52 protein-coding genes (1 of these 52 cut by a window edge) are annotated in these 55,485 nt (G+C 72.0%); 29 read left to right on the top strand and 23 right to left on the bottom strand.

All coding sequences use genetic code 11. The annotated features are described in order from the left end of the window. Both ACZ4XX_RS17135 and ACZ4XX_RS17130 read right to left on the bottom strand, forming a co-directional pair. Positions 1-426, bottom strand: the 5' portion of a protein-coding gene (locus tag ACZ4XX_RS17135; protein ID WP_468508710.1) for a CBS domain-containing protein. The gene continues 228 nt to the left of window position 1, outside the view; 426 of the gene's 654 nt are visible here — the first part of the coding sequence; the start codon lies at positions 424-426; the stop codon falls past the left edge of the window. Further along, complete coding sequence (locus ACZ4XX_RS17130) at positions 423-1,580, bottom strand: MBL fold metallo-hydrolase (RefSeq protein ID WP_468508709.1); 1,158 nt, start codon at positions 1,578-1,580, stop codon at positions 423-425. The genes ACZ4XX_RS17135 and ACZ4XX_RS17130 overlap by 4 nt, the downstream gene beginning before the upstream one ends. Before the next feature lie 175 nt (positions 1,581-1,755). On the opposite strand from ACZ4XX_RS17130, the gene ACZ4XX_RS17125 reads away from it, so the two are divergent. Genes ACZ4XX_RS17125 through ACZ4XX_RS17115 form a run of 3 tightly spaced genes read left to right on the top strand, consistent with a single transcriptional unit; the run spans position 1,756 to position 5,995 of the window. After that, positions 1,756-2,838: a zinc-dependent alcohol dehydrogenase family protein gene (locus ACZ4XX_RS17125; protein WP_468508749.1), complete on the top strand. Its 1,083-nt coding sequence runs from the start codon at positions 1,756-1,758 to the stop codon at positions 2,836-2,838. Beyond that, entirely contained in the window at positions 2,835-3,608 is a 774-nt protein-coding gene (locus tag ACZ4XX_RS17120; RefSeq protein WP_468508708.1) for an HAD family hydrolase, read from the top strand. Before ACZ4XX_RS17125 ends, ACZ4XX_RS17120 begins: the two co-directional genes overlap by 4 nt. Then, positions 3,605-5,995: a glycoside hydrolase family 65 protein gene (locus tag ACZ4XX_RS17115; RefSeq protein WP_468508707.1), complete on the top strand. Its 2,391-nt coding sequence runs from the start codon at positions 3,605-3,607 to the stop codon at positions 5,993-5,995. Before ACZ4XX_RS17120 ends, ACZ4XX_RS17115 begins: the two co-directional genes overlap by 4 nt. A 50-nt stretch (positions 5,996-6,045) precedes the next feature. Here ACZ4XX_RS17115 and ACZ4XX_RS17110 read toward each other — a convergent pair whose 3' ends face one another. Together ACZ4XX_RS17110 and ACZ4XX_RS17105 are read right to left on the bottom strand one after the other, a co-directional pair. Continuing rightward, positions 6,046-7,035 (bottom strand): Acg family FMN-binding oxidoreductase, encoded by a 990-nt coding sequence (locus tag ACZ4XX_RS17110; RefSeq protein ID WP_468508706.1) that lies wholly within the window; start codon positions 7,033-7,035, stop codon positions 6,046-6,048. A gap of 22 nt (positions 7,036-7,057) precedes the next feature. Beyond that, positions 7,058-7,681 carry a CBS domain-containing protein gene (locus tag ACZ4XX_RS17105; protein WP_468508705.1) on the bottom strand — a complete coding sequence of 208 codons (624 nt, stop codon included), beginning with the start codon at positions 7,679-7,681 and terminating at the stop codon, positions 7,058-7,060. Positions 7,682-8,064: 383 nt separating this feature from the next. Here ACZ4XX_RS17105 and ACZ4XX_RS17100 point away from each other — a divergent pair, with 383 nt between their 5' ends. Further along, positions 8,065-9,798, top strand: coding sequence for a sensor histidine kinase (locus tag ACZ4XX_RS17100; RefSeq protein WP_468508704.1), 1,734 nt, complete (start codon positions 8,065-8,067; stop codon positions 9,796-9,798). 3 nt (positions 9,799-9,801) lie between these two features. On the opposite strand, the gene ACZ4XX_RS17095 is transcribed toward ACZ4XX_RS17100, so the two are convergent. Next, the gene (locus tag ACZ4XX_RS17095; protein ID WP_468508703.1) at positions 9,802-10,488 is read right to left on the bottom strand and encodes a response regulator; all 687 of its coding nucleotides are present in this window, start codon (positions 10,486-10,488) and stop codon (positions 9,802-9,804) included. A 206-nt stretch (positions 10,489-10,694) separates the two neighbouring features. Here ACZ4XX_RS17095 and ACZ4XX_RS17090 point away from each other — a divergent pair, with 206 nt between their 5' ends. Together ACZ4XX_RS17090 and ACZ4XX_RS17085 are read left to right on the top strand one after the other, a co-directional pair. After that, positions 10,695-10,943, top strand: coding sequence for a hypothetical protein (locus tag ACZ4XX_RS17090; RefSeq protein WP_468508702.1), 249 nt, complete (start codon positions 10,695-10,697; stop codon positions 10,941-10,943). A gap of 186 nt (positions 10,944-11,129) precedes the next feature. Further along, complete coding sequence (locus ACZ4XX_RS17085) at positions 11,130-11,567, top strand: NUDIX hydrolase (RefSeq protein WP_468508701.1); 438 nt, start codon at positions 11,130-11,132, stop codon at positions 11,565-11,567. A 69-nt stretch (positions 11,568-11,636) separates the two neighbouring features. On the opposite strand, the gene ACZ4XX_RS17080 is transcribed toward ACZ4XX_RS17085, so the two are convergent. Beyond that, positions 11,637-11,987, bottom strand: a complete 351-nt coding sequence (locus ACZ4XX_RS17080) for a hypothetical protein (RefSeq protein ID WP_468508700.1) — start codon at positions 11,985-11,987, stop codon at positions 11,637-11,639. Further along, the gene (locus ACZ4XX_RS17075; RefSeq protein WP_468508699.1) at positions 11,942-13,057 is read right to left on the bottom strand and encodes a magnesium and cobalt transport protein CorA; all 1,116 of its coding nucleotides are present in this window, start codon (positions 13,055-13,057) and stop codon (positions 11,942-11,944) included. Before ACZ4XX_RS17075 ends, ACZ4XX_RS17080 begins: the two co-directional genes overlap by 46 nt. 136 nt (positions 13,058-13,193) lie before the next feature. Here ACZ4XX_RS17075 and ACZ4XX_RS17070 point away from each other — a divergent pair, with 136 nt between their 5' ends. After that, positions 13,194-14,315, top strand: coding sequence for a winged helix DNA-binding domain-containing protein (locus ACZ4XX_RS17070; RefSeq protein ID WP_468508698.1), 1,122 nt, complete (start codon positions 13,194-13,196; stop codon positions 14,313-14,315). A 28-nt stretch (positions 14,316-14,343) separates the two neighbouring features. Next, on the top strand, positions 14,344-14,877 hold the full coding sequence (locus ACZ4XX_RS17065) for an SUKH-3 domain-containing protein (protein ID WP_468508697.1): 534 nt from the start codon (positions 14,344-14,346) through the stop codon (positions 14,875-14,877). Between the two features lie 64 nt (positions 14,878-14,941). Here ACZ4XX_RS17065 and ACZ4XX_RS17060 read toward each other — a convergent pair whose 3' ends face one another. Then, positions 14,942-15,757, bottom strand: a complete 816-nt coding sequence (locus tag ACZ4XX_RS17060; protein ID WP_468508696.1) for a helix-turn-helix transcriptional regulator — start codon at positions 15,755-15,757, stop codon at positions 14,942-14,944. Between the two features lie 91 nt (positions 15,758-15,848). Here ACZ4XX_RS17060 and ACZ4XX_RS17055 point away from each other — a divergent pair, with 91 nt between their 5' ends. Continuing rightward, entirely contained in the window at positions 15,849-17,534 is a 1,686-nt protein-coding gene (locus ACZ4XX_RS17055; protein ID WP_468508695.1) for an AMP-binding protein, read from the top strand. Positions 17,535-17,548: 14 nt separating this feature from the next. Further along, positions 17,549-19,186 (top strand): AMP-binding protein, encoded by a 1,638-nt coding sequence (locus ACZ4XX_RS17050; RefSeq protein WP_468508748.1) that lies wholly within the window; start codon positions 17,549-17,551, stop codon positions 19,184-19,186. 120 nt (positions 19,187-19,306) lie between these two features. Here ACZ4XX_RS17050 and ACZ4XX_RS17045 read toward each other — a convergent pair whose 3' ends face one another. The 3 genes from ACZ4XX_RS17045 to ACZ4XX_RS17035 all read right to left on the bottom strand — a co-directional run bounded on the left by ACZ4XX_RS17045 (position 19,307) and on the right by ACZ4XX_RS17035 (position 21,343). Next, a complete protein-coding gene (locus ACZ4XX_RS17045; protein ID WP_468508694.1) occupies positions 19,307-19,876 on the bottom strand; it encodes a GNAT family N-acetyltransferase in 570 nt (189 codons plus the stop codon). A 19-nt stretch (positions 19,877-19,895) separates the two neighbouring features. After that, entirely contained in the window at positions 19,896-20,699 is an 804-nt protein-coding gene (locus ACZ4XX_RS17040) for a TIGR04222 domain-containing membrane protein (protein ID WP_468508693.1), read from the bottom strand. A 122-nt stretch (positions 20,700-20,821) separates the two neighbouring features. Beyond that, complete coding sequence (locus ACZ4XX_RS17035) at positions 20,822-21,343, bottom strand: hypothetical protein (protein ID WP_468508692.1); 522 nt, start codon at positions 21,341-21,343, stop codon at positions 20,822-20,824. 601 nt (positions 21,344-21,944) lie between these two features. Between ACZ4XX_RS17035 and ACZ4XX_RS17030 the strand changes: the two genes are divergently transcribed. Both ACZ4XX_RS17030 and gcl read left to right on the top strand, forming a co-directional pair. Further along, positions 21,945-22,124: a hypothetical protein gene (locus ACZ4XX_RS17030; protein ID WP_468508691.1), complete on the top strand. Its 180-nt coding sequence runs from the start codon at positions 21,945-21,947 to the stop codon at positions 22,122-22,124. A gap of 277 nt (positions 22,125-22,401) precedes the next feature. Beyond that, on the top strand, positions 22,402-24,189 hold the full coding sequence (gene gcl, locus ACZ4XX_RS17025) for a glyoxylate carboligase (protein WP_468508690.1): 1,788 nt from the start codon (positions 22,402-22,404) through the stop codon (positions 24,187-24,189). A 12-nt stretch (positions 24,190-24,201) separates the two neighbouring features. On the opposite strand, the gene ACZ4XX_RS17020 is transcribed toward gcl, so the two are convergent. After that, a complete protein-coding gene (locus tag ACZ4XX_RS17020; protein WP_468508689.1) occupies positions 24,202-25,230 on the bottom strand; it encodes an ArsR/SmtB family transcription factor in 1,029 nt (342 codons plus the stop codon). 74 nt (positions 25,231-25,304) lie between these two features. Here ACZ4XX_RS17020 and ACZ4XX_RS17015 point away from each other — a divergent pair, with 74 nt between their 5' ends. Beyond that, positions 25,305-26,531, top strand: a complete 1,227-nt coding sequence (locus ACZ4XX_RS17015; protein ID WP_468508688.1) for an MFS transporter — start codon at positions 25,305-25,307, stop codon at positions 26,529-26,531. On the opposite strand, the gene ACZ4XX_RS17010 is transcribed toward ACZ4XX_RS17015, so the two are convergent. The 4 genes from ACZ4XX_RS17010 to ACZ4XX_RS16995 form a co-directional block, all read right to left on the bottom strand. Further along, positions 26,467-27,132, bottom strand: a complete 666-nt coding sequence (locus ACZ4XX_RS17010) for a GmrSD restriction endonuclease domain-containing protein (RefSeq protein ID WP_468508687.1) — start codon at positions 27,130-27,132, stop codon at positions 26,467-26,469. The genes ACZ4XX_RS17015 and ACZ4XX_RS17010 overlap by 65 nt on opposite strands. A gap of 478 nt (positions 27,133-27,610) precedes the next feature. Next, positions 27,611-29,068, bottom strand: coding sequence for a catalase (locus ACZ4XX_RS17005; RefSeq protein WP_468508686.1), 1,458 nt, complete (start codon positions 29,066-29,068; stop codon positions 27,611-27,613). A gap of 188 nt (positions 29,069-29,256) precedes the next feature. Next, positions 29,257-30,147, bottom strand: a complete 891-nt coding sequence (locus ACZ4XX_RS17000; protein WP_468508685.1) for a 2-hydroxy-3-oxopropionate reductase — start codon at positions 30,145-30,147, stop codon at positions 29,257-29,259. 56 nt (positions 30,148-30,203) lie between these two features. Continuing rightward, the gene (locus tag ACZ4XX_RS16995; RefSeq protein WP_468508684.1) at positions 30,204-31,037 is read right to left on the bottom strand and encodes a TIM barrel protein; all 834 of its coding nucleotides are present in this window, start codon (positions 31,035-31,037) and stop codon (positions 30,204-30,206) included. Positions 31,038-31,177: 140 nt separating this feature from the next. Here ACZ4XX_RS16995 and ACZ4XX_RS16990 point away from each other — a divergent pair, with 140 nt between their 5' ends. The 9 genes from ACZ4XX_RS16990 (at position 31,178) to ACZ4XX_RS16950 (ending at position 39,181) form a co-directional block, all read left to right on the top strand. Then, the gene (locus tag ACZ4XX_RS16990) at positions 31,178-31,429 is read left to right on the top strand and encodes a thiamine-binding protein (RefSeq protein ID WP_229314891.1); all 252 of its coding nucleotides are present in this window, start codon (positions 31,178-31,180) and stop codon (positions 31,427-31,429) included. A gap of 44 nt (positions 31,430-31,473) precedes the next feature. After that, positions 31,474-31,812, top strand: coding sequence for a helix-turn-helix domain-containing protein (locus ACZ4XX_RS16985; protein WP_468508747.1), 339 nt, complete (start codon positions 31,474-31,476; stop codon positions 31,810-31,812). 155 nt (positions 31,813-31,967) lie between these two features. Continuing rightward, positions 31,968-32,492 (top strand): 2-oxo-4-hydroxy-4-carboxy-5-ureidoimidazoline decarboxylase, encoded by a 525-nt coding sequence (gene uraD, locus ACZ4XX_RS16980; protein ID WP_468508683.1) that lies wholly within the window; start codon positions 31,968-31,970, stop codon positions 32,490-32,492. Beyond that, a complete protein-coding gene (uraH, locus tag ACZ4XX_RS16975; protein ID WP_468508682.1) occupies positions 32,489-32,878 on the top strand; it encodes a hydroxyisourate hydrolase in 390 nt (129 codons plus the stop codon). Before uraD ends, uraH begins: the two co-directional genes overlap by 4 nt. Positions 32,879-32,883: 5 nt before the next feature. Continuing rightward, entirely contained in the window at positions 32,884-33,807 is a 924-nt protein-coding gene (gene pucL / locus ACZ4XX_RS16970) for a factor-independent urate hydroxylase (RefSeq protein WP_468508681.1), read from the top strand. Between the two features lie 71 nt (positions 33,808-33,878). After that, positions 33,879-35,285, top strand: coding sequence for a nucleobase:cation symporter-2 family protein (locus tag ACZ4XX_RS16965; RefSeq protein ID WP_468508680.1), 1,407 nt, complete (start codon positions 33,879-33,881; stop codon positions 35,283-35,285). Between the two features lie 48 nt (positions 35,286-35,333). Further along, on the top strand, positions 35,334-36,722 hold the full coding sequence (locus ACZ4XX_RS16960; protein ID WP_468508679.1) for an 8-oxoguanine deaminase: 1,389 nt from the start codon (positions 35,334-35,336) through the stop codon (positions 36,720-36,722). Positions 36,723-37,025: 303 nt separating this feature from the next. Beyond that, on the top strand, positions 37,026-38,474 hold the full coding sequence (locus ACZ4XX_RS16955) for a nucleobase:cation symporter-2 family protein (RefSeq protein WP_468508678.1): 1,449 nt from the start codon (positions 37,026-37,028) through the stop codon (positions 38,472-38,474). Between the two features lie 59 nt (positions 38,475-38,533). Next, positions 38,534-39,181 carry an aspartate/glutamate racemase family protein gene (locus tag ACZ4XX_RS16950; protein ID WP_468508677.1) on the top strand — a complete coding sequence of 216 codons (648 nt, stop codon included), beginning with the start codon at positions 38,534-38,536 and terminating at the stop codon, positions 39,179-39,181. A gap of 55 nt (positions 39,182-39,236) precedes the next feature. Here the strand turns inward: ACZ4XX_RS16950 and ACZ4XX_RS16945 are convergent, their stop codons facing one another. Then, the gene (locus tag ACZ4XX_RS16945; protein WP_468508676.1) at positions 39,237-39,830 is read right to left on the bottom strand and encodes a hypothetical protein; all 594 of its coding nucleotides are present in this window, start codon (positions 39,828-39,830) and stop codon (positions 39,237-39,239) included. A gap of 131 nt (positions 39,831-39,961) precedes the next feature. Here ACZ4XX_RS16945 and ACZ4XX_RS16940 point away from each other — a divergent pair, with 131 nt between their 5' ends. Beyond that, on the top strand, positions 39,962-40,927 hold the full coding sequence (locus tag ACZ4XX_RS16940) for a fibronectin type III domain-containing protein (RefSeq protein WP_468508675.1): 966 nt from the start codon (positions 39,962-39,964) through the stop codon (positions 40,925-40,927). Positions 40,928-41,157: 230 nt separating this feature from the next. Then, positions 41,158-42,957, top strand: a complete 1,800-nt coding sequence (locus ACZ4XX_RS16935; protein ID WP_468508674.1) for a hypothetical protein — start codon at positions 41,158-41,160, stop codon at positions 42,955-42,957. A gap of 31 nt (positions 42,958-42,988) precedes the next feature. Here the strand turns inward: ACZ4XX_RS16935 and ACZ4XX_RS16930 are convergent, their stop codons facing one another. The 3 genes from ACZ4XX_RS16930 to ACZ4XX_RS16920 all read right to left on the bottom strand — a co-directional run bounded on the left by ACZ4XX_RS16930 (position 42,989) and on the right by ACZ4XX_RS16920 (position 46,866). Beyond that, positions 42,989-44,134: a GDSL-type esterase/lipase family protein gene (locus ACZ4XX_RS16930; RefSeq protein ID WP_468508673.1), complete on the bottom strand. Its 1,146-nt coding sequence runs from the start codon at positions 44,132-44,134 to the stop codon at positions 42,989-42,991. A gap of 247 nt (positions 44,135-44,381) precedes the next feature. Further along, positions 44,382-46,013: a malate synthase A gene (aceB, locus tag ACZ4XX_RS16925; protein WP_468508672.1), complete on the bottom strand. Its 1,632-nt coding sequence runs from the start codon at positions 46,011-46,013 to the stop codon at positions 44,382-44,384. Between the two features lie 226 nt (positions 46,014-46,239). Beyond that, positions 46,240-46,866 (bottom strand): nucleotidyltransferase family protein, encoded by a 627-nt coding sequence (locus ACZ4XX_RS16920; protein WP_468508671.1) that lies wholly within the window; start codon positions 46,864-46,866, stop codon positions 46,240-46,242. A gap of 199 nt (positions 46,867-47,065) precedes the next feature. Between ACZ4XX_RS16920 and ACZ4XX_RS16915 the strand changes: the two genes are divergently transcribed. Next, entirely contained in the window at positions 47,066-47,392 is a 327-nt protein-coding gene (locus tag ACZ4XX_RS16915; protein WP_468508670.1) for a DUF5955 family protein, read from the top strand. An 81-nt stretch (positions 47,393-47,473) separates the two neighbouring features. Here ACZ4XX_RS16915 and ACZ4XX_RS16910 read toward each other — a convergent pair whose 3' ends face one another. Both ACZ4XX_RS16910 and ACZ4XX_RS16905 read right to left on the bottom strand, forming a co-directional pair. Further along, entirely contained in the window at positions 47,474-48,100 is a 627-nt protein-coding gene (locus ACZ4XX_RS16910) for a response regulator (protein ID WP_468508669.1), read from the bottom strand. 5 nt (positions 48,101-48,105) lie between these two features. Continuing rightward, positions 48,106-49,308 carry a sensor histidine kinase gene (locus ACZ4XX_RS16905; RefSeq protein ID WP_468508668.1) on the bottom strand — a complete coding sequence of 401 codons (1,203 nt, stop codon included), beginning with the start codon at positions 49,306-49,308 and terminating at the stop codon, positions 48,106-48,108. A 112-nt stretch (positions 49,309-49,420) separates the two neighbouring features. On the opposite strand from ACZ4XX_RS16905, the gene ACZ4XX_RS16900 reads away from it, so the two are divergent. Beyond that, positions 49,421-50,500: an ABC transporter permease gene (locus tag ACZ4XX_RS16900; RefSeq protein WP_468508667.1), complete on the top strand. Its 1,080-nt coding sequence runs from the start codon at positions 49,421-49,423 to the stop codon at positions 50,498-50,500. After that, positions 50,497-51,177 carry an ABC transporter ATP-binding protein gene (locus ACZ4XX_RS16895; RefSeq protein WP_468508666.1) on the top strand — a complete coding sequence of 227 codons (681 nt, stop codon included), beginning with the start codon at positions 50,497-50,499 and terminating at the stop codon, positions 51,175-51,177. Before ACZ4XX_RS16900 ends, ACZ4XX_RS16895 begins: the two co-directional genes overlap by 4 nt. Positions 51,178-51,518: 341 nt before the next feature. Here the strand turns inward: ACZ4XX_RS16895 and ACZ4XX_RS16890 are convergent, their stop codons facing one another. Beyond that, positions 51,519-52,325 (bottom strand): IclR family transcriptional regulator, encoded by an 807-nt coding sequence (locus tag ACZ4XX_RS16890; protein WP_468508665.1) that lies wholly within the window; start codon positions 52,323-52,325, stop codon positions 51,519-51,521. Between the two features lie 347 nt (positions 52,326-52,672). Between ACZ4XX_RS16890 and allB the strand changes: the two genes are divergently transcribed. Both allB and alc read left to right on the top strand, forming a co-directional pair. After that, positions 52,673-54,007, top strand: coding sequence for an allantoinase AllB (gene allB, locus ACZ4XX_RS16885; protein ID WP_468508664.1), 1,335 nt, complete (start codon positions 52,673-52,675; stop codon positions 54,005-54,007). A gap of 3 nt (positions 54,008-54,010) precedes the next feature. Beyond that, complete coding sequence (alc, locus tag ACZ4XX_RS16880; protein WP_468508663.1) at positions 54,011-55,129, top strand: allantoicase; 1,119 nt, start codon at positions 54,011-54,013, stop codon at positions 55,127-55,129. The last annotated feature ends 356 nt before the right edge of the window (positions 55,130-55,485 follow it).

The raw sequence follows: 55,485 nt of genomic DNA, 5'->3' as shown, positions 1-55,485 counted from the left end.
CACCTTCAGGAGGTCGGATCGGCTCACGATCCCCTGGAACGTGCCGCGTGTGTCGACGACCGGCAGCCGTTTCACGCCGTGGGCGGCCATCAGGCGGGCGGCCTGCGGCAGGGTGGCGTCGGGGGCGACGGTGATCGCGGGCGAGGTCATCAGATCCGCCGCGCGTCGGGATCCGGCCTTCGCCGTGGCACCGAGCCGCCGCATCTGCTCGATGAGCCCGAGGCGGTGGTCGTGGAACTCCTCCTTCAGGAGCAGGTCCGCCTCGGAGACCACGCCCACGACACGGCCCTCGCCCTCGACCACCGGTACGGCGGTCACCTTCCACCGCTCCATCGCGGCGACGATCTCCTTGAACTCCGCGCCGGGCCGCACGGCGACGACCTTCCTGGTCATCACATCGGCGACGGTGAACGGCTGGGTGCTCATTGCTTTCTCCTCACCGGGCGCAGGCCAGGGGTTCCGCGCCCACGCAGGGCATCAGGTCGTCGATGCGCGGCTGCGGGCCGACAGGATCCCGCGTGCCATCGCCGTGGCGAGGCGTGCGAGCACCGCCTCGCCGAGGCACCGACCGGTTTCGCCTCCGGTCCTTCTCCCCGAGATCCTGGCGCAAGGGGCAGCTGAGCCCCGAGCCGTTCCAGGCGGCACGCGCGCAGCTCCGCCGAACGCTCGGCCACCGCGTCCTGGTAGACGTCGAGGGCGGCGAGGGCCATGGGGCTGTCCACGTACACGGGGACCGATCGGGGCAGGATGCCGCTCTCGCGCAACCGGGTCAGTTCGTGCAGGACGACCTCGGTGCGGTCGATCGCGAAGGAGGGGATGACGACGGTGCCGCCCCTGGTGACGGTCCGCTCGATCACTGCGGCGAACTCCGTCCGTGCGGACTCCCGGTCGTGCCGCCGGTCGCCGTACGTGGACTCCATGAGCAGAACGTCCGCGCCGGAGAACGGCTCCGGCGGCAGCAGCAAGGGGTGCCCTGGTCGGCCCAGGTCCCCGGAGGCGGCCAGGGTGTGCCCGTCCTCCAGGGTCAGGTGCGCCCACGCGGACCCGAGGATGTGCCTGCCGTGGTGGAGCCTCAACCGGGCGCCGGCCATGATCTCCACGTCCTCCCCGACGGGGACCGTGTCGAAGAACGCCAGCGTCTTCTCCACGTCGGAGTCGTCGTACAGCGGCTCGGCCGGACGGTGTCGGGACCAGCCGTGTTCGTTGGCGTGCCGGGCGGCCTCCATCTGGAGCCGCGCGCTGTCGCGAAGCACGATTCCGGCCAGCCGGGCGGTGTGCGCGCTGGTCAGGATCGGTCCCCGGAAGCCCTGCCGGACCAGGCGCGGCACGTAGCCGCAGTGGTCCAGATGAGCGTGGCTGACGACCACGGCGTGGATGTCGGCGGCGTCGCGGGCGAACCGCTCCCAGTTGCGGCGACGCAGGTCCGCGAAACCCTGGAAGAGACCGCAGTCGAGGAGGATCCGCGCATGGTCGCTCTCGACGAGGAACTTGCTGCCGGTGACCGTGCCCACGCCGCCCAGGAAACTCAGCAGAGCAGGTCGCAGGTCGGTGGGAGCCGGGTTCGGGGCTGCCTCGGACATGGCCGGCCCTCCTTCGGAACGTGATCCGGACTCCACGCTCGCATGGGTGGCGGCCGGGTCGCGAGAGCCCGACCGGCCCCTCCTCTGGGCCGATCGGCACATGCGTGGTCCTGGGCCGACGGTCGAGCCTGGACGAGGGAACACCCGAGTGCGCGAGAGGAAGTGGGTGGACGCCATGAAGGCAGCCGTCTTCCATGGACCGGGCAGTGTCGTCTGGCAGGACGTACCCGATCCCGGGATCGGGGACCCCGGCGACGCGATCGTGCGGGTCGACGCCGTCACCATCTGCGGCACGGACCTGCACATCCTCAAGGGCGACGTGCCGGAGGTGACGCCCGGCCGTGTCCTCGGCCACGAGGCGGTGGGCACAGTGGCCGAGACCGGCCGGGACGTGCGCACCGTGCGGCCCGGGGACCGCGTCCTGATCTCCTGCATCTCGGCCTGCGGCCGGTGCCGCTTCTGCCGCGAGGGCCGCTACGGCCAGTGCCGCGGCGGGGGAGGCTGGGTCCTCGGCCACCTCATCGACGGCACACAGGCGGAGTACGTCAGGGTGCCGTTCGCGGACCTGTCCGTCCACCCGCTCCCGAACGCGGTCGACAGCTTCGACGCCGTCCTGCTCGCCGACATCTTCCCGACGTCGTACGAGGTGGGCGTCCTGAACGGTGCCGTCCGGCCGGCCGACACGGTCGTGGTGGTCGGCGCCGGTCCCATCGGTCTCGCCGCCATCGCCACGGCGGGCTTCTACAGCCCAGGACGGATCGTCGCCGTCGACCTCGCCGAGTCCCGGCTGGCCGCCGCCCGCAAGCTCGGCGCCGACGCCACCGCGACGGCCGACGAAGGCCCGGAGCAGCTGGTCGCGGATCTCACCGACGGTCTGGGTGCCGATGTCGTCATGGAGGCGGTGGGCCTCCCCGAGTCCTTCGAGATGTGCACGCGCATGGTCCGTCCCGGCGGGCGGGTCGCCAACATCGGCGTCCACGGCAAGCCGGTGGCCCTCCACCTCGAAGACCTGTGGATCAAGGACGTCACGATCACCACGGGCCTGGTCGACACCTCCTCCACCCCCATGCTGTTGCGCATGATGGCGGCCGGACGGCTGCCCGCGGCGGAACTGGTCACCCACCGCTTCGAACTCGACCAGATGGAAGAGGCCTACGACGTGTTCGGCCGCGCGGCCGACACCGGCGCCGTCAAGGTCGCACTCGGCGGCCCGCAGCACGCGGCCGTCCAGGTGCCCGACACTGCGGCCACCGGATGAACGGCCCGCCGGCGGGCGCCCCGCCGCCGCGCGGTGTCGTTCTCGACACCGACGGCGTACTCCTCGACTCGGCCTCTCTGCACGCGGCGGCCTGGAAGACCGCGTTCGACACGTGTCTCGACGAGTCGGCACCCGACGCGGGGGCACGGGTGCCCTTCGACGCGGATGCCGAGTACCGCCGGTTCGTCGACGGCAGGTCGCGGTACGACGGAGCCGAGGCGTTCCTGAACGCCCGAGGCATCCTCCTTCCACCCGGAGCGCCCGACGACGCGCCCGGCTGCGACACCGTCTGGGCCGTCGCGGCCCGCAAGGAGCAGGTGTTCCGGGAAGCCCTCCGCACCGAGCCCGTCGTCGCCTTCGAGGACGTCGAGGACGCGCTCACCGCACTGCGTCACCTCCGGGTGCCGTGCGCCGCCGTGTCGGCCTCCCGGCACGCCCGGGCACTGATCGCCGCCGCCGGGCTCGACACCCTGCTCGCCACCGTGGTGGACGGCGAGGACGCCGCCCGCCTGGGACTCCCCGGAAAACCGGACCCCGCACTCTTCGTCCACGCGGCCCACCTCCTCGGCATCCCCCCGGGCGAGACCGCTCTGGTGGAGGACTCACTTGCCGGAGTCCGAGCCGCGCGCCGGGGCGGCTTCGGCCTTGTCGTCGGTGTCGACCGGTCTCCCGACGGGCACGGAACCGCCGCGCTGGGGAGCCAGGGCGCCGACCTCGTCACCGCCGACCTCGCGACGCTGGTCCGCCACGTATGGAGTGATCGCGGATGACCGACGGCTGGACGTGGGCGTACGACCACTACGAACCCACACGCGAACGACTCGTCGAAGCCCTCTGCACCCTCGGCAACGGACGGTTCGCCACCCGGGGTTCGGCGCCCGAATGCACCGCCGACACCACCCACTATCCGGGCACCTACCTCGCCGGCTGCTACGACCGGCTCACCTCGACCGTCGCGGGCGGGCAGGTCGAGAACGAAGACCTCGTCAACCTCCCCGACTGGACGCTGCTGCGCTACCGATGCCTGCCGGACGACGGGCCGCCCGGCGACTGGCTCACGCCCGACTCCGACGACCTCCGCCACTACGACGTGCGTCTCGACCTCCGTACGGGGGTGCTCACGCGACGCCTGTTCTTCGAGGACTCCCGAGGGAGGGGCCTGCGGGTCAGCCACCTACGTCTCGTCCACCTGGGAGACACCGGTCTCGCGGCGCAGCGCACCGTGTTCCGCGCCTACGGCTGGAGCGGCGCCGTCGAGGTGCGGTCCGTGCTCGACGGCGCCGTCACCAACTCGGGAGTCGAGCGCTACCGGCACCTCGACGGGCGTCACCTCCTGGAACACCGCACGGGGTTCGAGCCCGGTGGGGTGGCCCGGATCTCGTGTCGTACGGCCGACCCGGGCATCAGGATCGCCATGGCCGTGCGCACGGTGACCCGCCCCGCCGGGCCGGCACAGGAGGCGGCCACGGAGACCGGCACCACGCAGACGTACCGCATACCCGTCGTTCCGCGCCGCTCGGTGACGGTGGCGAAGACCCTGGCGCTGCACACCTCGATCGACCGGCCCGCCGTCGACCCCCTCTCCGCAGCCCTCGACGGGATCACCCGGGCGCCGGCCTTCCCCCGACTGCTCGCCGCCCACAAGGCCGCCTGGCAACGCGTCTGGGAGCAGGGCGAGTTGCGCGTGCCCGGGGAGGCGGGCCGCATCCTGCGGCTGCACGTGTTCCACGTGCTGCAGACGCTCTCCCCGCACACGGCACACCTCGATGTGGGCGTGCCCGCGCGTGGCCTGCACGGCGAGGCGTACCGGGGGCACGTCTTCTGGGACGAGCTCTTCGTCCTGCCCTACCTCGACCTGCACTTCCCCGAGGTGGCCCGGGCCCTGCTCATGTACCGCCACCGGCGCCTCCCGGCCGCCCGTGCGGCCGCCCGCGCCGTCGGCCACCGAGGAGCCATGTACCCCTGGCAGAGCGCGAGTTCGGGCCGGGAGGAGACGCAGTCCCTGCACCTCAACCCACGCTCCGGCCGCTGGCTGCCCGACCACTCCCGCCTCCAGCGCCACGTGGGGTCGGCCGTCGCGTACAACGTGTGGCGGTACGCGCAAGCAACCGGCGACCGCGGATTCCTCCACTCCGCCGGTGCGGAGATCCTCCTCGAAGTCGCCCGCCACTGGGCCGGGAGTGCCGTCTTCGACCCGACACTCGGCCGCTACCGCATTCGTGGGGTCGTAGGCCCGGACGAGTACCACGACGCCTATCCCGATGCGGCGACCCCGGGCATCGACGACAACGCCTACACCAACACCACCGCGGCCTGGGTCCTCGCCCGAGGCCTCGACCTGCTCGGCGAACTGCCCGACGCACGCCGCTGTGAGCTGTCGGAGATCCTGTCGTTGGACGACGCCGAACTCGCACGCTGGGAGGACGTGTCCCGCCACATGTACGTGCCCTTCCACCAGGGCGTCGTCAGCCAGTTCGACGGGTACGGCGACCTCGCGGAGCTCGACTGGGAGGCGTACCGGGAGCGGTACGGAGACATCCGCAGACTCGACCGGATCCTCGAGGCCGAGGGCGACACGGTCAACCGCTACCAGGCGTCGAAGCAGGCCGACACCCTGATGCTCGGCTACCTCTTCCGGGCCGACGAGCTGCACGGCCTGTTCGCCCGGCTCGGGTACCCGCTGGACGACGAGGTGTGGCTCGCCACCGTCGCGTACTACCTGCGGCGTACCAGCCACGGCTCGACACTGAGCAGCCTCGTCCACGGCTGGGTACTGGCCCGGCAGAAGGGCACCGACGCCTGGCGGTACTGCGAGGAGGCGCTGGTAGCCGACGTGGCCGACGTCCAGGGAGGAACGACCGGCGAGGGCATCCATCTCGGGGCGATGGCGGGCACGGTCGATCTCGTCGAGCGCGGAATCACCGGGCTCGAAGCCGGACCCGACGGGCTTCGCGTGGCGCCGGTGGTGCTGGCCCAGATTCCCCGGTTCACGTTCACCCTGTGCTGCGGCAGGCATCGAGGGGTGCGTCTGCGGATGCTGCCGGGGCGGTTGGCCGTCAGGGTTCCGCTTTCGCCCGAGGGCGCGCTCGCCGTCGTGCTTCCCGGTGACCGGCGAGTCACGGTCCTGCCGGGCCAGGAGCGCTGGTTCCGGCTGTGACGGCGGTCGAGACACGCCGGATACGGGCTTCACCGCGCCGGATACGGGCTTCAGCCGAAGGTGAGCACCTCGGAGACCGGCCGACGTGGGGTGGACCGCCCCTTCGGGCCGTAACCGAGGCGGATGACCATGTGGACGAATCCTGTCGCCGACTCCGGATCGCGTGCGACGGAGCGGAGTTCGGGCCACTCCAGGGGCTGGGACATGAGGGAGGTCGACAGTCCGTCGAGGGTGGCCTGGAGCAGAACTCGCTGGAGTCCCTGGCCGGCCGTCAGCCACTGCCGAGGAGTGTCCTCGGCCGTGCTGAGCAGGGCGATCTGGGGCTCTTTCTCGAAGCGCGCCGTGGCCCGGTCCGGCACGTGCCGAGGTGAGTCGAAGTCGCGGATCGGCGAGGTGACGTCGTACTGCCGCGGTCCGAAGGCGTACGAGGGGATGCCCTCGGTGTCGGAGTGCTCGTCGGAGGTGTCCGTGCGTGTCCAGGCGGCGATCTCCGCGCGAACCGCCTCGTCGGCGGCCTCCAACCGCTCGGACTCATGGACGATCCCGAGCACGGTGTCGGTGTGCCAGGCCCCCGGCACGACAAGCCGACAGCCCTCCAGGAGGGCCGCGGCGCGCAGAGCGTCGATCAGCTCGGAGGGGATCCGCTCCTCGGTGAAGGGGAAGCGGCTGGTGTGGCGCCGGGCCAAGGCGGCGTGGAGCGCGGTGAGGTCGCCGTCGGTGGCGTCGGGGCCGTGGAGTTCCACGTCGGCGAAGTGCCAGGGGTCCTCGGGGCGGGGCAGGAGTCGGACGACGGCGTGCCGCCCCCGGTGCGCGGCGGCGACCCGCAGGCCGAACAGAGCGGCGCCGCAGCCGAGGTGGAGAGCGCGGTGGTCGGGGTCCTCCTGCGGCATGCGGCGCAGCGGGTCGCCGTGCATCTCGATGACACCGGAGCCCGTCGGGTGGAAGAACTTCCAGGGCTGCGCGTTGTGCATCGAGGGAGCCTTGACGGCGTCTTCGATCAGTGACGTCACGAGCGTTCGGGTCAGAGCGGTGGTAGACACGGTGCGTCCTGTCTGCAGTGGGTCACCGGATGACCGGATGGGGAGTGCGGGCCGGGGCCGCGGAAGGCGTGTCGTCCTCATGGAAGGTCAGCCGGTCCACGACGGCGACGACACCGTCCACGCTCTCGGTGAGCCGGACGAGCATCAGTGCCTGGCTTCGGTGCCGGACACGACCGGCGAGCGTCACCACACCGTCGAGCACATGCACATCCACCGCGTCCCCGGGCAGGTTCATGACCTCCTCGAGGACGTCCTCACGGATGCGTTCGCGTACCTCCGCGTCCGGTCGGAGATAGACGCACAGGAGATCGCGACGGGTCACGATGCCCACCAGGCGCTCCTCCTCGTCGACCACCGGGAGGCGTTCGACGCCACGACGCACCATCAGCCGTGCCGCGTCCGCCACCGTCTCCTCGGCGTGAACCGTGATGGCCGGACCGGTCATGAGGCCCCGGGCCGTCAGCTCGTCGCGGGCCAGGAGATCACTCTCCGAGACGACTCCGACGACGCGGTCGTCGTCGTCCACCACCGGCACCCCGGTGATGTCGTGCTCGGCGAGCAGCTTCGCCACTTCCTTGAACGAGGTCGCGGGGACGGCGGAGACCACGTCGTCGGTCATGAGACCGCCGATCTTCAGGTGCTTCATCGCCGTGCCTCCTGTTCGGGAGATCGTGGGGCGAGGGTGAGGGAGGGGCGCTCCCCGTGTCACCACCCTCCGACGAGCTCGTGGGGGGCGGCGAGGGCCGAATGGTCCACCGTCCCTGGTCTGAGCGGCCCTGGCAGCGGTCCGGGACGAGGCCGACCCGCCGCGTCCCTCTCGAGAGGCCCACAAGGTCGTCCAGCACGTGTGGACACCGGGGCTGAGCGTGCAGTTTTCAGATGTGGGCCACGAGCCCGAGGGTGACGTCCTGGCCCACGCTCTGTCCGGCCCGCGTTCCACCGGGGACCTGACGACAGGAGCGCAGGCCGTCTCCGGACTACCGTGAAAGGGATGCGTCAGGTGAGTCGAAGGGCCGCGCGGAGGGTGCGATGGGAGGCCAGGAGGAGCCGGGATCTGCGGGCCCTGGGATTCCGCGGCTGAAACTGGACGAACTGCTCCAGGAACTCCAGGTACGCATCGACGAGGTGCGGGGCACCCGGGACCGTCTCAACGGTCTGCTCGAAGCCGTGATGTCCGTGGGCCGGGAACTCGATCTGCCCCAGGTGCTGCGCGGCATCGTCGAGGCGGCGGTGACCCTGGTGGACGCCGAGTACGGGGCGCTGGGTGTCATCGGCGACGACGAGAAGCTTTCCGAGTTCCTCCCCATCGGCATCGACGACGGACTGCGCGCCCGGATCGGGGACCTGCCCTCCGGCCACGGCATCCTCGGCGAGCTGATCCGGAACCCCGAGCCGCTGCGCCTGTCCGAGCTGTCCGACCATCCCGCCTCGTACGGCTTTCCTCCGCACCACCCACCGATGCACACGTTCCTCGGCGTCCCCATCCGCGTGCGCGACGAGGTCTTCGGCAACCTCTACCTCACCGAGAAGCGAGGCGCCGCCGACTTCGACGCCGAGGACGAGGCCGTCGTGACGACACTCGCGGTCGCGGCCGGCATCGCCATCGAGAACGCCCGCCTCTACGAGGAGGGCAGACTCCGCCAGCGATGGCTGGCGGCGAGCTCGGACCTCACCAGCGCCCTCCTGTCCGGCGCCGAGGAGTCCGAGGTCCTGGGCGGGATGCTGGAGCAGGCGGTCGACATCGCGGGTGCCGACATGGGCGTCTTCTACCTGGTCGGGCCCGGGGGTGAGCTGAGGGGCTCGCTGGCCCGCGGCGACGGGGCGGACGCGCACCGGGGCGTCGTGCTCCCGAGCAGCGAGGGCACCCTGGCCGCAGCCGCCCTCGCGAAGGACGGCCCTGTCATGGTGGCCGATGTCGAGAGCGACGAGCGGGTCACCGTACAGCCCGAACGCTGGCAGGGCTTCGGACCGGCCGTCGCGGTGATGGTCGGCACGAAGGAACTCACCGGCGTGATGATCCTCGCGAGGCGCCGCGGCCGGACGCCGTTCGCCGGAGCCGAGACCGGCGCCCTCCCCGGATTCGCCGGGCAGGCGGCCCTGGCCCTCGAACTCGCCGACCGGCGCCGCGACGCCGAGCAGGTGAGCCTCCTGGAGGACCGGGACCGGATCGCCCGTGACCTCCACGACCTCGCGATCCAGCGCCTCTTCGCCACCGGTATGACCCTGCAGAGCGCCCGCCGGTTCGTCGAGCACCCGGAGGCGGTGGACCGGCTGACCAGGGCGATCGACGACCTCGACGCCACCATCAAGATCATCAGATCGACCATCTTCGGCCTGCGGGAACACGACACCCCCGGAGCCGCCCCCAAGCTCAGGAACCGCATCGTCAGAACGGTCGACTCGGCCGCCTCGACTCTCGGACACGCCCCCGCCCTGCGCATGGAGGGGCTGCTCGACACGGACGTACCGGCCGAAGCGGCCGAGGAGGTGATCGCGGTCCTCGGCGAGGCCCTCACCAACGTGGCCCGGCACGCGGAGGCCCGGCACACGGAGGTGGCTGTCGTCGCCGCGGACGGTGTCCTGGCGGTGACGGTGAGCGACGACGGCGTCGGCATGCCGCACGGCGGAGCGCGCAGTGGTCTGCGGAACCTCACCGAGCGGGCCGAACGCCTCGGCGGCGACCTGTCGGTCCGCTCACGACCGGAGCCGACGGGCGGCACGGTTCTCGAATGGCGGGTCCCCCTGCGGGCCGGTCAGGACTGAGGGCTACTTCTCCTCGCCGTCGTGCTCGTGGACCTGCGCGGCGATGACGGCGGCCTGCACACGACGTTCCACGCCCAGTTTGCCCAGCAGCCGTGAGATGTGGTTCTTGACCGTCTTCTCCGACAGGTACAGCCGTTTGGCGATCTGCCGGTTGGTGAGCCCCTCACCGATCAGGTCGAGCACGGACCGCTCCCGCTCGGACAGCACCGCAAGACGCTCGTCCTCCGGTCGCTTCGCGGCCTCGGGGTCACGCAGCGCGTGCATCAGGCGGGCGGTGGTGGCCGGGTCGAGCATCGACTGCCCGGTGGCCACGGTCCGTACCGCCGAGACGAGATCGGAGCCCTTGATCTGCTTGAGTACGTATCCAGCCGCTCCCGCCATGATGGCGTCGATGAGGGCGTCCTCGTCGTCGAACGATGTCAGCATCAGACACGCGAGCTCCGGCATCCGGGAGCGCAGCTCGCGGCACACGGAGATGCCGTCGCCGTCGGGCAGCCGTACGTCGAGCACGGCCACGTCCGGCCGCAGCGCCGGCCCCCTGGCGAGGGCCTGGTCCGCTGTCGACGCCTCCCCGACCACCTGCAGGTCGGGCTCGTCGTCGATCAGGTCGCGCAGCCCGCGGCGGACGACCTCATGATCGTCCAGGAGGAAGACACGGATGGGTGTGTCGGCTCCCGGCAGCTCGGTCATCGCGACCCCTGTGGTCGGTGGATACCTGTCCGCCCCTCATATGGATTGTCCGTCATGGAACGGCTTCAGGCGCCTCGTGGTGCCGAGATCCGTTCGGACGTCCACGACGCCGTCGCGGCCCGGACGGCGCGCGCCGGCAGGGGCACGAGCGCCCGGTCGGAGGGGGCACCGGGGAGGGTGACCACGCGGCGAGATGCGTGGTGGCCATGCGGCGGTCGAGCGTCTTGGGCGCCCAGCTCGGCGACGAGGCGACCTTCCAGGCAATCGACGGACGGCACTCCCAGGACGAGGACCTCGCCCTCGCGGGTCTGGCGCTCACGGGCGGCTCCCCGCGCGTCATCCTCGACGCCCGCACGGGCAAGGACCGGGGCCTCTACGACGGCGCGAGCACGTACGTGATCAACGAGTTCGCCGCAGTGGACATCGACGTGAACGTGTACCCCGCGACCGGGTGAGCTGGGGCTCCGGCCGATTCGAGGCCGGTGCGCCGATGCGGCCGGCCGCGAGCCGGGACCGCAGCACCTGCCTGGCCTTCCTCGGGTTCCGTGTGGCTACAGCCAGTCCTTACGGAGCAGTCCGTCCACGTCGACGGCGGCCGGCTGCTGCACTGAGACCTTCAACAAGCAAGGAGACGAACCGAAATGATCGAACGAGTCCGCGCCGTCCTCGTCACCGCCGACGACACGATGCTGGTCATCCGCCGCAGCAGGCCCGGCATCCCCGAGTACTGGGTCCTGCCCGGCGGCGGTGTCGAACCCGGTGACGCGTCCCGGGAGGCCGCCCTCCACCGGGAGATCCACGAGGAGATCGCGGGGAAGGCCGACATCATCCGCCTCCTCCACACGACGGAGACCGACGACGAGCGCCAACTCTTCTACCTCGCCCGCATCGCGACCTGGTCCTTCGACGACCGCACCGGTCCCGAGTTCAGTGCCGAAGGCCGCGGCGAGTACGCGCTGGAGGAGGTCCCGCTGACCCTGGAGGGGCTCGACGGCATCGACCTCAAACCCGAGGAGATCGCCCACGTGCTGAGGGGAGCCGTCGGCGCCGGAAGCCTCGGAGTCGAGGCGTCGCTCTGAGCCGGTGTGTACGTCGTCCTGCTGCAGGGACCGGCTCTGAGATGAGCCGGTCCCTGCAGCCTTCCGAGGTCAGCGCGGGGAGCCCGGAGGCGGCTCCTCGTCCTGCCCCGGCAGCAGCCGCAGGACGAGGACCGATCCGTCGGCATGGACGGAGACGGGGCCGCCCCAATCCTTGCCGAAGGTGAGGCGGGGGCGGACGTGGCGGCTCGCGTGGACGAGGGCGCGGCACCCCTCGACGTCGCCCCGGGCGAGCAGACGGAAGACCTCCGCGTCCACGCCGGAGAACGCCTCGACGCGAGGGCCGCTCAGACGGAAGACGTGATCGGTGCCGACGTACTCGTTGCCGAAGAGAGCGTGGGCGGCGTCCGGTTCTGCTACAGCCAGTCCTTCCGCTTGAAGACCACGTACAGACTCGTGCACACCACCGCCATCAGCAGCACCGCGAACGGATACCCGCCCGCCCAGTGCAGCTCCGGCATGTGGTCGAAGTTCATGCCGTAGATCGTGCCGACCAGGGTGGGGGCGAAGAGGATCGCCGCCCACGAGGAGATCTTCTTGATCTCCTCGTTCTGTTCGAAGCCCGCCTCCGCCAACGCCCGCATCTCCGCGTTCTGTTGCTGGGTGACCAGGGTCGCGTTGACCGTGAGGATGTCCGTCAGTGCCTGGCGGAAGCCGTCGACGCGCTCGCTGGTGTGGGTGACGTGGTCCGCCACGTCGCGGAGGTAGCGCTGGAGTTCCTCGTCCGTGCCGTACTTGGCGAAGCCGGCCATCAGGCCGTGCAGCATGCCGACCAGGGGGCGGGTGGCGCGCTGGAACTCGACCATTTCCCGGGAGAGTTCGTAGATGCGGCGGGAGACCGCCGGGTCTCCGCCGAAGACCTCCGTCTCGATCTCGTCGATGTCGTTCTGGACGCCCGCCACCACCGGCGCGTAGCCGTCGACCACCGCGTCGAGGATCGCGTACAGGACCGCCTCCGGGCCCAGGGCGAGCAGCTCCGGGTCCTTCTCCATGCGGTGGCGGACCGTGGAGAGGTCCGGTGCGGCGCCGTGGCGGACCGTGATCAGGAAGTCCGGGCCCACGAAGATGTGGAGCTCGCCGAACTCGACCTCCTCCTGCGCGTCCAGGTAGCGGGCCGCCCGGAGGACCACGAAGAGCGTGTCGCCGTACCGCTCGAGCTTGGGACGCTGATGCGCCTCCATCGCGTCCTCGACGGCCAGTTCGTGAAGGTCGAACTCGGCTGCCAGGGAATGGAGTTCCTCCTCGGTCGGACGCTGGAGGCCGATCCACGCCATGCCGTCGGGGTGCTCCCGCAGCTGCCGGAACGTCTCCGCGAGCGTCGCGGGGGACGAGACGCGGCGGCCGTCCCGGTACAGGCTCGCCTGCACCACGCTCCGCCGCTCCTCAAGCTCCTCCGGCGCCTCCGGGGCGGCGGTCGTGGGGGGCTCCGCCTGGGGGCGGCGCCATGCCGGACGTGGGCGACGGTCGGACATCTCGTGCACCTCCTGGGTCTTCGGGAAGGATATATGCGGTGTGTTGCGGGCGAATGGGGCGACCGGGATGACGCCCCGCCGCCGCGTGTCGGCTTGCGGACCGTAGCTGTCCGCAAGTCCGAGTAGCGTGCCGGTCATGGCCCTCAAGACGAACCACCCCGTGCTCGGTGCCCGCGCCCTGAACCGTGCCACCCTCGACCGCCAACTGCTCCTCCGCCCCGCCTCCCTCGGCGTCTCGGAGGCCGTCGAGCACCTTCTCGGCCTGCAGGCGCAGAACACCAAGCCCCCGTACTACGCGCTCGCCGCCCGCCTCGACGGATTCCGCCCCGAACAGCTGTCGGCGCTCATGGAGTCCCGTGACGTCGCGCGTATCGTCACCATGCGCTCCACCGTGCACACGCACACCGCCCGCGACGCGGTCGCCCTGCGCGGACTCGCGCAGGGCGGGGCCATCGACCGCGAGCTCGCCATCTTCGTCTCCCGCGGGGGCCTCGACGGCGTGGACCTCGACCGGCTCGCCGACCTCTCCCGCGCGCTCGTCGAGGAGCGGCCCCGCACCCCCAAGGAGCTGCGCGAGGCACTGCTTCCCCAGTGGCCCGACGCCGACCCGCAGTCGCTCTCCGTCGCCGCACGCTGCCTCCTTCCGCTCGTCCAGGTCACCCCGCGCGGCCTCTGGGGGCGCGGCGGCCAGGTCGCGCTCACCACGACCGACCAGTGGTTCGGCGACGGGACCGAGGGGGCCGCCGATCTCGACGAGACCGTGCTCCGCTACCTCGGCGCCTTCGGACCCGCCTCCGTCAAGGACATGCAGGCCTGGTGCGGCCTCACCAAGCTCGGCCCCGCCTTCGAGCGGCTGCGGCCCCGGCTCCTCGTCTTCGAGAACGAGCGCGGCACCGAACTCTTCGACCTGCCCGACGCGCCCCGCCCCGACGAGGACACCCCGGCCCCGGCCCGCTTCCTCCCCGAGTTCGACAACCTGCTGCTCTCGCACGCCGACCGCACCCGCGTCGTGCCCGCCGACCTCCGGGGCCGCACCTGGACCGGCAACCAGGCCCACCGCGTCTTCCTCCTCGACGGCTTCCTCGCCGGGCTCTGGCACCTGGACGAGGGAAAGGACCGCACCACGCTCACCGTCGAACCGTTCACGCACGTGACGCGCGCCCAGCGCGCCGAGCTCACCGCCGAGGCCGAGCGGACCCTCCGGCTCATGACGCCGCAGGGCACCCCGTACGACATCGTCCACGCCGCGGAAGGGTAGGGGCCCGGTGACGCGTGCGACGCCGCGCATGACAGCGGAGGCCGTCGAAGCCGTCCTGGCCGAGGCGGGTTGGTTCCCTGGGCGCGACATCGGCGGCCGGCTGCCCGAGCTCCTGACGTTCGTGACGGACCGGTTCCTGACGGAAGGGCATCCGGTCGAACCGTTCCGGGCCGCTCAGGACTTCGTCAGGGAATTCGGTGGACTGCGCCTCGAGCTGCCGGGAAGTCCACCGGCCGCCATCGGATTCACGCCGCACTGGATCCACGAGGAGAGCGGCGAGGATGTCGCTGAACTCGCCCGGAACCTCGGAGAGAGACTCTTCCCCGTCGGATACGAGACGTTCGACGGTGCGATGCTCCTCATCGGCGAGACGGGGCGCTTCTTCCTCCTGCACCACACGGGCCCCTACCACCTCGGAGCGAACGTGCACGAGGCCGTCAGCTGTCTGCTGCGGGGCCCTCAGACGGAAGCGCGGGACCACTTCGTCCGACACCGTTCCGGGGACGGCCTCCGTCGTCCTCGCGCAGGGGACGACGATCAGCCGTCCCCGTCGGACCGGTGACGGCGAAGCCTCGGCTCCACCCCGGTGAAGCCCCGACTCCACCCCGCCCCCATGGCACCCCGCCCTACGGCAGCGCCCCCGCCCTCCGGGCCGCCACCACCGCCTCCAGGCGGGTGTGCGCGCCCAGTTTGCGCATCGCCGAGCGCAGATAGCCCTTGACCGTCTCCGGGCGCAGGCCGAGGCGGGTCGCCGCCGTCGCGTTCGTCGCGCCCGAGGCCACCGCCGCGAGCACGTCCGTCTCCCGGGGGGTCAGCACCACCCCCGGCAGGTCGCGGGGCGCCCCCGAGGCCGTCTCCAGACGGCCGCAGACCGCGAGCAGGCGTTCCCGCAGCTCCGGGTCCGGGACCCTCGGCGCCAGTTCGCGCAGCTCCCCGTACGCCTGCCGGACCTCCTCCCAGGACGGCCCCGAGGCCGGCGGAGTGTCGACGCGGCCGATCTCGTCCCGTACGGCCAGCGCCTGCTCCACGTCCCGGGCCGCCGCGACCGCCGCGTCGAAGACCCGCTCGCCGATCGGCAGGGCGTCGCGCAGAGCCCCGTACAGGACACCGCGTACCTTGCGGCGTACGACGACGGGCACCGCGATCACCGAGCGCAGCCCCTCCGCCGCGACCGGGCCGTCGTACTCGTGGGTGATGTGCCGGGCCGAGGGGTAGTCCGTCACCGCGCACGGCCGCGACAGGGCCAGGCACTTGCCGCCGAGCCCCGAACCGGTCGAGATCGTCAGGCCGTGCAGCGCCGGTGTCACCGCCCCGCAGGTCTCGCCGATCCGCATCGCCCGCCCGTCTTGGAGCAGCCCGCCGAAGACCACGGGCAGTCCGCTGCCCCGGCGCAGTCGCAGCAGCGCCGCGCGCAGCTCGGCCGTTTCCCTCTGCTCGGACACGGGACCACCCCTTCACCCCCGAACGGGGGTAGTGAGACCTGGGTCACTGATTACACGATGTCCGGGACGGGTCCCGCAACGAGGAGGACGAATGACGGCACAGCGCGCGACCGGTGCGACGGAGGGCTTCCGGGCCGCCCGGGACTTCCTGCTCCAGCACCGCGAGGACTACGAGACGGCCTACGAGGGATTCGTCTGGCCCCGGTCCGACCGGTTCAACTGGGCGCTCGACTGGTTCGACGTCATCGCCGAGGGCAACGCCCGGACCGCCCTCCACCTCGTCGAGGAGGACGGCTCCGAGACGAAGGTGTCCTTCGCCGGGATGTCCGCGCGCTCCAACCGCGTCGCGAACTGGCTGCGTGTCCAGGGCGTCCGCGCCGGCGACCGGATCATCGTGATGCTGGGCAACCAGGCCGAGCTGTGGGAGACCGTGCTCGCCGCCATGAAGCTGCGCGCCGTCGTCATCCCCGCCACCCCGCTCCTCGGCCCCGCCGACCTCCGCGACCGCGTCGACCGGGGCCGCGCCCGGCATGTGATCGTGCGCGCCGAGGACACCGCCAAGTTCGACGACGTCCCGGGGGACTACACCCGGATCGCGGTCGGCGGGGACGGCGTGAGCTGGCTGGGGTACGAGCACGCCGCCCGCGAGTCCGCGGCGTTCGAGCCCGAGGGCGTCACCCTCGCCGACGACACCCTCATGCTGTACTTCACCTCCGGCACCACCGCCCGCCCCAAGCTGGTCGAGCACACCCACACCTCGTACCCCGTCGGGCACCTCTCGACGATGTACTGGATCGGCCTCAGGCCCGGCGACGTGCACCTCAACATCTCCTCGCCCGGCTGGGCCAAGCACGCCTGGTCCAACCTCTTCGCCCCGTGGAACGCCGAGGCGACCGTCTTCATCCACAACTACACGCGCTTCGACCCGGCCCGGCTGATGAACGAGATGGAGCGCAACGGCGTCACCAGCTTCTGCGCCCCGCCGACCGTGTGGCGGATGCTGATCCAGGCAGACCTCGGCCAGTTGAAGACCCCGCCGCGCGAGGTCGTCGCCGCCGGCGAACCACTGAACCCCGAGGTCATCGAGTCCGTGCGGCGCGCCTGGGGCGTCACCATCCGGGACGGCTTCGGTCAGACCGAGACCGCCGTCCAGGTCTCCAACAGCCCCGGCCAACGGCTCAAGGAGGGCTCCATGGGGCGCCCGAGCCCCGGCTTCCGGGTCACCCTCGTCGACCCGGCGAGCGGACGGGCGGACGTGGACGAGGGCGAGATCTGTCTCGACCTGTCCGCCAACCCGGTGGGCCTGATGACCGGCTACCACGGTGACCCGGAGCGTACGGCGGAGGCGATGGCCGGCGGCTACTACCGCACCGGCGACATCGGTTCCAGGGACGCCGAGGGGTACATCACCTACATCGGACGGGCCGACGACGTCTTCAAGGCCTCCGACTACAAGATCAGCCCCTTCGAGCTGGAGAGCGCGCTCCTGGAGCACGAGGCCGTCGCCGAGGCCGCCGTCGTCCCCGCCCCGGACCCGCTGCGGCTCGCCGTCCCCAAGGCGTACGTGGTCCTCGCGGCCGGCTGGGAGCCCGACGCGGAGACCGCGAAGGCCCTCTTCGCCCACTCGCGCGCGGTCCTCGCCCCGTACAAGCGGGTCCGGCGCATCGAGTTCGCCGAGCTGCCCAAGACCGTCTCCGGCAAGATCCGCCGGGTGGAACTGCGCCGGCTGACCGCAGAGGGCGGCGGCAGGGAATTCGTGGAAGGGGACCTCGCGTGACCACCTCCGGAACCATGGCGCCCACCGAACTCTCCTACGCCCACGGGGTGTCGGAGACCCCGCTGCTCGGCGACACCATCGGCGCCAACCTGGACCGGGCCGTCGCCGCCTGGCCGGACCGGGAGGCACTCGTCGACGTGCCCACCGGACGCCGCTGGACGTACGAGCAGTTCGGCGCCGACGTCGACCGGTTGGCCGGGTCCCTGCTCGGCAGCGGGGTGCGGAAGGGCGACCGGGTCGGCATCTGGGCGGTCAACTGCGCCGAGTGGGTCCTCGTGCAGTACGCCACCGCCCGCATCGGCGCGGTCATGGTCAACATCAACCCCGCCTACCGGCCGCACGAGTTGGCGTACGTCCTCAACCAGGCCGGGATCACCCTCCTGTTCGCCTCGCTCGCGCACAAGACCAGCGACTACCGGGCGATGGTCGAGCAAGTGCGTTCCGACTGCCCGGAGTTGCGCGAGGCGGTCTACTTCGGCGACCCGGGCTGGGACGCGTTCCTCGCCCGTACGCCGGGAGGGCTGCGCCCCGAGCCGCTCTCCTGCGACGAGCCCGTGAACATCCAGTACACCTCGGGGACCACGGGCTTCCCCAAGGGGGCCACGCTCTCCCACCACAACATCCTCAACAACGGCTATTCCGTGGGCGAGATGATCGCCTACACCGAGCAGGACCGCATCTGCATCCCGGTGCCCTTCTACCACTGCTTCGGCATGGTCATGGGGAACCTGGCCGCCACATCGCACGGTGCCTGCATGGTGATCCCCGCGCCCTCCTTCGATCCGGCCGCCACCCTCCGGGCCGTGCAGGAGGAGCGCTGCACCTCGCTCTACGGGGTGCCCACGATGTTCATCGCCGAGCTGAACCTCCCCGACTTCGCCGGCTACGACCTGTCGAGCCTGCGCACCGGCATCATGGCCGGCTCGCCGTGCCCGGTGGAGGTGATGAAGCGGGTCGTCGCCGAGATGAACATGGCGGAGGTGTCGATCTGTTACGGCATGACCGAGACCTCACCGGTCTCCACCCAGACCCGCCGCGACGACGACCTGGAGCGCCGCACGGGCACGGTCGGCCGGGTCATGCCGCACGTCGAGGTGAAGGTCGTCGACCCGGCGACCGGCCTCACCGTCGAACGTGGCACCGCGGGCGAGCTGTGCACCCGTGGCTACAGCGTGATGCTCGGGTACTGGGACGAGCCGGAGAAGACCGCGGAGGCGATCGACTCCGGCCGCTGGATGCACACCGGCGACCTGGCGGTGATCCGCGACGACGGCTACGTCCAGATCGTCGGCCGCATCAAGGACATGATCATCCGGGGCGGCGAGAACGTGTACCCGCGCGAGATCGAGGAGTTCCTCTACGGGTACGCGAAGATCGCCGACGTCCAGGTCGTGGGCGTGCCCGACGAGCGCTACGGCGAGGAGATCCTCGCCTGCGTGATCCCCCGCGACCCGGCCGACCCGCCCACCCTGGAGGACGTCACCGCCTTCTGCCGCGACCGGCTCGCCCACTACAAGATCCCGCGCCGGGTGGAGATCCTCACCGAGTTCCCCATGACGGTGAGCGGAAAGGTACGGAAGGTGGAACTGCGACAGCGGTACGGGGAGCCGGGCGGCACCTCCCGGGACCTCGGGGAGCCGTCCGCCTCCTGAGTGAGGGGCCGCGGGGAGCCGGGAGCCCCCGAGCGAGGGTTCCCGGGAACCCGGCGGCATCGAGTTCCCGGGAACATCGGGTTCCCGGGCGGCAGGCTCGGGAACCCGTTCCGACAGGACCTAGCCCCCCTGCCGGGCCTCCCGGGCCTCCGGGGCGCCCCGGTCCGCCGGGTCGTGGAGCACCTCCCGGCGCATGCACACCCGGGGCCAGACCGAGAGGCCGTGGGCCGCCTCCGCGCGGCTGATGGCGCGCAGGCCCTCCGTGAGCGCCGGGTCGGTGTCGGTGAGCGGACGGAAGCCGAGCCGCGCGTAGTACGGCGCGTTCCAGGGCACTTCGGCGAACGTCGTCAGGGTCAGCGCCGCCAGGCCCTCTTCCCCCGCGGTCGCCGCCAGATGCTCGATCAGCGCCCGGCCGACGCCCCGGCGGGCCGCGTCCGGATGCACCGACACCTGCTCGATGTGGGCGGAGCCGTCGACCGTGTCGGTCAGCAGATACGCGACCGGGTGGTCGGCGGCGTCCACCGCCACCCACGCCCGGCCCGCGCGCCGATAGGACTCCAGGACGTCCAGGGGCAGGGGGTCGTCGTCGGCGATCGCCGCCATGCCGAGGGTGCGGAACGGCTCGCCCGCCGCCCGTTCGATGTCCTGGAGCAGCGGGAGTTCGGCCGGAGCGGCCGCTCTGATGCGCATACGACAGTATGGCGCGGCCTCACCCCGCGCCGTCGCCCGGAACCGGACCCCGATCCTGCGGCGGCCGGTTCCCGTCCACCTCGCCGGGGCGGTCGAGCAGCCCGCCGTCCCGGGAGAAGTGGGGCAGGAACAGGGCGAGCGCCGGATCGCCGTACAGCGCCACGTACAGCTGGACCAGCCGGCCGTCCGTCACCTCGCGCCGATGCGCCGGCAGCGGGTACCGCTCCCGCAGCCCGGCGAGAAGCCGCCGCGCCGCCAGGGTCGCCGACGGCAGCCGCAGCAGCACCAGCGCCGCGAGCAGGACCGGCAGGGCGCCGGCCGCCAGCGCCCCGGCCAGACCGGTGCCGGTCGCCCCCGTCGCGTACGCCCCCACCGCCACCGTCAGCGGTACGCAGCCGAGCAGCGCCCTTGCCGCCCACAACCGCGCCGGCGACTGCAGCAGCCCCGCCCCGCGCAGTTCGCGGCGCAGCGCGTCCACCGCCCGCCGCGCCTCGGGGCGCAGCGCGAGATCGCGCAACGCGAACGCCCGGTGGAGCGCCCCGTGCACCCCCAGCTGGACGGGGTCCCGGGTGCGGCCGGGCCCGCCGTTGGCCCGAATCGTATGTTTGCGGCCCGCCGCGACCGCTCCGCGCTGGTGCAGTGCCACCAGCGCCACGGTGACGGCCGCCCGCCGCCCGCCCCGCAGCAGAGCCAGGGCCTGCGGCGGCGGCACGTCGTCCGGACGCGGCGCCTCGCTTTCCTTGCTGCGGGTTCGCAACAACGCGACGACGAGCAGCAGTTGCCCGCAGGCCGCTCCTATGAACCACCACATCCCCGTCGGCATGACGCCCACCCCCCGAGGTTGTTGTGCCCGGGGGAGCGTGATCGTCACGCGTGAATGGCCGGTTTCGGATGCCGAGGTGTTGTGGGCGCCGCCGTTCAGGCGCCGGCGACCGGCCGCCGCCCTCAGGCGGCGCCCGAGGCCAGGTCGTCCGCGGCGCTGTTCACCGGCTGCGGGGTGCCGGTCAGATCGAGCACGAACAGCGGAAGACCGACCTCGACGGCCCGTGAACGGGCCTCCGGGGTGTAGCCGGCGAGCGAGAAGAACACGCTCACGGAGGAGGCGCTCAGTCCGTTCAGCCAGAGGCACTCGACGGCCCGGAGCCCGGTCGGCCGGGTGCTCGGGTCGACCTGCGCGACGAGCCCCGGCGCCCGCAGGTCCACCCCGGACGCGGGCCGCTCCTCAGGCTGGACCACGTCCCGGAACCCCAGCCAGCGCAGATACCCGGCGGCCGCGGCGACCGCGTCCCGAGCGGTCCGGATCGTCAGCGGCCGGAAGTCCCCGCGCACCGGAGCCGGCCGCGGGGCGGTCGGCGGCAGGGGTATGTGGGTGGGGTAGCGCTCGGCGAAGGTGCGGGGCGCGCCCGGACGGGGCGGGTTCGGACGGGGCGGGTTCGCGGGGCGACGGTGGACGGCGGGCCCGGGCACGGCCCCGGGGGCGTCGGGACCGGGACCGGGTATGGCTCCGGGGCCGTCCGGGCCGGTACCCGCGGCGCCGGGCCCCGTGCCGAACCACGCCGAGCCGGGTTCGACCGGCTGCGGGTGCGCCGTACCGGGGGAGGCGTCCGCCCGGGGCGGGTGCGGCCCGCCCGCGGCGAACGGGCCCGTCGGACCGGAGGGGCCGTGCGTACCAGGGGTACCGGGCGTACCCGGTGCTTCAGAGGGATCGAACGGGCCGGGGAGGCCGGAGACCTCGGACGGGCCGGAGAGGCGGGAGAGCTCGGACGGGCCGGACGGGGGCGAGGGCGGTGCGGTCGAGGACCGGCCGCCGCCCGGCGCTCCCGGCCCGGCAGCGCCCGTACCCGTACCCGTACCCCTACCCGTACCCGTACCCCTACCCGTTCCCGCACCCGAGCCGATGTCCCCGCCCGTGCCCCCGCCCGTGCCCGTGCCCGTGTCCGGGCCCGATCGGTCGGTTCCCGCTTCCGGCCACGGTCCGGAGATCCCTCCGAAGTGCTCCGCGGTCCCGTCCGCCGTCGGCGCCCCCGACTCCACGGCCCGTACCGGTACCCGCAGGACCGTTCCGCACGTGCAACCCATCTCGGGGTGCGGCCAGTCGTCCTCACGGCCGCAGGCCCCGCAGCGGACGGTGACCCACTCGTCCGACCAGTTCCGGTGGGTGATGGGTTCCGCCGTGGCGCCCGCCGCCACGGGCGGCGCCACCGGGCTTCCGCACGCGCAGGGGAAGACGGGTGCCGCGTACGCCTGAGTGCGCAGGCATTCCGGACAGCGCACAGGTACCGACTCGCCCACAACCAACCCCCTGTCGTTCCGTCCCATCGTCCACCCATCGGACACCTCGGGGGGAGGTGTTCGGCCACTTCCGTGATCCCGCCGGTCGGACTTCTCTTGACGGCCCTCCGGGGCCCGACCTACATTGCTTCCGTATAGCAGAACAGTATTTCCGCATTACGGAAACAAGCCGCTCCGGGCTCCCGAGCCGACCGGTGGGCTTGGATCCGCCCGGCCGAAGCAGGAGCACTCCCATGCCTCGTATGACCGCCGCCGCAGCGGCCGTTGAGATCCTCAAGCGCGAAGGCGTCACCACCGCGTTCGGCGTGCCCGGCGCGGCGATCAACCCCTTCTACCGCGAGCTCAAGAACGTCGGCGGCATCGGCCACACGCTGGCCCGCCACGTCGAGGGCGCGTCCCACATGGCCGAGGGCTACACCCGTGCCAAGGCCGGCAACATCGGTGTCTGCATCGGTACCTCCGGCCCGGCCGGCACCGACATGATCACCGGCCTGTACTCGGCGATCGCCGACTCGATCCCGATCCTGTGCATCACCGGCCAGGCCCCGGTCTCGAAGCTCCACAAGGAGGACTTCCAGGCCGTCGACATCGCCTCGATCGCCAAGCCGGTCACCAAGGCCGCGACGACCGTCCTGGAGGCCGCGCAGGTCCCGGGCGTCTTCCAGCAGGCCTTCCACCTCATGCGCTCCGGCCGTCCCGGCCCGGTCCTCATCGACCTGCCGATCGACGTCCAGCTGACCGAGATCGAGTTCGACCCGGAGACCTACGAGCCGCTGCCGGTCTACAAGCCGCAGGCCACGCGTGCCCAGGCCGCGAAGGCGCTGAGCTTCCTCCTGGAGTCCGAGCGCCCGCTGCTCGTCGCCGGCGGCGGCATCATCAATGCCGACGCCACCGACCTCCTCGTCGAGTTCGCCGAGCTGATCAACGTCCCGGTCATCTCCACCCTCATGGGCTGGGGCACCATCCCGGACGACCACGCGCTCGCCGCCGGCATGGTCGGCGTCCAGACCGCGCACCGCTACGGCAACGCGACCTTCCTGGAGTCGGACTTCGTCCTCGGCATCGGCAACCGCTGGGCCAACCGCCACACCGGTTACAACATGGACGCCTACACCAAGGGCCGGAAGTTCGTCCACGTCGACATCGAGCCGACCCAGATCGGCAAGATCTTCGCCCCGGACTACGGCATCGCCTCCGACGCCAAGGCCGCGCTCGAGCTCTTCATCGAGATCGCCGAGGAGCTGAAGGCCGAGGGCAAGCTGCCCGACTTCTCCGCCTGGGCCGCCTCCGCGCAGGAGCGCAAGGCCACCCTCCAGCGCCGCACGAACTTCGACAACATCCCGATCAAGCCCCAGCGCGTCTACGAGGAGATGAACAAGGCCTTCGGCCCGGAGACGCGCTACGTCACCACCATCGGCCTCTCCCAGATCGCGGCGGCGCAGTTCCTGCACGTCTACAAGCCGCGCCACTGGATCAACTGCGGCCAGGCCGGCCCGCTCGGCTGGACCATCCCGGCCGCGATCGGTGCCGCCACCGCGGACCCGGAGACCCCGGTCGTCGCCCTCTCCGGCGACTACGACTTCCAGTTCATGATCGAGGAGCTGGCGGTCGCCGCCCAGCACAAGGTCCCCTACGTCCACGTCCTCGTGAACAACGCCTACCTCGGTCTGATCCGCCAGGCGCAGGGCAATCTGGGCATCAACTTCGAGGTCAACCTCGAGTTCGAGAACATCAACACCCCGGAGATCGGCGTCTACGGCGTCGACCACGTCAAGGTCGCCGAGGGCCTGGGCGTCAAGGCGATCCGCGTCACCGACCCGGACAAGCTGGGCGAGGCGCTGGAGGAGGCCAAGAAGCTGGCCGTCGAGCACCAGGTCCCGGTCGTCGTCGAGGCCATCCTGGAGCGCATCACCAACATCGCGATGAGCAAGACGGTCGACATGAGCGACGTCACCGAGTTCGAGGAGCTCGCGACCGAGCCCGGCCACGCGCCGACCGCGATCAAGGCCCTCAAGGTCTGATCGTCCCCCTCGTCAGAGGGACCGACCCCCGCCCCGAGGAGCACCGGGGCGGGGGTCTCCCTGTGCCGCCACCAGTACCGCGCCCGCCTCCGTCCACTCGTACAGCACCGAACGGCCCGCCCGTCCCCGCCGTACGAGTCCGGCGTCGAGCAGCACCTTCAGATGCCGCCCCACCGACCCGAGCCCCTGCCCGGTGAGCGCCACCAACTGGCTGGTGGACATGGGAGATTCGAGCCGTACGAGGACGCCGGCACGCGCCGGGCCGAGCAACGCCCCGAGCGCCCGGGGCGCAACGGGGCCCGACCGGTCCGCCAGGGCGCCCGCGCACGGGTAGACCACCGCGAACCGTTCCGTGGCCGCCCAGGAGACCCAGCCCGTGCCGGGGGTCACCGGGACGAACAGCAGCCGGCCGCCGTCGACCGAACGCGGGGGATGGGCACGGGGGTTGACCTGCAGGCGCCCGTCGCCCAGCCAGCGCGTCCTCCCCGGATTCAGCTCGTCGAGCGCCGCCGCCCAGCCGTCCCGGGCCAACCGGGCCGTCCGCGCCACCACATCGGCCTCCAGGATCCGGCGGCGGCGCGGCCAGTCGGGCAGTACCGTCTCCCGCCACACCCACTCCAGGACCTCCGCCATGCGCCCCGGCAGGTCCGCCGCAGACCGCAGCGGCTCCGGTACGGCACCGCCGACCGCGACCTCCAACTGGGCCACCGCATCGCCGGGTTCGGCCTCTCGGACCGCCGTGACCTCCTCGTCGAAGGACCGCTCGCGGTCGCCCGTCGGCGTCGGCGTCAGGAAGTCGGCGTTCCAGGTGGGGCCGATGGCCGCCCGTACGAGCAGCGCGTCGAGCGGCTCGGCGGCGAGGCGCGCCCGGTACGCGGGCAGGTGGGTGGCCAGCCAGGCGCGCTCGCCCGGATGGGCGCCGGACCCGTGGCCGCCGGCCGCCGCGTGCAGGGTCTTGAGGGCCGCGATCGTCTCGGCGAGCGGGGAGACGACGAATCTGCTCCCGGCGAGGGAGTCCGTACCGATCTGCCACCAGCCCATTCCCGTACGCCCCCGTCGTTTCGCCCGTGCGCGAAACAGTACCGAGGCCGTCGCCCGCGCCAGAGACTCCCCGCATGCCCCGCTACCGCGACCTCTTCCGTACCCCCGAGTTCACTCCGCTCTTCCTCACGGGTGCCGTCCACACCGCCGCGCAGACGGTCGTCGGGCTCGGCCTCGCCACCCTCGTGTACCGCGCGACCGGCTCCCCGCTCCTCTCCTCGCTCGCCCTCTTCGGACCCTCGCTCGCCCAGCTGATCGGCGCGACCACCCTGCTCTCGGCCGCCGACCGGCTGCCGCCGCGCGCCGCGATCTCCGGTATCGCGCTGTTCTTCGCCCTGGGCACCGCCGTCCTCGCGGTTCAGGGGCTGCCGACCTGGGCGGTCTTCGTGATCCTGCTCGCCGAGGGGCTCGCCGCCTCGCTCGGCGGCGGAGTGCGCTACGGCCTCCTGAACGAGATCCTCGCCCGCGAGGACCACCTTCTCGGCCGCTCGGTGACCAACATGGCCGTCGGCGTCTGCCAGATCGGCGGCTTCGCGGCCGGCGGCCTCCTGATCGCCCTGTTCTCGCCGCGGGGCACGGTCCTCGTCGGCGCATGTCTCTACCTCGCCGCCGCGCTTCTCGCCCGCCTCGGCCTCGCGGGCCGGCCGCCCCGCATCGTCGGCCGGGCCTCGGTCGGCGAGACCTGGCGCACCAACCGGCGTCTGCTGTCCTCGCCCGCGCGCCGCCGCACCTACCTGGCCCTCTGGATCCCCAACGGGCTGATCGTGGGTTGCGAGTCGCTCTTCGTGCCGTACGACCCCGAGCACGCCGGGCTCCTCTTCGCCTGTGCCGCGCTCGGGATGCTGGCCGGGGACTCCGTCGTCGGCCGCTTCCTGCCGGCCCGGCTGCGCGGGCGGATCCGCTTCCCGCTCCAGGCGCTGCTCGCGGCCCCGTTCCTGGTGTTCGTCCTCGACCCGGCACTGCCGTCGGCGCTCCTCGCGGTGACGGTCTCGGCGAGCGGGTACGCGGCGAGCCTCCTGCACCAGGAGCGGCTGATGGCCCTGGTGCCGGAGGAGCTGAGCGGCCACGCCCTCGGCCTTCACACCTCGGGGATGCTCGCGCTCCAGGGGGTCAGCGCGACGCTCGCCGGCACCCTCGCCCAGCACACGTCGCCGCGCACCGGGATGGTGCTCCTCGCCCTCGCCTCGCTCACGGTGACGTACGCGCTGGCACGGGCGGAGAGGAGGACGCAGGGGCCTACTGCGGCGTCGCCGAGCGGATCACGACCGTCTCCTCGCAAGGGCCGTCGGCAAACAGCTTGAGCGCCTCCACCTCGTCCTTGTCGGCCGACAGGCCCCAGCGCAGCTTGGTGGACACCCACTCGCCGACGTAACGGCAGTACTGGGCGGCGTCGGAGGGCACCCAGTCGGCCGGGTCCCGTCCCGCCTTGTCCTGGTGGCTGCGGGCGGTGACGGCGACGAGGGTCGCGGTGGCGCCCTGGTCGTTCGCGAACCGCTCGCGCCGGGACGCCGTCCAGCCGGAGGCCCCCGACTCCCAGGCCTCGTTCAGCGGGACGAGGTGGTCGACGCGGAGCGCGGCCGGGTCGGTGACGCTCCGGCCGTCGTAGTACGAGGTCCAGCGGCCCCCGGTCAGGGTGCAGCCGGTGCCGGTCGTGGGCGAGTCGACGGCCTCGGAGAGCAGGACCTCGGAGCGGGTGTCGCAGCCGTCCGTCGCGTCGAGGCCGGCGTTCCAGTGCGGGAACGCGCCCGTCGTGAAGCCGTCCGGGTCCTCGGCCGCCTCGGTGAGTTCGGCGAGCGCGTCGGGCAGCATCACGACGTTCGCGGAGAGGGCGGGGGAGGTGACGGCGAGCGGGGACAGGATGAGGGCGAGCGGGGTGAGCCCGCGCAACAGGTTCTTGATCATGTACGAGTGGATAGCGCCGACGGCGGGGCACGGTGGGCCCGAATCGCGGTGCACTCGCCCGAGCGGGTGCGGATCTTCACCGCAGAAACGATGCGCTGGCGCATGCCCGCGGGAACGGAGAAGAGCGCGGAACCAGGGACCGTAAACCTGGTTCCGCGCTCTCCGGCTTGTACCCGTCCGACGGCACGAGGCTGGCGCGACAGGACGTTCGCGCCGCCGGGCGGAGTCTCGGGGTTCCCCCGGGTTCCCTGGGGAGGGGGCGTTGGGACCGCGGCGGTGCCGACGGGCGGCCGGTGCTCCCCTTCTTTCAGGTCAAGAAGGGGGATCGGCGCCCTTACCACCGCACTGGCTCGGCGCCGCCGCGGTCCTCACGCTTGTCCGGATCACCGGCCACCCCTCATCCGGGTCGGCGATCCGGACCACGTACGACACTGACCTCCCGTCAGGTGTCGTACGCAGTCTGGGTGTTGCTGGTCGGTCAGTCCTCGCGCAGGGCGTTGACGGCCTCGGCCACGCGCTTGCCGTAGTCCGCGTCGGCGGCGGCGAAGTGCGCGAGGTTCTTCTCGATGACGTCCTCGCGGGACACCTGGGACAGACCGCCGGCGATGTTGGCGACCAGACGCTTCTTCTCGTCCTCGGACATCAGGCGGTAGAGCTCACCGGCCTGGAAGAAGTCGTCGTCCTTGGTGTGCTGCGGAGCCTCGTGGGTGCCGGTCCAGCCGTGGATCGCGAGCGGGGCGGAGAGCGCCGCGTCGGTCTGGGCCGGGCCCTGGTACGAGTTGGGCTCGTAGTTCTTGTCGTGACGCGAGCCCTGGCGGGTGGCCATGGCGCCGTCGCGGCCGTAGTTCTCCGCGACGGTCGCCTTGGGGGCGTTCACCGCGAGCTGGGTGTGGTTGACACCGAGACGGTAGCGGTGGGCGTCCGCGTAGGCGAAGAGGCGGCCCTGGAGCATCTTGTCCGGCGAGGGGCCGATGCCCGGGACGAAGTTGTTCGGGGAGAACGCGGCCTGCTCGACCTCGGCGAAGACGTTGTCCGGGTTGCGGTCGAGGACCAGCCGGCCCACGCGCTGCAGCGGGTAGTCGCTGTGCGGCCACACCTTCGTGAGGTCGAAGGGGTTGAAGCGGTAGTCCACGGCCTCGGCGGCCGGCATCACCTGGACGTACAGGGTCCACGAGGGTTTCACACCGCGCTCGATGGCCTGCAGCAGGTCGGTCTGGTGCGAGTTCGCGTCCTTGCCGACGAGCTCGGCGGCCTGGTCGGCGGAGAGGCTGCGGATGCCCTGGTTCGTCTTGAAGTGGTACTTGACGAAGAAGGCCTCGCCCGCCTCGTTGGTCCACTGGTAGGTGTGCGAGCCGTAGCCGTTCATGTGACGGTACGAGGCCGGGATGCCGCGGTCGCCCATGAGCCAGGTGATCTGGTGGGTGGCCTCGGGGGCGTGGGCCCAGAAGTCCCAGACGTTGTCCGCCTCCTGCTTGCCCGTGAAGGGGTCGCGCTTCTGGGAGTGGATGAAGTCGGGGAACTTGATCGGGTCCTTGATGAAGAACACCGGGGTGTTGTTGCCGACGAGGTCGTAGTTGCCCTCTTCGGTGTAGAACTTCAGCGCGAAGCCGCGCGGGTCGCGGACGGCGTCCGCGCCACCGAGCGAGTCCGCCACGGTGGAGAAGCGGATGAACGTCTCGGTCTTCCTCCCGACCTCGCCGAGGAAGTTCGCCTTGGTGAAGCCGGTGACGTCGTCGGTCACCTCGAAGTAGCCGTACGCGCCGGAGCCGCGGGCGTGGACCACGCGCTCCGGGATCCGCTCACGGTTGAAGCGCGCGAGCTTCTCCAGCAGGTGCTGGTCCTGGAGGAGGAGAGGGCCACCGACGCCGGCGGTGGCGGAGTTCTGGTTGTCGGCGACGGGGGCGCCGGACTCGGTCGTAAGCACGCGCTTCGACATCGTGACCTTCCGTACGGGAGCTCTGCTGACGGTGCGAGGAGCGTAGATTCGGCTCGAACGTGACGTCAACAGTTTGTTGAAAAGGAAGTGTGGTGTTCCGGTCGGCGGCGGCGCCTGGGCGCGACAGGACAGTTGTCAGCGCCGCCACCGACCGGAAATCTGGGGCCCCCGCTCACGAGGGCGCGGGATCAGACCTGCTGGCCGGAGAGGCGCTCGACGGCGCGCAGCAGGGCCGAGTGGTCCAGGCCGCCGTCACCCTGGGCGCGCAGCGAGGCCACGAGCTGGGCGACGACCGCGCCGACCGGGAGGGCCGCACCGACGTTGCGGGCGGCGTCGGTGACGATGCCCATGTCCTTGTGGTGCAGGTCGATCCGGAAGCCGGGCTTGAAGTCCCGGTTCAGGAAGTTGTCCTTCTTGCGGGTCAGCACGGTCGAGCCGGCCAGACCGCCGTTGAGGACGTCGAGGGCGGCCACGAGGTCCACGCCGGACTTCTCCAGGAAGACCACGGCCTCGGCGCAGGCCTGGATGTTGACCGCGACGATCAGCTGGTTGGCGGCCTTCACCGTCTGGCCGGAGCCGTGCGGGCCGCACAGGACGATGGTCTTGCCGAGGGCCTCGAGGATCGGGAGGGCCTCGTCGAAGTCGGCCTTCTCGCCACCCACCATGATCGAGAGGACGGCCTCGATGGCGCCGGCCTCGCCGCCGGAGACGGGCGCGTCGATGACGCGGATGCCCTTCTCCTTGGCGTTCTTCGCCAGGTCGACCGAGGTCTGCGGGGTGATCGACGACATGTCGACGATCAGCGCGCCCTGCCTGGCGTTCTCCAGGATGCCGGCCGGGCCGTAGGAGATGGCCTCGACCTGCGGGGAGGCGGGCACCATCGTGATGATGACGTCGGCGTCCGCGACGGCCTCGGCGATCGACGCGGCGGAGGTGCCACCGGCCGCGGTGAGGCGGTCCAGCTTGTCCTGCTCCAGGGTGAAGCCGGTGACGGAGTAGCCGGCCTTGATCAGGTTCTCGGACATGGGGGAGCCCATGATGCCGAGGCCGATCCAAGCGATCTTGGGAAGAGTGCTCATGGTGAGGGTGCCTCTCAAAACATGGTGGTACGGGGGAGGGGGCGCCGGTCGGCGGATCAGCGAGCCGGGCGGGCCTCTGCGGGCAGCCACTCGAAGGACGCGGCGGCGTCGGCGGCCTTGTACTCCAGGCCGATCCAGCCGTCGTAACCGGCCTTCTTCAGCTCGTCGAGGAGCTGCTCGAGCGGCAGGTCGCCGGTGCCCGGCGCGCCACGGCCCGGGTTGTCCGCGATCTGGACGTGGCCGGTCTTGGCCGCGTACTCCGCGATGACCTGGCCGACGTCCTCGCCGTTCATCGACAGGTGGTAGATGTCGAGGAGGAACTTGGCGTTGCCGAGCCCGGTCGCCTGGTTCACCTTGTCGATGACCTCGATCGCGGAGGGGGCGCTCACCAGCGGGTAGAGCGGCGACTCCGGCTTGTTGAGGGTCTCGACGAGGAGGATCGCGCCGATCCGGTCGGCCGCGCGGGCGGCCAGGACCAGGTTCTCCAGGGCGAGGGTGTCCTGGATCTGCGGGTCGACGCCCTCGACGCGGTTGCCGTAGAGCGCGTTGAGCGCCTTGCAGCCGACCGAGGCGGCGAAGTCGGCGGCCACCTCGATGTTGGCGCGGAAGCGGTCCGACTCGTCCCCGGGTACGGAGAGGGCTCCGCGGTCGGGGCCGGGGAGCTGTCCGGCGTAGAAGTTCAGGCCCACCAGCTGGGTGCCGGCGTCCTCAAGAGCCTTCTTGAGGGCGTCGAGCTCGCTCTGCTCGGGGGTGGCGGTGTCGATCCAGGGCCACCACAGCTCGACCGCGGTGAAGCCCGCCGCGGCGGCGGCCGCGGGGCGCTCCAGGAGCGGGAGTTCCGTGAAGAGGATCGACAGGTTCACATCGAAGCGCTGGTCCGTGTATCCCATGAGGGGCGGCGCTCCTTCCGTATCGCGGAAGTAAGTTTCTGTCTGACGGAATGTTGCAAGGCGGGGGAGCTGCTTGTCAAGAGGTCCCCGCAGGTCCGGGGCTCCCGTGGACGGGAGCGGGGCCGTAGCGTGGGGCCATGGTGCGTTTGAGAGTGGAGTTCACGACCGAGCCGTTCGACCTCGACGAGGCGCCGGCGCACGCGGTCGTGGCCCGTGAGGTCATCCAGTCGGCCCAGCTGGACGCGGTCGACGTCGGCCCCTTCGGCAACACGGCGGAAGGCGGTGCCGACGAGGTGCTCACCGCGGTCGACGCGCTGCTGCGCAAGTCGCTCGCGGCCGGGGCCACCCGTGTCTCGCTCCAGGTCAATGTGCTCGGGGAGGGCGAGAAGTGAACGAGCACCCTCTGATCACCGCGGTGAAGCCGCTGGTCGACGCCATGGGCGCCGAGCTGCTCGTGCCCGCCCAGGCGGAGGCCGACGACGTCGTCCTGTCCTGGGAGGGGGAGGACGTGCTCGCCGTACGGCTGCCGCAGCTGTCCGAATCCCTCGACCACATCCTCGTCGCGATGGAGCGACGGCACGGGATGCCGCTGGCCGAACTGGACCGGAAGGCCAAGCAGGAGGTCGTCCGCCTCCTGGAGGCGCGGGGGGCCTTCGCGGTACGCCATGGAGTGGAAACAGTGGCGGGTGCACTCGGTGTCAGCCGCTTCACCGTGTACAACTACCTGAACAGGGAGACCGCCCTGAGCAGGGAAAAGGCCGCCAAGGGCGACTAGTTGATCATGTGTGGCCACAAGCCGTCGTCCGGATGTCGGGACGACGGCTTTTGTGTGGCCGAGTTTTCAACAAAGTGTTGACGTTGTGTTGCGGAGGGCGTTAGCTATCCGCAGCCCGTCCGACGCACAGCGAAAAACAGCCACGGAGGCTTCCCGTGACTTCAGGTACGACACCGGGCCTCACCCGGTTCAACACCTCCGCGGACAGCGAGGCCCTCGCCGCGCTCCACGAGGTGTGTTCCAGTTCGGCGTGGGGGAGCGACATCCTCGCCCAGCGCCCGTACACCACCGCCGAAGCTCTCTTCCTCGCCAGCGACGCCGCCATGGCCGAGCTGACCGCCGAGGACCTGGCCGAGGCGATGGCGGGGCACCCGCCGATCGGTCGTCCGAAGGCCGGGGACCCGACCTCCTCCCGCGAACAGAGCGGGATGGCCGGCGCCTCCGCGGAGCTCAAGGCCGAGATGCTCGAACTCAACCTGGCCTACCAGGACACGTTCGGACACGTCTTCCTCATCTGCGCCACCGGCCGGACCGGCGAGCAGATGCGCGACGCGCTCCGGCAGCGGATCGGCAACTCGCCCGAGGAGGAGCGGGAGATCGTCCGCACCGAACTGGGCAAGATCAACCGCATCCGGCTGACCCGTCTCGTAGAGACCTCCGAGGAAGAGAGCTCCGCATGAGCACCGACACCACGGCCTCGGTGTCCACCCACATCCTGGACACCAGCATCGGCCGCCCCGCCGAGGGCGTCGCCATCACGCTCGCGGCCCGCAGCGGCTTCGACGCGGAGTGGGTCGCGCTCGGCGGCTCCGCCACCGACGCGGACGGGCGCTGCAAGGACCTGCCGGCGCTGCCGGAGGGCACCACCCACGTACGCCTCGACTTCGAGGTCGAGTCGTACTTCTCCAAGAAGCAAGCCGAGGCGCAGCAGGACGCCCCCCGCGTAAGGGACAGCGGTGCGTTCTTCCCGGAGGTGGCGATCACGTTCGCCGTCACGCCGGGCGAGCACTATCACGTACCGCTGCTGCTCAACCCGTTCGGCTACTCCGTATACCGAGGGAGCTAGCAGACATGCCCACGATTCTCGGCCAGAACCAGTACGGCAAAGCAGAGAACCGCGTCGTCAAGATCACGCGGGACGGCGACACCCACCACATCAAGGACCTGAACGTCTCCGTCGCCCTCTCCGGCGACCTCGACGACGTCCACCTCACCGGCTCCAACGCCCACTGCCTCCCCACCGACACGACGAAGAACACCATCTTCGCGTTCGCCAAGGAGTACGGCATCGAGTCCGCCGAGCAGTTCGGCATCCACCTCGCCCGCCACTTCGTGACGAGCCAGGAGCCGATCAGGAAGGCGCGCATCCGGATCGAGGAGTACTCCTGGGAGCGCATCGCGTCCTCCGAGGCCAACTCCAAGTTCATCGGCGCCGACGAGGTCAACCACTCCTTCGCCCGCAAGGGCCAGGAGACGCGGGTCACCCAGATCACCTACGACGGTGAGCGGTGGGAGATCATCTCCGGCCTCAAGGACCTCGTCGTCATGAACTCCACCAACTCGGAGTTCTGGGGCTACATCAAGGACCAGTACACGACGCTCCAGGAGGCGTACGACCGCATCCTGGCCACGCAGGTCTCCGCCCGCTGGCGCTTCAACTGGACCGACGACGAGCAGCGCATGCCCAACTGGGAGCGGTCCTACGAGCAGACCAGGAAGCACATGCTCGAGGCCTTCTCGGAGACGTACTCGTACTCCCTCCAGCAGACGCTGTACCAGATGGCCACGCGCATCATCAACCACCGCTCCGAGATCGACGAAGTCCGCTTCTCGCTCCCGAACAAGCACCACTTCCTGGTCGACCTCGAGCCCTTCGGCCTCAAGAACGACAACGAGGTCTACTACGCCGCCGACCGCATGTACGGCCTCATCGAGGCCACCGTCCTCCGCGACGGAGCCACGGCGCAGATCCCGGTCGACATGACCAACCTCTAAGCGGCGTCCGCGTGACCGGCCCCCGCCCGCCCGCAGTCGGGCGGGGGCCGCGCCGGACCGGAGGGATTCTCATGGCACAGCCAGCAAAGGGGCCAGCACCCGCCGAAGGCCCGTGTTCCACCCTGCCGGACACGACCGACCAGGTCCACCCGGTGGACGAAAAGCTTCCTGCCTCGCGGCTCGTCCCCGCGGCGCTCCAGCACATCGCCGCCATGTACGCCGGCGTGGTCACCCCTCCGCTCATCATCGGCCAGGCCGTCGGCCTGGACGCGGCCGGGATGACCCGGCTCATCGCCGCCAGCCTGCTCATCGCCGGCTGCGCGACCATCCTGCAGACGCTCGGTGTCCGCGGCTTCGCCGGCAACCGGCTGCCGTTCGTCAACGCCGCCTCCTCCGCCGGCATCGCGCCGATGCTCGCCATCGCCGAGACCAGCGCCCCCGGCCATCAACTCCCCGCCATCTACGGCGCGGTGATGGTCGCCGGAGTGTTCTGCCTCGCCGTCGGCCCCTTCTTCGGCAGACTCCTGCGCTTCTTCCCGCCGCTCGTCACCGGCGTCGTCATCACCCTCATCGGGGTCACCCTGATGCCCGTGCCCGTCGGCTGGGCGCAGGGCGGCGACAGGACCGCCGCCGACTTCGGCGCCATGAAGTACCTGGCACTCGCCGGCTTCACCCTCGTCGTCATCCTGCTCTTCCAGCGCTTCGGCAAGGGCTTCGTCAGGCAGATCGCCCTGCTGCTCGGCCTCTTCATCGGCACCCTCGCCGCGATCCCTTTCGGGATGGCCGACTTCACCGCCCTGCGCGAGGCGCCCGTCGCGGCGCTGCCCGCCCCCTTCGCCTTCGGCGCCCCCGAGTTCCAGCCCGCCGCGATCCTCTCCCTGTGCATCGTGATGCTGGTCCTGATGACCGAGTCCAGCGCCGGAATGCTCGCCCTCGGCGAGATCTGCGAGCGGCGCAGCGACGGCCGGACCATCACCCGCGGACTGCGCACCGACGGCATCGCCACCCTGATCGGCCCCGTCTTCGGCGGCTTCCCGACCTCGGCCTTCGCCCAGAACGTCGGCGTCGTCTCGCTGACCCGGGTGCGCTCCCGGTACGTGGTCGCCGTCGCCGGCGGCGCCCTCCTGGTCCTCGGCGCCTTCCCGGTCCTCGGCGCGGTCGTCTCCATGGTCCCGATGCCCGTCCTCGGCGGCGCCGGCATCGTCCTCTTCGGCTCCATCGCGGTCAGCGGCATCCGCACCCTGTCGGAAGCCGGACTCGACGACAGCTCCAACATCATCCTGGTGGCCGTCGCGCTCGGAGCGGGCATCATCCCGCTCGCCGCGCCCACCTTCTACGCCGAGTTCCCCGCCTGGGCGCAGACCGTGCTCGGCTCCGGCATCAGCGCCGGCGCGCTCGTCGCCGTCCTGCTGAATCTGTTCTTCCACCATCTCGGCACCCGGAGCCGTCATACGGCTCCGGCACTCAAATCCTCCTAGGGTCCTGCCGTGCCCACACCACCCCCGAGGAATGAAGGAAGCACCGCCATGGCAGCACCTTCGGCAGCCCAGCGCATCGTCATCGAGAACGCGGCGATCGCGACCGTCGACGCGAACGACACCGAGTACGCCTCCGGCTACCTCGTCGTCGCGGACAACAAGATCGAGTCCATCGGCGCCGGCACGGCTCCCGAGGGCCTGGAGAACGTGGTCCGGCGCATCGACGCCACCGGCCATCTCGTCACGCCCGGTCTCGTCAACACCCACCACCACTTCTACCAGTGGATCACCCGGGGCCTGGCGACCGACCACAACCTCTTCAACTGGCTCGTCGCCCTCTACCCGACCTGGGCGCGGATCGACGAGCAGATGGTGCGCGCCGCGGCGCAGGGCTCGCTGGCCATGATGGCCCGCGGCGGTGTCACCACCGCCATGGACCACCACTACGTGTACCCGGTGAACTCCGGCGACCTGTCCGGTGCCATCATCGGCGCCGCCTCCGAGATGGGCGTCCGCTTCACCCTCGCCCGCGGTTCCATGGACCGCAGCGAGAAGGACGGCGGCCTGCCGCCGGACTTCGCCGTCGAGACCACCGAGGGCGCGCTCGCCGCGACCGAGGAGACGGTGAAGAAGTACCACGACGCCTCCTTCGACGCGATGACCCAGGTCGCCGTCGCCCCCTGCTCGCCCTTCTCCATCTCCACCGAACTCCTCCGGGAGGGCGCCGCGCTCGGCCGCCGCCTGGGTGTGCGCATGCACACCCACGGCTCGGAGACCGTGGAGGAGGAGAAGTTCTGTCACGAGCTGTTCGGCATGGGCCCGACGGACTACTTCGAGTCCACCGGCTTCCTCGGCGAGGACGTGTGGATGGCGCACTGCGTCCACATGAACGACTCCGACATCGCGGCCTTCGCCCGCACCAAGACCGGTGTGGCGCACTGCCCCTCGTCCAACGCGCGTCTCGCCGCCGGCATCGCCCGCGTCCCCGACATGCTGAAGGCGGGCGTACCCGTCGGCCTCGGCGTCGACGGCACCGCCTCCAACGAGTCCGGCGAGCTCCACACCGAGCTGCGCAACGCGCTCCTCATCAACCGGCTCGGCGCCCACCGCGAGGCCGCGCTCAACGCCCGCCAGGCCCTCCGCCTCGGCACCTACGGCGGTGCGCAGGTCCTCGGCCGCGCCGACAACATCGGCTCCCTCGAGGCCGGCAAGCTCGCCGACTTCGTCCTGTGGAAGATCGACGGCCTCGGCCACTCCACCATCGCCGACCCGGTCACCGCCATCGTCTTCGGCGCGGCGGCCCCGGTCACGGCCTCCTTCGTCAACGGCAAGCAGATCGTCGAGAACAACCGACTGCTCACCGTCGACGAGGACACCATCGCGCGCGACGCGCGCGCGGAGGCCCAGCGTCTGGCCCGCATCGCGGCCCAGGGCTGACCCTCCCCATGGAGTCCGACCGAGGGGGACGGCCCTCGGTCGGTCGCCGCGGACCCGAGCGGGGTCCGCGGCAGCCCGACCGGGAGGTGCCGTACGCAGAAGACGTACGGCACCTCCCGGGACGGTGATACCGCCCGCCCCCCACCGGGCGCCCCGTTCCGCGTCGCGACTCCCCGCGCGCACCGTGTCACCCCTGCTGAGCACCACCCCCGCAACGAGCCGCACCTCCTGCACCCGCACCGCTTGCACCACCTCCCTGAACCCCGCGTCACCGCCGACGTGTAACCGACCGGAGGAACCGCCGTGGCCGCCAAGCCCCAGGTTCGCAATGCACAAGACGCAGGCTCCGCCCCCGACGACCGTGAGACGCATCCGGTCGACGAGACGCTGCCCCCACTGAAGATGCTCACCAGCGGCCTCCAGCACGTGGCCGCCATGTACGCGGGCGTCGTCGCCCCGCCCCTGATCGTCGGAGCGGCCGTCGGCCTCTCCGGTACCGAACTCACCTTCCTGACCGGAGCCAGCCTCTTCACCGCGGGGCTCGCGACCTTCCTCCAGACGCTCGGGGTCTGGAAGATCGGCGCCCGGCTCCCCTTCGTCAACGGCGTCACCTTCGCCGGCGTCGCGCCGATGCTCGCCATCGTCGACACCACCGACGACAAGGCCGACGCACTCCCCGTGATCTTCGGCGCGATCATCGTCGCCGGCCTCCTCGGCTTCCTCGCCGCCCCCTGGTTCTCCCGGCTCGTGCGGTTCTTCCCGCCGGTCGTCACCGGCACCGTGATCACCCTCATAGGCGTCTCCCTCCTCCCGGTCGCCTTCGGCTGGGCGCAGGGTCCCAACCCCGCGGCCGAGGACTACGGTTCGACCACGTTCCTCTCGCTGGCCGCCGTCACACTCGTCGTCGTCCTCCTGCTCCGCCGCTTCACCCGCGGCTTCGTCAAGCAGATCGCGGTCCTCCTCGGCCTCGTCATCGGCACCGTCATCGCCATCCCGTTCGGCGTCACCGACTTCTCCCCGGTGACCGAGGCGGACATCGTCGGCTTCCCGACGCCGTTCCACTTCGGGGGCCCGCAGTTCGCCCTCGCCGCGATCATCTCGATGTGCGTGGTCATGCTGGTCTCCATGACCGAGTCGACCGCCGACATGCTGGCCCTCGGCGAGATCGTCGAACGGCCCGCCGACGAGAAGACCATCGCGGCCGGGCTGCGCGCCGACACCCTCGGCTCCGCGATCAGCCCGCTCTTCAACGGCTTCATGTGCAGCGCCTTCGCGCAGAACATCGGTCTGGTCGCCATGACCCGGATCCGCAGCCGCTTCGTCGTCGCCTGCGGCGGTGGCTTCCTGGTCCTGATGGGCCTCTCGCCGGTCGCCGCCTCGCTGATCTCGGTCGTCCCCCGGCCGGTCCTCGGCGGCGCGGGCGTCGTCCTCTTCGGCTCGGTCGCCGCCAGCGGCATCCAGACCCTGGTCAAGGCCGGACTCGAGAAGGACAACAACGTCCTCATCGTGGCCGTCTCGCTGGCCGTCGGCATCATCCCGATCACCGCGCCGGAGTTCTACCACGCCTTCCCGGAGACCGCGAAGATCATCCTGGACTCGGGCATCTCGACCGGCTGCGTCGCGGCCGTCCTGCTCAACGTGGTCTTCAACCACCTGGGCCGGGGCCGGGACGACGACGACGTCACCGCTCCGATGGAGCCCGGCGAGGAGATCTCCGGCAGCCACACGGCGAAGGCGGCGCACGTCCACTGAACCCGCCCGCTGCCCCACCGCACGCCCCGGTCCCCGCGCACGCCGCGGGGCCCGGGGCCGTGGTGCTGATCAACCCCAACACCTCCACCGCCACGACCGCGATGATGACCGCCCTCGCCCGACGCGCCCTGGGCGGCGCCTTCCCCGTCCGCGGCGTGACGGTGACCCGTGGCCCGCGCATGCTCACCGACCCCGCCGCGCTGGACGCCGCCGCCCGGGAGGTCGTCGCCGCGGGCCTCCGCGCCACGGCCGCCGGCGACTGCGCGGCCCTCCTGGTCGGAGCCTTCGGCGACCCGGGCGCGGCGGAACTGCGCGCGGCCACCGACGTACCCGTGGTGGGCCTGGGCGAGGCCGCCCTCGGGGAGGCGGCCGCCGGCGGCACCCCCTTCGGTATCGCCACCACGACACCGCTCCTCGCCGAGTCCATCGCGGCCCGTGTGACGGCCCTCGGCCTCGCCGACCGGTACACGGGCCTCCGCCTGACCACGGGCGGCCCCGAACACCTCTCCGCCGAACCGGAGTCGCTCCTCGACGAACTGGAGCGGGCGGTCCGCGCGTGCGTGGAGCGGGACGGGGCGCGGGCGGTCGTCATCGGCGGCGGCCCGCTGGGCGACGCGGCGGAGGAGCTCCGCACCCGGTGCGCGGTGAGGATCGTGGCCCCGATCCCCGCGGCCTGCCGGGCGATCGCCGGCCGGCTGCACGGCTGACGCTCGCGGGTGCCGGCACCGAAGGGAGCCTCGCCCGCTCGCCCGCTCGGCCCGCTCATCGCTCCACCGCGATCCTGCGACGGCACTCCTGAGCCAGCGCCGGATACGCCGCGCCGATCGCCTCGTACAGCCGGCGCCGCAGCAGCCGCTCGGCCTCCCCGCGCCCGGTGTCCCCGTAGAGGCCGTCGAGCAGCGCCTCGTACCGCGCGAGGGCGTGCCGGAGGTAGCTCACCTGCCACCGTACGAGCGCGCAGGCCGGAGCCCCGCCTCCCGTTGGCGTCCCGGGACTCCGCGCCCCCAGGAGCTGCCGGTGGCGGACCGCCCGGCGCTCCAGCTCGGGTCCGGGGAGCCGGGGAACCTCGATCGGTTCCGCGCGGATCGCGGCCAGGACGGCAGCCCTGCGTCGTTCGGCGTGGGCCGCGGCGGCCGAGGAGCGGGCGGGTGAGAGCGCCGACGTCTCGGCGAACTCGGGTGTCCGCTCCACCGTTTCGACCCGCGCCAGGAGGTACAGCCGCAGGGGGGCGGGGGACCATCGGCGCGGGTCGCGGCCCTGTGCGTCGGGTGTGCCGAGCAGCTTCCGCACCATCGTGTCGCTCCAGCCGCGGCGGCGTACCCCGGCGTGGCTCACATAGGTCGTACGGTCCGTCATGATTCCCCCAGATTCGACTACGGAGAGTGATGTTCTCAGTGAAGCGCACACCACTGACAACGCCCCCTTGCCGCAACCGGCCCGACTGTGCGATATAGGTCTGGACCTTTCCGACGGACGGAGGCCGGCCCGTGCAACGCCCGCTCGCCGCAAGCCTGTTGACTGCCCTCGCGCTGACGCTCACCCTCGCCGGGTGCTCCGGCGCCGCCGTTCCCGAGGCCAAGGACACCCGCGCCCCGACCGTCCCCTCCGGGGTCACCGCGACGGCGGGCAGCGCCAGTACCGTCCACGTGATGTGGAGCGCGGCCACCGACGACCGGGCCGTCACCGGGTACGCGGTCTACAGCGAGGGCCGCAAGGTCAAGGACCTCCCCGCCACCACCCTGATGACCGACGTCGTCGGCCTCGCCCCCGCCGCCCTCCACCGCTTCACCGTCCGGGCCCGGGACGCCGCCGGCAACGTCTCACCCCCCAGCGCCACCGTCACCGCGACCACCCTCCGCGCCGCCGCCGAGGACCGCACGCCCCCCACCACGCCGGCCGCACTTCGCGCGACCCCCGACGGCAGCCGCGCCGTGACCCTCCGCTGGTCCGCGGCGAAGGACGACACCGAGGTCACCGCGTACGACGTCTACCAGGCCGACACCCGCATCCACACCGTCCCCGGCACCGCCACCACCGCCCACGTCACCGGCCTGCGCCCCGGCACCGCCTACGCGTTCACCGTCCGCGCCCGCGACGCCGCCGAGAACTCCTCCCCGGACAGCGCCCCCGCCGACCTCACCACGGCCCCGTCCGCGGGCGCGCCCGCGAACACCGCCCCCACCCGCCTCACCGCGACCGCGGCCAAGGGCGAGATCACCGTCACCTGGACCCCACCGGACACGGGCGCCCCCGTGACCCACCACGAACTCCATCTCAACGGCCGCTTCGCGACCACCGTCATCTGGGGCACCGCCCCGCCCCCCGGCCGCGCCACCTACACCTTCCCGGTCCAGGACCCCCCGGGCACCCGTTACACCGTCACCCTCCGTGCCCAACTCCCGGACGGCACCTGGGGCGACTTCTCGGCACCCCGGACGGTGGCGGTGCGCTGACGGCACCGCGGACGCGCCCGGAGGGGCGCCCGGAGTCGGACCCGGGGATCGGCCGGAACGGGGCACCGAGGGCGTCGGCCGACCGGGCGCCCGGCGGCGCGCGGGCCCGCATCCCGCGCGGAACTCAGGTGGTCCGAGCCCTCCGGAGGCGCCCGGGACACCGGTGATTCCTCCGGCGCACCCCTGCGTCGTACGTCCGATTCGTCCCCCGCCGAACTACCCTGGGAAGCGTGGCCGAGACCGTTCTCACCAACACCGGGCTCGACAGCTTCCTCGACGGAGCACCCGAGCGCCGCGATCCCGATTTCGTGCGTGCCGCCGAGGCGGTGCTGGGCCTCCTCGCCCTCCGGGGGGCCGACCGGGAGTCGGGGGTGCCCGAGCCGACACCCGGGCTCGTACGGCAGCTGCTCGTCGAGGACCTGCCGACGTTCGTGTACGCACCGCCCGGGGCGCTCGCCGTCTATCCCGCCGTGGTCGGCCGGCTCGCGGCACGCTTCGACGGAGCCCGGGGCGAGCAGGTCGCCGTGGCCGTCCGGGAGGCCGCCGCGGACTTCGAGCGGGCGATGACCGACCCGGGGAACCTGACCTGGCACCGGTGGTACGCCCAGCTCCTGCGCTCCTGCGGAGCCGACCTCGCCGACGCCGAGGACGTACGGCGCCGGCTCGCCGCCCTCGACGGGGCGCCGCTGCCCGACGGGGTGCACCGGGCCGACCTCATGGGGCGTACCGCCCTCGCCGACGTCCTGCTCGCCGAGGCCCTCACGCGCGCGTACGTACGGGACGCGGAGGTGCCGCCCGCCGCCGGGCCGCTGCTCACCGACCACGCCGTCGCGACCGGCATCGGGCAGGTGGCCGCCGCGCTCCAGGACCGGTGGACCGCCGCCGGACTCGCCGAGCAGCTCGCCGGGCCGTACGCGCGCTTCGCGCCCGGGCCCGACGACTTCCCCCACCTCGTCCTGGCCGACGCCCTCCTGGACGAGCACCTCGACCACTACGGCGACATCGCCGTGCCCGTACCCCCGCCGCCCGCGATCGAGGCGGGTCCGGTCGAGGAGGACGCCGACACCCTCATCACGGCCGTCGAGGAGCTGTCCGAGGAGGAGTTCGAGCCCTACGGGGGCGAGGCGCCGCATCTGCTGTACGTGGTCTACCGGCGCGGCTGCTCGGCCGAGTCCGTCGCCCGCAAGGCCGCCGAATACGAGGACTGGACCGTCGATCCGGCCGTGGAGGACCTGCCCGTACCCGTACCGGCGGCGGTACCGGACGGGGCGTTCGAGTCCTCGCACCTCGTCCCGCCCGTCTTCGAACTCGTACGGCTCCTCGGTACGACCGATCTGACGGAGACCGACCGGGCCCGGCTGGAGGGCCCGGCCCGCGACCTCGCCGCGGTCCTGGACCGACTCGCCGCCACCGGCCTGGTCTTCCGCTCCGGCGACGCCTTCGGGCTCACCCCGCGCGGCGCCGGCGTCGTCCGCTATCTCCTCGGGGTCCGCGGGATCGCCGCCCCCGACACCGCCGAGGCCAGGGCGTGGTCCGCCACCGAGGCGGTCGCCGCCGCCGTGGGCTGGCCCACGTGCGTGGCCTCGCGCGTGCTCGCCGACTGGCTCCACGCGCGCGGGAACACCGCCGACGCCTGGTCCCTGCTGCTGACCGCCCTCGGCACCGTCCACGCCGGCACTCCGGACGCCGCCGCCACCCGTGGGCTCTTCGGCGTCCTCGACACCGCCGCCGCCCCGCCCGATGCGCTGCGCGCGGCCCTCCGCGACCCGGTGATCGGCGCGTACGCCCATCAGGCCCTCCGCGCAGGCGGAGAGCCCTCCGACCTGATCCAGGTGGGCATCGCGGCACGGGCGCTGTTCGTCCTCGACGCGCTGCCCGCCAAGAAGGGGCCTCTGGAGTCCCGCCGTGCCGCCTTCGACACGGCGGCGGCCGCCTGGCCGGGTGGTTCCGCCGCGCTGGTCCGGGCGATGCGGGCGGCGGACCGGCACGAGGCCGAACGGGTCCTCGGCCCGCTCGGCCTGGCGCCGTAGCAGGCGCTGCGGCGCCTGCCCCGCTCTGTCGCTACCCCGCCGTGAGGTACATCGCCGACGGTCCCGACCCCGCCGTGTTCCGGCAGCTGTGGTTGCCCGTCGGGCGGGCGTGGACCAGGGCCAGGCAGCGGCCGAGGGCCTGCTGACCGTAGGCGTTGGGGTGCATGGACTCCTGGACGAGTCCCTGCGTGCTCTGGCTGTCGATCCAGCGCGCCCACTCGCTCGTCGTCCCCGACGCCGGCGACGTCGACGTCACCTGACGGCTCGCCCTGGCGCACACCTCACGCCCCTGGAGCGCGTCCCGCAGGTCCATGAACTGCACGCCCTTGGCCGCCGCGACGCCCTTGAGGCGGTTCGCCAGCTGCGGGACGAGGGAGTCGCGGGCCCAGTCGGAGTCGCCGTTCCAGAAGGGGCAGCCGCCGGTGTTCGTACGGGTCCAGCCGCTCTCGCCGTAGCGGTTCTCGGAGGCGCGGGGGATGGGGGAGGGGTAGGACTGGAGGACGATCCGGTAGTCGGACGAGGTGTATCCGGCGCCCGTCATCACGGCCCGGATCTCGTCGACCGAGCGGCCGACGTCCGCCATCACGCCGTCGATCCGGGCGTCGACCTCTGCCTGCTGGTCGTCGTGGCAGTACGAGTACCAGACGATGTAGTCCTTGGCGCAGGTGGCGATGATGTCGGCGAAGCCGAGGTCGTTGCCGCCGATGGAGAGCGCGATCAGCTCCACGTCGTGCGAGGCGGCGACGGCCGCGAGCTGGTCGGCCTGCGGGGCCTCGCCCTTGTAGGGCTGACCGCCCTGCGAGGCACGGAAGACGTTGTCGGTCGTCGCGCCCGAGCAGGCCAGGTTGATCAGGGAGCTCGCGACGGCCCCCGCGCTCTTCACCTCCGCGGTGTCCGAGCGATGGCAGCCGCCCGCGGTGGTGCCGTACACCCGGGACGGGTCGTAACCGCTGCCCGTCCAGGCCCGGTCGGTGCCGGTGCGGTTCCCCGCGTTGGTGAGGCTGTTGCCCAGCCAGCGGCCGGCCTCCCCGGAGATGTAGCTGTCGCCCATGGCGACGACTGCGGTGGGACCCGTGCCGGGGGAGGCCTGGGCGGAGGGGGCGGCGACGGAGGCGAGCCCGGCGGCGGTACACAGTGCCAGGAGTGCGCGCAGCGCACGGTGGGGGGACGAAGGCATGGCTGTGCTCCTGCGGTACGCAGTGACGTGGGGGACAGCCGCCGGCCGGTGGCATGGCGGAATCTGTCACCCACTGGCTTGTTACCGCTAGGTAGCTGCATATCTCGGTTCCGTCACGTCCCCTGTGATCCCACAGGAACGGGAACAGGGCCCCCTCTCCGGTGCTGTGCGACACCGGGGACGAAGCCCTGCTCAGATGCTGTCCGACCGCTGTGCGGGCCGTCGGGTCAGCCGTTCTGCTCCGAGATCAGCCGACCAGCTGCTCGTACGCGGGGAGCGTCAGGAAGTCCGCGTAGTCCGCGTCGAGCGAGACGTGCAGCAGCAGGTCGTGGGCCTGCTGCCACTTGCCGGCCGCGAAGGCCTCCTCGCCGATCTCGGCGCGGATCGCGGCCAGTTCCTCGGCGGCGACCTTGCGGGCCAGTTCGGGGGTGGCCTTCACCGTCTCTCCGGCGTGCTCGAATTCGACACCCGCGTTGATCCACTGCCAGATCTGCGAGCGCGAGATCTCGGCGGTCGCCGCGTCCTCCATCAGGTTGAAGATGGCGACGGCACCGAGGCCGCGCAGCCACGCCTCGATGTAGCGCGTGCCGACCTGCACGGCGCTCACCAGGCCCGCGTAGGTGGGCTTCGCGTCCAGCGAGTCGATGGCGATCAGGTCGCCGGCCGCGACGGAGACGTCCTCGCGGAGGCGGTCCTTCTGGTTCGGCTTCTCGCCGAGGACGGCGTCGAAGGAGGCCATCGCGATCGGGACCAGGTCGGGGTGGGCGACCCACGAGCCGTCGAAGCCGTCGCCGGCCTCGCGGTCCTTGTCGGCCTTGACCTTCTCGAACGCGACCTTGTTGACCTCGGCGTCCTTGCGGGACGGGATGAACGCCGCCATGCCGCCGATCGCGTGCGCGCCGCGCTTGTGGCAGGTGCGCACGAGGAGCTCGGTGTACGCGCGCATGAACGGGGCCGTCATCGTGACCGCGTTGCGGTCCGGAAGGACGAACTTGGCGCCGCCATCACGGAAGTTCTTCACGATGGAGAACAGGTAGTCCCAGCGGCCCGCGTTCAAGCCGGCTGCGTGGTCGCGGAGCTCGTAGAGGATCTCCTCCATCTCGTACGCGGCCGTGATGGTCTCGATGAGGACCGTGGCGCGGACGGTGCCCTGCGGGATGCCGACGTAGTCCTGGGCGAAGACGAAGATCTCGTTCCAGAGGCGGGCCTCCAGGTGCGACTCCGTCTTCGGGAGGTAGAAGTACGGGCCCTTGCCGAGGTCGATCAGCCGCTGGGCGTTGTGGAAGAAGTACAGGCCGAAGTCGACGAGCGCGCCGGGGACCGGGCGGCCGTCGAAGGTGAGGTGACGCTCCTCCAGGTGCCAGCCGCGGGGCCGCATGACGACCGTGGCCAGCTCGCCGGCCGGCTTGAGGGCGTACGACTTGCCCGAGCGCGGGTCCGTGAAGTCGATCTTCCGGGAGTACGCGTCGATCAGGTTGAGCTGGCCCAGGACCACGTTCTCCCAGGTCGGCGCCGAGGCGTCCTCGAAGTCGGCGAGCCAGACCTTCGCGCCGGAGTTGAGGGCGTTGATCGTCATCTTGCGGTCGGTCGGGCCGGTGATCTCGACACGGCGGTCGTTCAGGGCCGCCGGGGCCGGCGCGACCTTCCACGAGTCGTCGGCGCGGATCGCCGCGGTCTCCGGCAGGAAGTCCAGGGTGGACGTGCGGGCGATCTCGGCGCGACGCTCCGCTCGGCGGGCGAGGAGCTCGTCCCGGCGCGGGGTGAACCGCCGGTGCAGTTCGGCGACGAAGGCCAGGGCGGCCTCGGTGAGCACCTCTTCCTGGCGCGGCAGGGGCTCGGCATCGACGACGGCCAGGGGGGACGGCGCTGGTGCGGACATGAACTGTCACTTCCTTCAGCGGACTTCACGGGCGGTGCCAGACGGCCGCCGGGCGTCGCGGGACGGCACGCAGTGCCGCAGGCGCCGAGATACGGCCGCAAGCGCCTTCTGAACGGACAGGCGCTTCTGAACAGTGGATACTAGTTTCCTCATGGTGGAAGTTCAATGGTTTGTTGATGTCGAGATTCTCCGGATCGACAGACCACGGCGCTGGGTGCCACGCCGTTCACTCCAAGTGCGCCAGATCCTCCTCGGTGTCGATGTCATAGGGCTCGGCCACATCCGAACAGTCGACCGGGGTGATCGCATCCCGGTGCGCCGCCAGATAGTCCCGCGCACCCCGGTCGCCGACCGCGAGCTCGGCGATCCCCGCCCAGTGCCCTGCGCCGAACAGCACCGGATGACCCCGCTGCCCGTCGTACGAGGCCGCCGCCAGCGAATCCCGCGAGACGTACGCCGCCCGGACCCTGGCCACCGCCTCCGCCCCGATCCCCGGCTGGTCGACCAGCAGGACGAGCGCCGCGTCGACCCCGCGCGGATCGGCGCCCAGCGAGACGAGCCCCGCCCGCAGCGAGGTGCCCATCCCCTCGGCCCACTCCGGGTTGTCCACGAGCACACACCCGGGCAGCTCCGCCCGCTCCCGTACGACCTCGGCCGACGCCCCCAGAACCACATGCACCACCTCGCACCCGGCCGCCCGCAGCACCCCCACGGCGTACTCGACGAGAGGCCGCCCCCGATGCGTGAGCAGTGCCTTCGGCCGCCCGCCGAGCCGCCGCCCGCCTCCGGCGGCGAGCAGCAGCCCGGCGACACGCGGCCGGTGGACATCTGTTCGGTCATGCACTGTTGTCATGGGGACTGCATACCTCATCAGGCGGAATCACACGGTCGCCTGAATTACCCGGGCGAAGGGTGGCGCGGTGGGGTGGCGAAGGAGTTAACTGACCCGCAACTCACGGCGCCCGACCACCGCCCGGGGGTCGGCTCGGAGCGCTGCTCCGGGTGCTCGGAGTATGGAGTTCTGCGCACAGTGTCGTGCGAGGGGGAGAACCATGTTGCGAAGCGTGGGGCAGAGGCGAGTGACCGGCGAGGGCATGGACCCGAGGGTGGCCGAACTGCGGTCCGCCGTGTCCCGGCTCCGACGTGAACTGGCAGCCCACCGGGTCGATTTCGCCGACCGGGGCATCGCCGAGGACGAACTCGCCGCGCTCGACGCGATGGCGCTCAGCGGAGCCCCCGAGGTACGTCGGCTGCGCCGCTCGCTGCTGCTCGTCGCGGGATCGGTCGGGTCCGTCAGCGCGCTCGCGGAAGGGCTCGCCGGAGTCCGGCGGGCGGTGGAACTCTTCGGCCCGCCCGCGCCCCGGGGGCCTGTCGACTGACGGGTGCGCGGTGGCGGCGATGGCGCGACGGGCGCGCGGTGGCGGCGGCGGTGGTGGGTCCGGTCTGCCGTGGCCGTCGTTCTAGCGCCTGATCAGGCGGCGGGCCGTCGCCGCCGCCACCGCCGCCGTACGGGAGTCCACCCCCAGCTTCGCGAAGACGTGCACCAGATGGGACTTCACCGTCGCCTGGCTCAGGAACAGCACCTTGCTGATCTGCTGGTTCGACAGGCCCTCGCCCACCAGCTGGAGCACCTCGAGCTCGCGCTTGGTCAGCGCCTCCGCCGGGGTCCGCATGCGGTCCATCAGACGGTGCGCCACCGCCGGGGCGAGAGCCGACTGTCCTGCCGCCGCCGTGCGGACCGCCGCCGCCAGTTCCTCCGGCGGCGCGTCCTTCAGGAGATAGCCGGAGGCGCCCGCCTCCACCGCCGCCAGAATGTCCGCGTCCGTGTCGTACGTGGTCAGGACCAGCACCTTCGGCCCGCGGGGCGCCGCCGTGATCGCCGCCGTCGCCTCCGAACCGTGCATCCCGGAGCCGAACTGCAGGTCCATCAGGACCACGTCCACACCCCCGGCCGCCGCCAGCTCCACCGCGCGCTCGGCGGTCGCCGCCTCCGCGACGACGGCGAAGTCCGGCTCCGTGTCCAGGACCGCGCGCAGGCCCGCCCGTACGACGGGGTGGTCGTCGGCCAGCAGAAGACGAATGGTCATGCTCTTCACGCTCCAGCGGGGAGGGGGAGGGAGACGGCGACGGCCGTCCCCTGGCCGGGGGCGGACTCGACGGTGAACGTGCCGCCCAGCGACTCCGCGCGCGAGCGCATCGCCGGCAGCCCGAATCCGCCGTCGGACGAGGTCCGTACCGCGCCGGGTTCGAACCCCTCGCCGTCGTCCACCACGTCCAGGGTCACCGAGGCGTCCATGAACGACAGGGTGATCTCCGCGCGCGACGCGCCCGCGTGCCGCACCGTGTTCGCGAGCGCCGACTGGGCGATACGGAGCAGCGCCACCTCGTAGGGGGTCGGCAGCTCGACCGGCGTACCGCTGACGGAGAAGCGGACCCGGGGCCCGGCCCCCGGCTCGCACAGGCGCTCCAGGGCCGCCGCCAGGGAGCCGTGCTCCAGGTCCGGCGGCGACAGCGCCCGGACGAAACGCCTCGCCTCCGCCAGGTTGTCCTGGGCCTCCTGCCGGGCCCGGTCGATATGGCCCGCCGCGGGGGAGTCCGCCGGCAGCGCCCGCTCCGCCGCGCGGAGCAGCAACTGGATCGAGGACAGCCCCTGGGCGAGCGTGTCGTGGATCTCGCGGGCGAGCCGCTCCCGCTCGGCGAGCGTCCCCGCGTGCCGCTCCGCGGCCGCCAGCTCCGCCCGCGTCTCGATCAGCTCCTCGATGAGCCGGCGCCGCCGCTCGCTCTCCCGGTACAGCGCGTGATAGCCGAGGACCGTCGCCACCGCGACCGCCGCACCGAGCAGCGGCCCGATGAAGACACCCGGGTTGAGCGCGGCGCCGTGCCCCACGTACGAGAGGATCGCGGCGACCGCCGTCAGCACGACCGCCGGCAGCGACCAGCGGGCCGGCAGCAGGTGCAGCTGGAGGAAGTAGAGCGGGAAGGCCACCCAGAGCGCCTCCGGGGTCAGCCACAGCATCGCCAGCCAGCACACGCCCAGGACACCCAGCCATACCGCGGCCGCCCGCTGCGAGTCCCGTACGGACGGCAGGGACGAACCGGCGGCGTAGACCGCGCCCGTCACCACCGCGAGCACCGTCCCGGCGGCCGAGTCCGCCCGTACCGCCGCGAGGACGAGCAGCCCCGCCATCAGCAGGTGCAGACAGACGCGCAGCGCGCGCAGGGCAGAGGTCGGAGGCCGCCGGGCGGGGTGGAGGGAGGAGGGGGGAGCGGGGTGGAGGGAGGAGTGGGGGTCCATGTTCCCTCCAGCCTAGACAGCGGCAGACAATCCGGGCTCAACCAAAAGTTTGATGACGGAGCCATCCGTGGCGCGATGCCCGTGGGGGGCCGCGCCGACCACTCTGGTCAGCATGTTCGTCGCATGGAGAGACCTCGGATTCGCCAAGGGGCGGTTCGCGCTCATGGGCACCGTGATCGTGCTGATCACCCTGCTCGTGGGCCTGCTGTCCGGACTGACCGCCGGCCTCGCGCGGGAGAACGTCTCCGCGATCACCGGCCTGCCCGCCGACCGGCTCGCCTTCGCGGCGCCACCGTCCGGGCAGTCGGCCTCCTTCACCAACTCGACGGTGACGGAGAAGCAGTGGGGCGAGTGGGCCGAACGGCCCGGAGTGACCGCGGCCTCGCCGCTCGCCATCCGGACGCTCAACGGCGCCGCCGGGGACCGCACCGCCGCCGTCTCCGCCTTCGGTACCGCATCGGACGGCGGGCTCGCACCCCTGGCGCCCGCCCCCGGGAAGGCCGTGCTCTCGGAGTCGGCGGCGGAAGAGCTGGACGTCGCCGTCGGCGACCCCGTCCGCCTCGGCCCCCTCGAGCTCACCGTCGCCGCGGTCGCCGGCGACGCCTCGTACAGCCACACGCCGGTCGTGTGGACGACCCTCGACGACTGGCAGCGGCTCGGCCACAGCGGCACCGGCGCGGAGGAGCAGGCCACGGTCATCGCGCTCCGCGGCGGCGCGGGCACCGACTGGGGCGCGGGAGACGAGGCCGTCGGCACCGAGGCGCGAACCGTCGACGACGCCCTCACCGCCATAGGGTCCTACCAGGCCGAGAACGGCTCGCTCCAGCTCATGCGCGGCTTCCTCTTCGCCATCTCGGCCCTCGTCATAGGAGCCTTCTTCACCGTCTGGACGATTCAGCGCAGCGGCGACGTGGCCGTCCTGAAGGCCCTCGGCGCCTCGACCCCGTACCTCCTCAAGGACGCCCTCGGGCAGGCGGTCCTGATGCTCACGGCCGGCACGCTGCTCGGCACCGGGCTCGCCGTCGGCGTCGGGGCGCTGGTCAGCGGCGGGAACGTGCCGTTCGTCCTCGAACCGCTGACCGTCCTCGGACCGGCCGCCGTGATGGTGGTGCTCGGAGTCCTCGGGGCGGCGCTGTCCATCCGGCGGATCACCGCCGTCGACCCTCTCACCGCGCTCGGGAGTGCCCGATGAGTCTCGTCCTCGATGCCGTCACCCTCACCTACCCGGACGGCGACGGCCGGCTGACCGCGCTCGACGCGGTCTCCCTCACCGTCCCCGCCGGATCCCTCACGGCCGTCGTCGGACCCTCCGGCTCCGGCAAGTCCAGCCTGCTCGCGGTCGCCGCGACACTGGTGACACCGGACCGCGGGCGGGTCGTCGTCGACGGTACGGAGACGGGGGAGCTGGACGCGGCCGGGCGGGCGGCGCTGCGGCGGGAACGGATCGGGATCGTGTTCCAGCAGCCGAACCTGCTGCCCTCTCTCACGGCGGCGGAACAGCTCCAGGTGATGGCGCACCTCTCGGGCCGGCCGGCGAAGTCGGCCCGCGGCAGGGCCCTGGAACTGCTCGACGCCGTGGGCCTCGCGGACCTGGCCGGCCGACGGCCGCACCAGCTGTCCGGGGGACAGCGGCAGCGGGTCAACATCGCGCGGGCGCTGATGAACGAGCCGGCGGTCCTGCTCGTCGACGAGCCCACGAGCGCGCTGGACCACGAACGGGGGGCTGCGGTGGTGGAACTGCTCGCGGGGCTGACGGTGGGGAGGGGGACGGCGACGGTACTGGTGACGCACGACCGGACGCATGCGGCTTGTGCGGGGCGGGTGGTGGAGGTCAGTGACGGCCGCCTGTCGGAAGCCGCCCGGATCTGAACCCACCTCGCGCCTTGCCGCGGGCCGCGCCTGGCTTGCCGTGGGCCGCTGCCCGCCCAGCTGCGGCCCTTCCTCCCGCCGAGGCGACACCCGCCCTCCTGGGCCGCGCCCCACCCGCCTTGCCGCGCGCTGCGCCCCGCCGACCCCTCGCTGTGGGCAACCGTTCCTTCCCCGAGGACTTCGCCCAGAGGGACCCCCGAGCGGGGTGGGGCCGCACCCGTGCCGGGGTGCGCAGCCGCACGGCAGCCCCGCCGGGGGCGACCCGGCGGGGCTGCCGAGACACCGGGGCCCGGGTCGGGACGGGCGGCCCCGCGACCCGGCCAGGCTCCCGCCCGGTAGGGCTACGCGCCGCCGTTGGCCGTCGTGTTCGCCAGCGCCGACGACAGTTCCCGCGCCACTTCCTGAAGGATCGGGACGATCTTCTCCGTCGCCGCTTCCGTGACGCGCCCCGCCGGCCCCGAGATCGAGATCGCCGCGGCCGTCGGGGAGTCCGGGACCGAGACCGCGAGGCAGCGGACTCCTATCTCCTGCTCGTTGTCGTCGACCGCGTACCCCGTCTCGCGGACCGCGACGAGCGCGTCGAGGAAGCCCTCCGGCGTCGTGATGGTCTTCTCTGTCGCCGCCGGCATGCCGGTACGGGCCAGCAGTGCGCGGACCTCTTCCGCCGGGGTGTGCGCGAGCAGCGCCTTGCCGACGCCCGTCGAGTGCGGCAGCACCCGCCGGCCGACCTCGGTGAACATGCGCATCGAGTGCTTGGACGGCACCTGCGCCACGTACACGATCTCGTCGCCGTCGAGGAGCGCCATGTTCGCCGTCTCGCCGGTCTCCTCGACGAGCCGCGCCAGGTACGGGCGGGCCCAGGTGCCGAGGAGGCGGGAGGCGGACTCGCCGAGCCGGATGAGGCGGGGGCCGAGCGCGTACCGCCGGTTGGGCTGCTGGCGTACGTACCCGCAGGCGACCAGGGTGCGCATCAGGCGGTGGATGGTGGGGAGCGGGAGTCCGCTGCTGGCGGAGAGCTCGCTCAGCCCGACCTCGCCCCCGGCGTCGGCCATCCGCTCGAGGAGGTCGAAGGCACGCTCAAGGGACTGGACGCCACCGCTTGCGGCGGGCTTGGCGGCGTCGGTGGTGCTGGCGCTGGACGTCGGCACGTCAACGGTCCTTTCGGGGCAGGCGGGCAAGGCAGCAGCCTACCGGCCCATCGGCCGGGGTACATGGTCCTGGTGTCGGCGTCCGCGCCGGTCAGGACGTGTTTGTCCGGTGTCGGCGACGGCCCGGAGGCGTCCGGGTCGGCTCCGGCTGTACGGAGCTACGTTCTACTGTACGGAATTTGCATTCCACTTGGTGGAAACGTCCAAGCGGCGTCCGGCGGCGCCCGACATCCGCGGCGATGCTGGAAGTGTGCCCTTGACGACATGTCGTCCGGAAGTGAAGACTCCTTCAACAGTTCGTTGAATTTCTTTCTTGAAGCACCTGAAGCACTGGAAGAGGGGTACGGGTGGACGTCAACCTGGTCCTGCGCTCGACGCGTGTCATCACCCCCGAGGGGACACGCCCGGCGTCGATCGCCGTCTCCGGAGGGACGATCGCGGCCGTGCTGCCGTACGACGCGGAGGTACCCGCCGGGGCCCGGCTCGAGGACGTCGGCGACGACGTCGTCCTGCCCGGACTCGTCGACACCCACGTCCACGTGAACGACCCCGGCCGCACCGAGTGGGAGGGCTTCTGGACCGCCACCCGCGCGGCCGCCGCCGGTGGCATCACCACCCTCCTCGACATGCCCCTCAACTCGCTGCCGCCCACCACCACCGTGGAGAACCTGCGCGTCAAGCAGGAGGTCGCCCGCGCCAAGGCCCACGTCGACGTCGGCTTCTGGGGCGGCGCCCTGCCCGACAACGTCAAGGACCTGCGCCCGCTCCACGACGCCGGTGTCTTCGGCTTCAAGTGCTTCCTGTCGCCCTCCGGCGTGGAGGAGTTCCCCGAGCTCGACCAGGAGCAGCTCGCGACCTCGCTCGCCGAGATCTCCGGCTTCGGCGGCCTGATGATCGTGCACGCGGAGGACCCCCACCACCTCGCCGCCGCGCCCCAGCGCTCCGGCGGCGCGTACGCCGACTTCCTCGCCTCGCGGCCCCGCGACGCCGAGAACACGGCGATCGAGAACCTGATCAACCAGGCCCGCCGGCTCAACGCCCGCGTCCACGTCCTGCACCTCTCCTCCTCGGACGCGCTGCCGGTCCTCGCCGCCGCCAAGGCCGAGGGCGTCAAGATCACCGTCGAGTCCTGCCCGCACTTCCTCACGCTCACCGCCGAGGAGATCCCGGACGGTGCCACCGAGTTCAAGTGCTGCCCGCCCATCCGCGAGGCCGTCAACCAGGACGCGCTGTGGCAGGGGCTCGCGGACGGCACGATCGACTGCATCGTCTCCGACCACTCCCCGTCCACGACCGACCTCAAGACGCCCGACTTCGCGTCCGCCTGGGGCGGCATCTCCTCCCTCCAGCTCGGCCTCCCCGCCATCTGGACCGAGGCCCGCCGCCGCGGCTTCGACCTGACGGACGTCGTCCGCTGGATGTCCGAGGGCCCGGCCCGGCTCGCCGGCCTCACCCGCAAGGGCGCGATCGAGGCCGGCCGCGACGCCGACTTCGCCGTCCTCGACCCGGAGGCCACCTTCACCGTCGACCCGGCCGAGCTCCAGCACCGCAACCGGATCACCGCCTACGCGGGCAAGACCCTCAACGGCGTCGTCACCTCCACCTGGCTGCGCGGCGAGCGGATCGCCGACCACGGCACCCTCGCCGAGCCCTCCGGCAGCCTCCTCGAAAGGAACAACTGACCCGTGAGCACCGGCATACCCTCCTTCACCGGCGACGCCAGCCCTTACGGCGGTGGCGACCCCTACGCCGACTACCGGACGGCGGACTTCCCCTTCACCCAGTACGCCGACCTCGCCGACCGGCGCCTCGGCGCGGGCGTGATCGCCGCCAACGACGAGTTCTTCGCCGAGCGCGAGAACCTGCTCAAGCCCGAGGCCGCCGAGTTCGACCCCGAGCACTTCGGCCACAAGGGCAAGATCATGGACGGCTGGGAGACCCGCCGCCGCCGTGGCATCTCCGCCCAGCAGCCGCACCCCACCGAGGACGACCACGACTGGGCCCTCGTACGGCTCGGCGCGCCCGGCGTCGTCCGCGGCATCGTCCTCGACACCGCCCACTTCCGCGGCAACTACCCGCAGGCCGTCTCCGTCGAGGCCGCCTCCGTCCCCGGCTCGCCCTCGCCCGAGGAACTCCTCGCCGACGACGTGAAGTGGACGACGCTCGTCCCGCGCACCGCCGTCGGCGGCCACGCCGCCAACGGCTTCGCCGTCGACGTCGAACAGCGCTTCACCCACCTCCGCGTCAACCAGCACCCCGACGGCGGCATCGCCCGCCTCCGCGTGTACGGCGAGGTCGCCCCCGACCCGAAGTGGCTCGGCGTGCTCGGCACCTTCGACCTCGCGGCCCTGGAGAACGGCGGCCAGGTCGAGGACGCCTCCGACCGCTTCTACTCCCCGGCCACCAACACCATCCAGCCCGGCCGCTCCCGCAAGATGGACGACGGCTGGGAGACCCGCCGCCGCCGCGACAAGGGCAACGACTGGATCCGCTACCAGCTCGTCGCCGAGTCCGAGATCCGCGCCGTCGAGATCGACACCGCGTACCTCAAGGGCAACAGCGCCGGCTGGGCCGCGCTGTCCGTCGCGGCCGAGGGCTCGGAGGACTGGACCGAGATCCTGCACCGGACCCGCCTCCAGCCCGACACCAACCACCGCTTCGTGCTCGACACCCCGGCGGTCGGCTCCCGCGTGCGGATCGACATCTACCCGGACGGCGGCATCTCCCGCCTCCGCCTCTTCGGCTCCCTCACGGACGCCGGTACGGCCCGCCTGACGGCCCGCCACCAGGAACTGGGCGGCTGACCGGACCCGTACGCACACGCGGGCCGGGGTACGCCCCCGGCCCGCCCCACGAACTGGGCGGGCACGACACCCCGCCCGGCGCGCGAGGGCGCACCGACCCGACAGCACCGGTGCGCCCTCCTTATCTTTGGGCTCGGTTCGCCTCCGGGGCGCTGAAGCCGGGCTCACATGGTCGACCGTGCTCGCCTCCTTCGTTCCTCAGGAGGCTCCGCGCGCTCGACCCTGTTCCCCCGGCGCGCCCCTTCGGCTCACTCGCCCCTATCTTTGGGCTCGGTTCGCCTCCGGGGCGCTGAAGCCGGGCTCACAGGGTCGACCGTGCTCGCCTCCTTCGTTCCTCAGGAGGCTCCGCGCGCTCG

This window comes from Streptomyces sp. NPDC029956 (assembly GCF_055574655.1).
The sequence above is the reverse complement of the archived record's forward strand: the minus strand, read 5'-3'. Positions and strand labels throughout refer to the sequence as shown.

Coding starts and splice junctions, on each gene's coding strand:
- ACZ4XX_RS17070 (WP_468508698.1), top strand. CDS start 13,194: ATGGCCCTCAAGACGAACCACCCCGTGCTCGGTGCCCGCGCCCTGAAC.
- ACZ4XX_RS17095 (WP_468508703.1), bottom strand. CDS start 10,488: ATGACCGAGCTGCCGGGAGCCGACACACCCATCCGTGTCTTCCTCCTG.
- ACZ4XX_RS17055 (WP_468508695.1), top strand. CDS start 15,849: ATGACGGCACAGCGCGCGACCGGTGCGACGGAGGGCTTCCGGGCCGCC.
- ACZ4XX_RS17045 (WP_468508694.1), bottom strand. CDS start 19,876: ATGCGCATCAGAGCGGCCGCTCCGGCCGAACTCCCGCTGCTCCAGGAC.
- ACZ4XX_RS16920 (WP_468508671.1), bottom strand. CDS start 46,866: ATGACAACAGTGCATGACCGAACAGATGTCCACCGGCCGCGTGTCGCC.
- ACZ4XX_RS17085 (WP_468508701.1), top strand. CDS start 11,130: ATGATCGAACGAGTCCGCGCCGTCCTCGTCACCGCCGACGACACGATG.
- ACZ4XX_RS17125 (WP_468508749.1), top strand. CDS start 1,756: ATGAAGGCAGCCGTCTTCCATGGACCGGGCAGTGTCGTCTGGCAGGAC.
- ACZ4XX_RS17005 (WP_468508686.1), bottom strand. CDS start 29,068: ATGTCGAAGCGCGTGCTTACGACCGAGTCCGGCGCCCCCGTCGCCGAC.
- ACZ4XX_RS17000 (WP_468508685.1), bottom strand. CDS start 30,147: ATGAGCACTCTTCCCAAGATCGCTTGGATCGGCCTCGGCATCATGGGC.
- ACZ4XX_RS17050 (WP_468508748.1), top strand. CDS start 17,549: ATGGCGCCCACCGAACTCTCCTACGCCCACGGGGTGTCGGAGACCCCG.
- ACZ4XX_RS17100 (WP_468508704.1), top strand. CDS start 8,065: ATGGGAGGCCAGGAGGAGCCGGGATCTGCGGGCCCTGGGATTCCGCGG.
- ACZ4XX_RS16905 (WP_468508668.1), bottom strand. CDS start 49,308: ATGGACCCCCACTCCTCCCTCCACCCCGCTCCCCCCTCCTCCCTCCAC.
- ACZ4XX_RS17130 (WP_468508709.1), bottom strand. CDS start 1,580: ATGTCCGAGGCAGCCCCGAACCCGGCTCCCACCGACCTGCGACCTGCT.
- ACZ4XX_RS17010 (WP_468508687.1), bottom strand. CDS start 27,132: ATGATCAAGAACCTGTTGCGCGGGCTCACCCCGCTCGCCCTCATCCTG.
- ACZ4XX_RS16900 (WP_468508667.1), top strand. CDS start 49,421: ATGTTCGTCGCATGGAGAGACCTCGGATTCGCCAAGGGGCGGTTCGCG.
- pucL (WP_468508681.1), top strand. CDS start 32,884: ATGCCCACGATTCTCGGCCAGAACCAGTACGGCAAAGCAGAGAACCGC.
- ACZ4XX_RS16895 (WP_468508666.1), top strand. CDS start 50,497: ATGAGTCTCGTCCTCGATGCCGTCACCCTCACCTACCCGGACGGCGAC.
- ACZ4XX_RS16960 (WP_468508679.1), top strand. CDS start 35,334: ATGGCAGCACCTTCGGCAGCCCAGCGCATCGTCATCGAGAACGCGGCG.
- ACZ4XX_RS16910 (WP_468508669.1), bottom strand. CDS start 48,100: ATGACCATTCGTCTTCTGCTGGCCGACGACCACCCCGTCGTACGGGCG.
- ACZ4XX_RS17020 (WP_468508689.1), bottom strand. CDS start 25,230: ATGGGCTGGTGGCAGATCGGTACGGACTCCCTCGCCGGGAGCAGATTC.
- ACZ4XX_RS17115 (WP_468508707.1), top strand. CDS start 3,605: ATGACCGACGGCTGGACGTGGGCGTACGACCACTACGAACCCACACGC.
- ACZ4XX_RS17075 (WP_468508699.1), bottom strand. CDS start 13,057: ATGTCCGACCGTCGCCCACGTCCGGCATGGCGCCGCCCCCAGGCGGAG.
- ACZ4XX_RS16965 (WP_468508680.1), top strand. CDS start 33,879: ATGGCACAGCCAGCAAAGGGGCCAGCACCCGCCGAAGGCCCGTGTTCC.
- ACZ4XX_RS16915 (WP_468508670.1), top strand. CDS start 47,066: ATGTTGCGAAGCGTGGGGCAGAGGCGAGTGACCGGCGAGGGCATGGAC.
- ACZ4XX_RS17120 (WP_468508708.1), top strand. CDS start 2,835: ATGAACGGCCCGCCGGCGGGCGCCCCGCCGCCGCGCGGTGTCGTTCTC.
- ACZ4XX_RS16930 (WP_468508673.1), bottom strand. CDS start 44,134: ATGCCTTCGTCCCCCCACCGTGCGCTGCGCGCACTCCTGGCACTGTGT.
- ACZ4XX_RS16985 (WP_468508747.1), top strand. CDS start 31,474: ATGGGCGCCGAGCTGCTCGTGCCCGCCCAGGCGGAGGCCGACGACGTC.
- ACZ4XX_RS17065 (WP_468508697.1), top strand. CDS start 14,344: ATGACAGCGGAGGCCGTCGAAGCCGTCCTGGCCGAGGCGGGTTGGTTC.
- ACZ4XX_RS16945 (WP_468508676.1), bottom strand. CDS start 39,830: ATGACGGACCGTACGACCTATGTGAGCCACGCCGGGGTACGCCGCCGC.
- gcl (WP_468508690.1), top strand. CDS start 22,402: ATGCCTCGTATGACCGCCGCCGCAGCGGCCGTTGAGATCCTCAAGCGC.
- ACZ4XX_RS17090 (WP_468508702.1), top strand. CDS start 10,695: ATGCGGCGGTCGAGCGTCTTGGGCGCCCAGCTCGGCGACGAGGCGACC.
- ACZ4XX_RS16995 (WP_468508684.1), bottom strand. CDS start 31,037: ATGGGATACACGGACCAGCGCTTCGATGTGAACCTGTCGATCCTCTTC.
- aceB (WP_468508672.1), bottom strand. CDS start 46,013: ATGTCCGCACCAGCGCCGTCCCCCCTGGCCGTCGTCGATGCCGAGCCC.
- ACZ4XX_RS17040 (WP_468508693.1), bottom strand. CDS start 20,699: ATGCCGACGGGGATGTGGTGGTTCATAGGAGCGGCCTGCGGGCAACTG.
- uraH (WP_468508682.1), top strand. CDS start 32,489: ATGAGCACCGACACCACGGCCTCGGTGTCCACCCACATCCTGGACACC.
- ACZ4XX_RS17105 (WP_468508705.1), bottom strand. CDS start 7,681: ATGAAGCACCTGAAGATCGGCGGTCTCATGACCGACGACGTGGTCTCC.
- ACZ4XX_RS17015 (WP_468508688.1), top strand. CDS start 25,305: ATGCCCCGCTACCGCGACCTCTTCCGTACCCCCGAGTTCACTCCGCTC.